Annotated in this window: 45 protein-coding genes (1 of these 45 running past the window's edge); 23 read left to right on the top strand and 22 right to left on the bottom strand. The window is 39.9% G+C overall.

The window, feature by feature from the left end; genetic code table 11:
- Positions 1-186 (top strand): hypothetical protein (locus GJU39_RS23615; RefSeq protein WP_209437663.1); only part of this gene is annotated, 186 nt, incomplete at its 5' end.
- On the opposite strand, the gene GJU39_RS16375 is transcribed toward GJU39_RS23615, so the two are convergent.
- The 3 genes from GJU39_RS16375 to GJU39_RS16385 form a co-directional block, all read right to left on the bottom strand.
- Positions 178-1,470, bottom strand: a complete 1,293-nt coding sequence (locus tag GJU39_RS16375) for a RagB/SusD family nutrient uptake outer membrane protein (RefSeq protein WP_154282067.1) — start codon at positions 1,468-1,470, stop codon at positions 178-180. The genes GJU39_RS23615 and GJU39_RS16375 overlap by 9 nt on opposite strands.
- 18 nt (positions 1,471-1,488) lie before the next feature.
- Positions 1,489-4,638: a SusC/RagA family TonB-linked outer membrane protein gene (locus tag GJU39_RS16380; RefSeq protein WP_154282068.1), complete on the bottom strand. Its 3,150-nt coding sequence runs from the start codon at positions 4,636-4,638 to the stop codon at positions 1,489-1,491.
- 101 nt (positions 4,639-4,739) lie between these two features.
- Positions 4,740-5,936, bottom strand: a complete 1,197-nt coding sequence (locus GJU39_RS16385) for an anhydro-N-acetylmuramic acid kinase (RefSeq protein WP_154282069.1) — start codon at positions 5,934-5,936, stop codon at positions 4,740-4,742.
- 158 nt (positions 5,937-6,094) lie between these two features.
- Here GJU39_RS16385 and nagB point away from each other — a divergent pair, with 158 nt between their 5' ends.
- Positions 6,095-8,020 (top strand): glucosamine-6-phosphate deaminase, encoded by a 1,926-nt coding sequence (nagB, locus tag GJU39_RS16390; RefSeq protein ID WP_154282070.1) that lies wholly within the window; start codon positions 6,095-6,097, stop codon positions 8,018-8,020.
- A gap of 170 nt (positions 8,021-8,190) precedes the next feature.
- Here nagB and GJU39_RS16395 read toward each other — a convergent pair whose 3' ends face one another.
- Positions 8,191-9,840: a glycoside hydrolase family 43 protein gene (locus GJU39_RS16395; protein WP_154282071.1), complete on the bottom strand. Its 1,650-nt coding sequence runs from the start codon at positions 9,838-9,840 to the stop codon at positions 8,191-8,193.
- A gap of 158 nt (positions 9,841-9,998) precedes the next feature.
- Here GJU39_RS16395 and uxuA point away from each other — a divergent pair, with 158 nt between their 5' ends.
- Positions 9,999-11,168 (top strand): mannonate dehydratase, encoded by a 1,170-nt coding sequence (gene uxuA, locus GJU39_RS16400; protein ID WP_154282072.1) that lies wholly within the window; start codon positions 9,999-10,001, stop codon positions 11,166-11,168.
- 5 nt (positions 11,169-11,173) lie between these two features.
- Here the strand turns inward: uxuA and GJU39_RS16405 are convergent, their stop codons facing one another.
- The 6 genes from GJU39_RS16405 to GJU39_RS16430 all read right to left on the bottom strand — a co-directional run bounded on the left by GJU39_RS16405 (position 11,174) and on the right by GJU39_RS16430 (position 20,946).
- Complete coding sequence (locus tag GJU39_RS16405; RefSeq protein WP_154282073.1) at positions 11,174-12,196, bottom strand: LacI family DNA-binding transcriptional regulator; 1,023 nt, start codon at positions 12,194-12,196, stop codon at positions 11,174-11,176.
- 67 nt (positions 12,197-12,263) lie between these two features.
- Positions 12,264-13,424: an acyltransferase family protein gene (locus GJU39_RS16410; RefSeq protein WP_154282074.1), complete on the bottom strand. Its 1,161-nt coding sequence runs from the start codon at positions 13,422-13,424 to the stop codon at positions 12,264-12,266.
- Positions 13,425-14,016: 592 nt separating this feature from the next.
- Positions 14,017-15,114 carry a glycoside hydrolase family 43 protein gene (locus tag GJU39_RS16415; RefSeq protein ID WP_245227962.1) on the bottom strand — a complete coding sequence of 366 codons (1,098 nt, stop codon included), beginning with the start codon at positions 15,112-15,114 and terminating at the stop codon, positions 14,017-14,019.
- 24 nt (positions 15,115-15,138) lie between these two features.
- Positions 15,139-18,006, bottom strand: a complete 2,868-nt coding sequence (locus GJU39_RS16420; protein ID WP_154282075.1) for a glycosyl hydrolase 115 family protein — start codon at positions 18,004-18,006, stop codon at positions 15,139-15,141.
- A 1-nt stretch (position 18,007) separates the two neighbouring features.
- Positions 18,008-19,105, bottom strand: coding sequence for an endo-1,4-beta-xylanase (locus tag GJU39_RS16425; RefSeq protein ID WP_154282076.1), 1,098 nt, complete (start codon positions 19,103-19,105; stop codon positions 18,008-18,010).
- Positions 19,106-19,401: 296 nt separating this feature from the next.
- Positions 19,402-20,946 carry a glycoside hydrolase family 10 protein gene (locus tag GJU39_RS16430; protein WP_154282077.1) on the bottom strand — a complete coding sequence of 515 codons (1,545 nt, stop codon included), beginning with the start codon at positions 20,944-20,946 and terminating at the stop codon, positions 19,402-19,404.
- Positions 20,947-21,149: 203 nt separating this feature from the next.
- Here GJU39_RS16430 and GJU39_RS16435 point away from each other — a divergent pair, with 203 nt between their 5' ends.
- Positions 21,150-22,052: a hypothetical protein gene (locus tag GJU39_RS16435; protein WP_154282079.1), complete on the top strand. Its 903-nt coding sequence runs from the start codon at positions 21,150-21,152 to the stop codon at positions 22,050-22,052.
- 7 nt (positions 22,053-22,059) lie between these two features.
- On the opposite strand, the gene GJU39_RS16440 is transcribed toward GJU39_RS16435, so the two are convergent.
- From GJU39_RS16440 to GJU39_RS16455, 4 genes are all read right to left on the bottom strand, one after another.
- The gene (locus GJU39_RS16440; protein ID WP_245227964.1) at positions 22,060-25,785 is read right to left on the bottom strand and encodes a sensor histidine kinase; all 3,726 of its coding nucleotides are present in this window, start codon (positions 25,783-25,785) and stop codon (positions 22,060-22,062) included.
- A gap of 92 nt (positions 25,786-25,877) precedes the next feature.
- Positions 25,878-26,759 carry an ACP S-malonyltransferase gene (fabD, locus tag GJU39_RS16445; RefSeq protein ID WP_154282126.1) on the bottom strand — a complete coding sequence of 294 codons (882 nt, stop codon included), beginning with the start codon at positions 26,757-26,759 and terminating at the stop codon, positions 25,878-25,880.
- A gap of 56 nt (positions 26,760-26,815) precedes the next feature.
- The gene (gene folE, locus GJU39_RS16450) at positions 26,816-27,451 is read right to left on the bottom strand and encodes a GTP cyclohydrolase I FolE (protein ID WP_154282081.1); all 636 of its coding nucleotides are present in this window, start codon (positions 27,449-27,451) and stop codon (positions 26,816-26,818) included.
- 12 nt (positions 27,452-27,463) lie between these two features.
- Positions 27,464-27,874 (bottom strand): 6-pyruvoyl trahydropterin synthase family protein, encoded by a 411-nt coding sequence (locus tag GJU39_RS16455; protein WP_154282082.1) that lies wholly within the window; start codon positions 27,872-27,874, stop codon positions 27,464-27,466.
- Between the two features lie 102 nt (positions 27,875-27,976).
- Between GJU39_RS16455 and mqnB the strand changes: the two genes are divergently transcribed.
- Positions 27,977-28,600 carry a futalosine hydrolase gene (gene mqnB / locus GJU39_RS16460; RefSeq protein ID WP_154282084.1) on the top strand — a complete coding sequence of 208 codons (624 nt, stop codon included), beginning with the start codon at positions 27,977-27,979 and terminating at the stop codon, positions 28,598-28,600.
- 41 nt (positions 28,601-28,641) lie between these two features.
- Entirely contained in the window at positions 28,642-29,490 is an 849-nt protein-coding gene (locus GJU39_RS16465) for a menaquinone biosynthesis family protein (protein WP_154282085.1), read from the top strand.
- A 119-nt stretch (positions 29,491-29,609) separates the two neighbouring features.
- Here the strand turns inward: GJU39_RS16465 and GJU39_RS16470 are convergent, their stop codons facing one another.
- From GJU39_RS16470 to GJU39_RS16480, 3 genes are all read right to left on the bottom strand, one after another.
- Positions 29,610-30,305 (bottom strand): response regulator transcription factor, encoded by a 696-nt coding sequence (locus tag GJU39_RS16470; protein WP_154282086.1) that lies wholly within the window; start codon positions 30,303-30,305, stop codon positions 29,610-29,612.
- A gap of 170 nt (positions 30,306-30,475) precedes the next feature.
- Positions 30,476-32,308 (bottom strand): sensor histidine kinase, encoded by a 1,833-nt coding sequence (locus GJU39_RS16475; RefSeq protein ID WP_154282088.1) that lies wholly within the window; start codon positions 32,306-32,308, stop codon positions 30,476-30,478.
- 225 nt (positions 32,309-32,533) lie between these two features.
- On the bottom strand, positions 32,534-32,902 hold the full coding sequence (locus tag GJU39_RS16480; protein ID WP_154282089.1) for a DUF3127 domain-containing protein: 369 nt from the start codon (positions 32,900-32,902) through the stop codon (positions 32,534-32,536).
- Between the two features lie 71 nt (positions 32,903-32,973).
- Between GJU39_RS16480 and GJU39_RS16485 the strand changes: the two genes are divergently transcribed.
- The 16 genes from GJU39_RS16485 (at position 32,974) to GJU39_RS23940 (ending at position 47,385) form a co-directional block, all read left to right on the top strand.
- Entirely contained in the window at positions 32,974-34,164 is a 1,191-nt protein-coding gene (locus tag GJU39_RS16485) for a THUMP domain-containing class I SAM-dependent RNA methyltransferase (RefSeq protein WP_154282127.1), read from the top strand.
- A 441-nt stretch (positions 34,165-34,605) separates the two neighbouring features.
- The gene (locus GJU39_RS16490; RefSeq protein WP_154282091.1) at positions 34,606-34,887 is read left to right on the top strand and encodes a helix-turn-helix domain-containing protein; all 282 of its coding nucleotides are present in this window, start codon (positions 34,606-34,608) and stop codon (positions 34,885-34,887) included.
- A gap of 72 nt (positions 34,888-34,959) precedes the next feature.
- The gene (locus tag GJU39_RS16495; protein ID WP_154282093.1) at positions 34,960-35,604 is read left to right on the top strand and encodes an HD domain-containing protein; all 645 of its coding nucleotides are present in this window, start codon (positions 34,960-34,962) and stop codon (positions 35,602-35,604) included.
- Positions 35,605-35,780: 176 nt separating this feature from the next.
- Positions 35,781-37,037, top strand: coding sequence for a putative DNA modification/repair radical SAM protein (locus GJU39_RS16500; protein ID WP_154282094.1), 1,257 nt, complete (start codon positions 35,781-35,783; stop codon positions 37,035-37,037).
- 14 nt (positions 37,038-37,051) lie between these two features.
- Positions 37,052-37,816 carry a TIGR03915 family putative DNA repair protein gene (locus tag GJU39_RS16505; protein ID WP_154282096.1) on the top strand — a complete coding sequence of 255 codons (765 nt, stop codon included), beginning with the start codon at positions 37,052-37,054 and terminating at the stop codon, positions 37,814-37,816.
- Between the two features lie 33 nt (positions 37,817-37,849).
- Positions 37,850-38,875: a sensor histidine kinase gene (locus GJU39_RS16510; protein WP_154282097.1), complete on the top strand. Its 1,026-nt coding sequence runs from the start codon at positions 37,850-37,852 to the stop codon at positions 38,873-38,875.
- Between the two features lie 152 nt (positions 38,876-39,027).
- Positions 39,028-40,443: a tRNA (N6-isopentenyl adenosine(37)-C2)-methylthiotransferase MiaB gene (gene miaB / locus GJU39_RS16515; protein ID WP_154282099.1), complete on the top strand. Its 1,416-nt coding sequence runs from the start codon at positions 39,028-39,030 to the stop codon at positions 40,441-40,443.
- 98 nt (positions 40,444-40,541) lie between these two features.
- A complete protein-coding gene (locus GJU39_RS16520; protein ID WP_154282101.1) occupies positions 40,542-41,786 on the top strand; it encodes a sigma-54 interaction domain-containing protein in 1,245 nt (414 codons plus the stop codon).
- 65 nt (positions 41,787-41,851) lie between these two features.
- Positions 41,852-42,358, top strand: a complete 507-nt coding sequence (locus tag GJU39_RS16525; RefSeq protein ID WP_154282103.1) for an LptE family protein — start codon at positions 41,852-41,854, stop codon at positions 42,356-42,358.
- Positions 42,359-42,635: 277 nt separating this feature from the next.
- Positions 42,636-43,487: a hypothetical protein gene (locus GJU39_RS16530; protein WP_245227967.1), complete on the top strand. Its 852-nt coding sequence runs from the start codon at positions 42,636-42,638 to the stop codon at positions 43,485-43,487.
- Positions 43,488-43,501: 14 nt separating this feature from the next.
- Positions 43,502-43,852 (top strand): preprotein translocase subunit SecG, encoded by a 351-nt coding sequence (gene secG / locus GJU39_RS16535; RefSeq protein WP_154282106.1) that lies wholly within the window; start codon positions 43,502-43,504, stop codon positions 43,850-43,852.
- A 149-nt stretch (positions 43,853-44,001) separates the two neighbouring features.
- Positions 44,002-44,553 carry an RNA polymerase sigma factor gene (locus tag GJU39_RS16540; protein ID WP_342448219.1) on the top strand — a complete coding sequence of 184 codons (552 nt, stop codon included), beginning with the start codon at positions 44,002-44,004 and terminating at the stop codon, positions 44,551-44,553.
- A 10-nt stretch (positions 44,554-44,563) separates the two neighbouring features.
- Complete coding sequence (locus GJU39_RS16545; protein WP_154282109.1) at positions 44,564-44,911, top strand: hypothetical protein; 348 nt, start codon at positions 44,564-44,566, stop codon at positions 44,909-44,911.
- Between the two features lie 276 nt (positions 44,912-45,187).
- The gene (locus GJU39_RS16550) at positions 45,188-46,411 is read left to right on the top strand and encodes a DEAD/DEAH box helicase (protein ID WP_154282110.1); all 1,224 of its coding nucleotides are present in this window, start codon (positions 45,188-45,190) and stop codon (positions 46,409-46,411) included.
- A gap of 63 nt (positions 46,412-46,474) precedes the next feature.
- A complete protein-coding gene (locus GJU39_RS23935; RefSeq protein ID WP_245227970.1) occupies positions 46,475-46,951 on the top strand; it encodes an AEC family transporter in 477 nt (158 codons plus the stop codon).
- Positions 46,952-46,983: 32 nt separating this feature from the next.
- Positions 46,984-47,385, top strand: coding sequence for an AEC family transporter (locus GJU39_RS23940; RefSeq protein ID WP_245227973.1), 402 nt, complete (start codon positions 46,984-46,986; stop codon positions 47,383-47,385).
- A 103-nt stretch (positions 47,386-47,488) separates the two neighbouring features.
- Here GJU39_RS23940 and GJU39_RS16560 read toward each other — a convergent pair whose 3' ends face one another.
- Positions 47,489-48,916, bottom strand: coding sequence for an L-serine ammonia-lyase (locus GJU39_RS16560; RefSeq protein WP_154282112.1), 1,428 nt, complete (start codon positions 48,914-48,916; stop codon positions 47,489-47,491).
- Between the two features lie 111 nt (positions 48,917-49,027).
- Between GJU39_RS16560 and GJU39_RS16565 the strand changes: the two genes are divergently transcribed.
- Complete coding sequence (locus GJU39_RS16565; protein WP_154282113.1) at positions 49,028-49,522, top strand: RDD family protein; 495 nt, start codon at positions 49,028-49,030, stop codon at positions 49,520-49,522.
- On the opposite strand, the gene GJU39_RS16570 is transcribed toward GJU39_RS16565, so the two are convergent.
- The 4 genes from GJU39_RS16570 to groL all read right to left on the bottom strand — a co-directional run.
- Positions 49,519-50,178: an MgtC/SapB family protein gene (locus GJU39_RS16570; RefSeq protein ID WP_154282114.1), complete on the bottom strand. Its 660-nt coding sequence runs from the start codon at positions 50,176-50,178 to the stop codon at positions 49,519-49,521. The genes GJU39_RS16565 and GJU39_RS16570 overlap by 4 nt on opposite strands.
- A 23-nt stretch (positions 50,179-50,201) precedes the next feature.
- Complete coding sequence (locus tag GJU39_RS16575; protein ID WP_154282116.1) at positions 50,202-51,218, bottom strand: PorP/SprF family type IX secretion system membrane protein; 1,017 nt, start codon at positions 51,216-51,218, stop codon at positions 50,202-50,204.
- A gap of 2 nt (positions 51,219-51,220) precedes the next feature.
- A complete protein-coding gene (locus GJU39_RS16580; protein WP_154282117.1) occupies positions 51,221-57,148 on the bottom strand; it encodes a PKD domain-containing protein in 5,928 nt (1,975 codons plus the stop codon).
- A gap of 298 nt (positions 57,149-57,446) precedes the next feature.
- A protein-coding gene (groL, locus tag GJU39_RS16585) for a chaperonin GroEL (RefSeq protein WP_154282119.1) crosses the window boundary here: on the bottom strand, positions 57,447-57,671 show its 3' end. The gene runs 1,410 nt beyond the window's last position; 225 of the gene's 1,635 nt are visible here — the last part of the coding sequence; the start codon falls outside the window, past its right edge; the stop codon is at positions 57,447-57,449.

A 57,671-nucleotide genomic window follows, 5' to 3' on the forward strand; every position in this document is an offset into this window, starting at 1 on the left:
GTTACAACCTTCCTAAAACAAAATATTATTTGGAAAAATTTTAATTATTATTTGGATTTAAACACAGTTCATCCTGAGCCTGTCGAAGGACGCTTAAAATACTATTTAAGGCATTTCGACAAGCTCAATGTGACAATATTAAAAACAAATTCTTTAAAAACAAATCCTCATTTCACGCTAAAATGAAGGATCTGCCGGAGTGTTAGTATTATTATCCCGCTCCTGGAAGGGGTAAGGAAAAAAGTTCCGTTTCCGCTCTGCAATTGGCTGATTGAACCTCCGCATATCTTCAATTTTTAAACCTGAAGCATAAAGCTCAATTGATCGGTGTTTATAAACCAAATCCAATAATTGCTGCTGCGTATAGGGTCCGGTGAGCGCTGGCAAAGCCGCTGCAACACCAAAAACATCAGTAGTTTTTGTCACTACTATATTTAGTTCTGTTAAAGCTTTTTGCAAATCTGATTGCCTGGCATAAACTTCTGCCTTGATCAAAGTGATCTCTCCGGGTAAATAAATCGGGAAAGGCGTTGAAGTTGCCGTAGCAAAGCCAGCCATCCGTAATGTGGCGGGGGCTCCTGCCAACACCGTATAAAATGGTATCCGCTTATCTGCTACATCAGGCACATTTGCCCCACTTAAGCCTAAATTAGCGTTTAGCGGCTGAAAAACATTGTTTGATGAAATGATTGTAAATAAAATATTAGGAGAAGTTGCATCAAAATTAAAAGCAGACGCCCTGGTTAAATCTACGGCATTGGCCTCCGTAAAAGCCAAAGCATAGTTTCCGGAAAACAATGCGTACCTCGCTTTTAGCGCATGGATGGTACTTACAATATTGATGGCCGGGACGTTTGAGTTGAAACCTGTTGAAATGGGATTTGCCGCAATGGTTGTTAATGCATTATCCAATACCGAGATGGCTTTAGCGAAACCTGCATCCCGGGTAATAAATGCAACATTTTTACCTGTACCATCGGGAATCCTTTCCCAATATTGCGATAAATTTCCAATTGCCAAAGCTTTAAAAATGCTTGAATAGGCAATCAGGCCGGAAGCATAGCCCTTATCACCAAGATTATTGGCATTGGTAATTACTAAATCCGCATCGTAAATTATCTTGTTGGCGCTGGTCCATAGGTTAAATAAAATGGTGTTAGTTCCATCTACCGCAGTGCCGCCAGTACTGAGTTGCAATTCAGGGATATTGCCTGAATTTAATAACGAAAACTCATTGGTTACAAAGCCGTTTGCAGCAACCGAATTAAACATTACGCCTGTTCTGCTTAAGGTATAAACCCTTTGCAAACCAATTGCAACCGCTGTTAAACCTTGCTGAGAAGTGAGCGCAACATCTGCTTTTGCCCTGGAAGGATCCTGATATTCTTTTGTACAGGAGGATAAACAAACTGCCCAGGAAAACGCAACACAGGTTATATACTTTGAAGTGGTGTATCTCAAATTTTTCATAAATTTTTCCTTTATCGATTAAAATTTAACTTGTAACCCTAAACTAAAGGTTCTTGGAATCGGAACGGAACCAAAATCGATGTTTCTTAAAATGGTAGACTGACCGCCGGAGTTTACTTCAGGATCATATCCTTTGTAATTATCCCATGATACCAGGTTTCTTCCGCTCAGCGTGATGGTTAAATCCCTCAGGTATTTCACCTTCCCTACATTATAACTCAATGAAATTTCTCTTAGTTTCACGAAAGATCCATCATCAATCCGCCATTCTTCAGTAGCATAAACCCCGGCAACATAACCTCTTGGCAGCTGTCCGAGTTGTTCCGCTTCGGCCACTTTTCCATTGCCCACACCCTGGCGGGTTCTCCAGTCTGCATTCCACACATCGCCGCCCTGCACCGCATCCAATTGTACATGCAGGTTGAATTTTTTATAACTGAAATCATTCACAAAAGAGGCGGTATAATCAGGGTTTGGATTGCCCAGTACTTTCCTCAAAGTTGTTCCGGCAGGCAAACCATCGGCCCCGCGTTGTGGGGTAAAGGTGGTTGCTGAAGTTTGTACGCCGCGCTCCAACTGCGGGATTCCGGCAGCATTGGTTAATAAACTTCCATCCGGATTACGGGCGAAAAAGGTTCCATAAAAAACACCAATCGCTTCGCCGTCAATAATGGCTACCGGAGCTCCCGGATTAGTGGCAAACAACCTCAAACCACCTACGTTTAGTGCCTGATTTCTATTCCTGTTGAAAACCACAGTGGTATTCCAGGTAAAATCTTTTGCTTTTAATGGCGTTGCGTTTAACACCAGCTCAATCCCCTTATTTCTTAATGAACCAATGTTATCTAAGAAGCTGGAAAACCCTGTTGATGGTGCTGTAACACTTGCAATTAACAAATCACTCACCTTTTTATTGTACCAGTTAAACTGCAAACCTAATCTGTTTTTGAAGAATGATAAATCGGTACCCAACTCCAATTCGCGCTGGCGTTCTGGTTTTACATTTTCATTGGCAAGCGTTGCGCTCGAAAACAGTGATGCCCGGCCTAAAAATGATTGGGTGCTGTAAGCATTGATCCGATCGTAAGCACCAATACCGGTTAAGTTACCAGATTCGCCGTAAGCCGCCCTGATTTTAAAAGTATCCCACCAGGAAGATACACCAAGATCTTTCCAGTAATCAGCAGAGGATAAAACATAACTTCCATTGCCTTTAAAATAGGTTTGTGTTCTGTTATCAGATCCAAAAACAGTTGACTGATCTACCCGAACTGCTCCTGTTAAGAACAAATGATCTTTGTATTTAAACGTTTGCTGTAAGTATCCGCCTGTTACCGAAAGCTGTGTTCTGCCATCAACACTTGGCAGTTGAGTTGCCGCAGCATTTACGGTTTCAATCAGCGGCGCTAAACCACGGCCGTTAACCAACTGATATCGCGTTTGTTCATATTGAAAGGAATAACCCAACTGCGTGGTGGAAGCGATTTTATCTGAAATTTGGGACTGGTAAGTAGCATTGATCTCATTGTTAAACTGGAAAGCATTGTTGCCTGCGGTACTGGCATAACCATTTAGTGTACCATCTAAAGCTGCACCGCCACCAAAAAAATCCGGGTTTACGTTATAAGCATATGGCGGAATATAGGTTGAGCCATTTGCACCAGAATTATCTACACCAAGCAAGAAGTTTAAAGTCAGGTTTTTTACCGGATAGAGTTTCAGATTAGCGCTGGAAATGATTCTGTTCGTTTCCTGGCGTTGTTTAATGTCTTCAATTACGGAAACCGGATTAACCCTTCCGCGTTCGCCCACAGGCAGCAGATTACCATTGGCATCACGCGCAAATATATCATGGAAATTACCAATAATGGTTACGGAGTTCATTGGAGAAAAGAATGAGTTTCCATCTGGTTTTTCGTTCGCTGCGCTTCTGATGTAATTCATCCCGACACTTAAAGATGCCCAATCGGTGATCTTTTGATCGATGTTTGCACGAAGATTATACCTGGTAAAGTCAGTATTTTTGATAATTCCCTGATTGGTGAAATAGCTGGCTGAAGTATAAAACTTTGTATTGTCTGTACCTCCGCTAATGGAAACTGTATTATCTGATCCATATCCAGTTTGGAAAATATAATCCTGATAATTATAGCGGGTAACCGGAGTGGTATTGGTGAGCAAAACGGCAGGTGTATTGGGTGTAACCACCGCAGTTTGAATAACATCTTGTGTAAATGAATTTACCGAACCACCAAACTTAACCGGCGACTGATTGACCTCAATTTGCTTCCGTAACTCGCTCACCGTTAAACTGGTATTAAAAGTAACCTGTGCTTTGCCACTCACGCCTCTTTTTGTAAAAATCTGAATCACACCAGAGTTGGCGCGCGAACCATAAATAGCGGCCGCCGCTGCACCGTTTAAAACCTCAATCCGATCAATATCTGCCGGATTAATATCGACCATTCTATTCTGCCCGATGCTTCCAACCACATTCCCACCATCAAAATTGGCAGAGGTATTGGTTACCCTGGTGGTAGAATTGTTCACAATCACTCCATCAATAATATAAAGTGGTTCTGAAGAAGAATTGACAGAACTAATCCCCCGTAACCTTACTGACATCCCGCCAGCGGGATCGCCGGAGTTCTGACTGATTTGCGCACCTGCTGTTTTTCCCTGCAAAGAGGACAATACATTTCCGCTCGGGGCTTTATTCAGGTCGTCGCCCTTTACGGTACTTACATAACTGCCAAGTTCTTTTCGCGTTGTTCCGGCTGAAGTTCCGGTTACGATGACTTCATCAAGGCCAACGGCATCACCACTAAGCACACTATTTAATTGTACCGTTGTATTTTCACTTAAATTAATTGACTGTACGGATGATTTATAACCCACAAAAGAAAAAGATAGCTGGTAAGTTCCCGGCGCTAAATCTACGGAAAAGGCATAAGCACCGTTTCCGTTTGTGCTGGTTGCAAGAGTTGTATGCTGAATTTTAACAACTACGCCCGGAACAGGCGAATTATTGGCCGCATCAGTCACTTTTCCGGTAATGGTGTAGCGTTTACTTTGCGCCCGTGCCCGCTCTGTAAAAAAGAGCAGGAGAAATGGGATCATCGAAATCACAAATAATTTCGACAACCATTTTAGGTAAGTTTTTTCCATAAAATTTGGGTTAGGGTTTAAACAAAATTAATAAAATCACTTACAAAGCCAATTTTTATTCCAGGCAAAAGAACATCAGCAAAATATTAGTTTATTTAAATTTACTCAGGCAGGCTGATTTTTCCCATGCAAACTGAAGGAACACCTTTTCTATCACCAAAGTTGATGGGCCCTCCGCAAATACTTTCATTTGCCAGAACAGCAAATAATACGGCTTCTTTTGCATCAGGGTTAATGCCCAAATCTGCAGTAGTTGCAAAAAGCGATTGCGGCAATGCTTCTTTTAATAGTTTTACCAGAAGAGGATTGTGCATTCCTCCCCCGCTCATAAAAACCTGCGCTTTCGCCCCTGCGCCAAAACACTTTCTAATGGCATTGGCAATTGTGGCCGCAGAGAAATGGCATAGCGTAGCCATTACGTCTTCTAAGCTAATATTTTCTGTAGCAGAAGTTTTTTGGGCAGCAACGAGGTAGTTTAAATTAAACAACTCCGGACCTGTAGTTTTCGGAAAGCCTGCATCAAAGAATTCATTTTTAAGCAGCGCATCCAGTAGATTCTGGTTTAAACTTCCGGATAAACCAACCGTGCCATCTTTATCATAAAACTGATTGAATTTTTGCTGCATCAACTGATCCATTAACGTATTCCCGGGACCAACATCCGTAGAAAAAATTTCCGAGGCATTTTGGTTTCCGGGCAAGTAAGTAAAGTTGGCAATCCCACCTATATTTAACATTACCCGATCTTCACCGGGTTTAGAAAAAATTAAATAATCACCATAAACGGCGAGTGGAGCGCCCTCCCCACCTGCTGCCAAATGTTTTTGTCGAAAGTCAGACAACGTAATGATTCCGGTTTTTACCGCAATGTGATCACCATCGCCAATCTGGAGCGTTCCATTAGGATAATCATCCATTTTATGCAGAGATTTTGGCGCATGGAAAATCGTTTGGCCGTGGCTGGCTATGAAATCAATATCCTCATTTCTATAACCCCATTCTTCCAGCGCGGCATTAATCAGCGCAGCATGGGTATCGGCAATGAGTTCATTCATCAGGCAAACCAACTGCAAATCCACCTCTTTTTTAGAAAACACAGCCTTAATTTTTGAACGAAAATCGGCTGTAAAATCTCCGGTTTTAAATGCTAATACCCGAATATTTGTTTTTGCGCCACTTCCGCTCACCCGGCAAAGGGCAATATCCAAACCATCCATCGAGGTTCCACTCATTAAACCAATGATGAGGCGTTCCGTTTTATTCGCTTTTAGATAGAGGTTTTGGATTTGATTATTCATGTTGTGAAGGCTGTTTTATAAAGTTGACCGGGCGTTCTGCTGATGTAACTGGACCTATTAATTAAAAATACCGACAATAAAAGTAATTAACCTTTGTTAGAAATTGGGCATAACTCGCTATCTTTACTGCTCCGTACATTAAAAACCATATAAAAAAAATGGCTAGATTAAATTTACTGGAGGAGACACGTTTCGAGAAATTACCCGTAAGCGTGTTCGAAAATCCAAAAATTGCTTCGATTAATGTGGCGCACCGAATCGCCAACCTCATTAAATCTAAACAAGCAAGCAACACACCTGCAGTACTGGGCTTAGCAACAGGTGTTACCCCGATTGCAGTTTACGCCGAACTGGTGAGACTGCACAAAGAAGAGGGTTTAAGTTTTAAAAATGTGATTACTTTTAACCTGGATGAATACTATCCAATGGCGCCAACCGCGGCCCAGAGTTATGTCACATTTATGAATGACAATCTTTTCGATCACATTGACATCGATAAGAATAATGTTCATATTCCTGACGGAACCCTGGCACTTGAAGACATTCCGGCTTTCTGCCTGGATTACGAAAAGAAAATTGGTGACCTTGGTGGATTAGATATTCAGGTTCTGGGGATTGGCCGTACCGGTCACATTGGTTTCAACGAACCGGGATCAGCGCCGAATTCTGGTACACGATTGGTAACCCTGGATGATTTAACACGGAGAGATGCTGCAAGGGATTTCGGTGGAAAAACCTTCGTGCCAACCAAGGCCATTACAATGGGGATTGGCACCATTTTCAAAGCAAGAGAAATTATTTTAATGGCCTGGAGCCGTAAAAAAGCTTCGATTATAAAAAAGGCTGTTGAAGGAGAAATCTCCGGAGATGTACCGGCAACTTACCTTCAGTTGTCTGATCATGTAGAGTTTATTCTCGATGCCCCCGCGGCTTCAGAACTGACCCGTTTTGATACCCCATGGTTGGTTAAAGACTGTGTTTGGACTGATGCATTGATCCGCAAAGCGGTAATCTGGCTGGCAAATACCCTTAAAAAGCCGGTATTGAAGCTAACGGAAGATGATTATAACAACAATGGAATGGCACAGCTGGCGACTGAAAAAGGGCCGGTTTACAACATTAACATTCATATTTTTAATAAACTTCAACACACCATAACCGGGTGGCCGGGTGGCAAGCCGAATGCTGACGATTCTCAGCGTCCGGAACGTGCCGAGCCAGCAAAAAAACGGGTGATTATTTTTTCACCACATCCGGATGATGATGTGATCTCAATGGGTGGAACATTTATCCGCCTGGTTGATCAAAAACATGATGTACATGTAGCTTACCAAACTTCTGGTAATACTGCCGTTTGGGATGATGATGCGCTTCGTTTTGTAGAGTTCAATGTGGATTTTACAGAGAAAATGGGCATGGATAACACCCATCTGAAGGAACTTTATCAAAACATGAGGACTTTCATTCAGGATAAACAGCCTAACCAGGTTGATACGCCAGAGATTCAAACGGTAAAAGGTCTAATTAGAAAAGGTGAAGCAATTGCGGGTGCGCGTTATTGCGGTTTGGAAGATGACCATATCCACTTTCAGGCGCTTCCTTTTTACGAGAGTGGCAAGAACCAGAAAAATCCGGTAACGGATGCAGATATCGATTTAACCATTGAGTTATTACAAAAAGTAAAACCCCAACAAGTTTTTGCTGCGGGTGATTTCGAAGATCCGCACGGAACGCATATTGTATGCTTCCACATTATTTTAGCGGCTTTAACCAAACTCCGTAAAACAGAAGATTGGGCAAAAGATTGCTGGTTATGGATGTATCGTGGCGCATGGCATGAGTTTGAAACCCATGAAATTGAAATGGCTGTTCCAATTTCTCCGAAAGAACTGGAACGCAAGAAATATGCAATCTTTAAACACCAAAGTCAGAAAGACAGGGCGGTATTTCCTGGAGATGATTCGAGAGAATTCTGGCAACGTGCTGAAGATCGGAACCGTGAAACAGCCAAGGCTTATGATGAACTGGGACTTGCAGAATACGAAGCTATGGAAGCTTTCGTAAGGTGGAAGTTTCAGGATTAATATTTAAAAAATCAGATCCCCGCTTTTAAAAGAAGCGGGGATTTTTTTCGAGTCCGAAATGCTGAATATTATTTTGCAATCCAATAGGATCGTGTCATTCAGCACGCAGCAAAGAATCCCAGCTGATCAATACCGAACCAGACATTAACCACCTTTAAAGGTGCTTAAAATTAGTATTCCTCATCATTCCCTGCATAATCCAACCACTTAAACTTTGCGGTCTGATCTGATTTTTCGCCCGAAGAAGTGGCATATAGTGCGAATAATGAACCTACAAAGCCTCCCGCCTCTTTTGTGCTCAGGTATTTTCCATCCAGGTTTCCTAATAACAGCTTCCATTGATTTGGCGCTGTTGCATAATGGAAATTATACTTATCGCGATCGGCTTCAATTTGCAGGTAAATCAAATCATTGGAAAGTTCAATTTGCTTCAGCAATTCCATTGCTTTTTTATCCTGTGTTCCTTTAAAAACCTGCAGAACCGACTTTCCGTTAGCTACCGATTTACATAAATAATAGAAATGCGACTCATTTTGAAAAATTGTAATTCCTGCTTTTTCGTTTTCAGTTTTAGCATCAAAAACTAGCGCCGTACTTGCTTTAGCTTTCAGATGCTGCTGCCTTTTGCCAATAAATGCCGGATGACCAGTACCCATTATCATTTCTGGCAAAAGTTTCATTGTTAACCCGGTTGTTTTATCTAACTGAAACCAGCTGGAATCTCTCGTCCTTAAAAACAACAAAGCCGGGTCCAGCTGATCTTCAAATTTAATGCGGTAAGAAAAATTTCCGCTCTGTGGCGTTGCACCGGTTTGTTTAACTTCTTTAAAATTTGCCGAATAACTAAACTTCAAGGCTTTACTATCAGGATTAATGATCGGCCAGTCATTTTCCCATTTAACGGGCGCAATAAAAGTTTCTCTTCCGGTATTATAATAATCCCCTTCATACGGCCGAACGGCTAAAAACACGGCATAAGTTTTTCCGTCTGGTCCTTCTATCAGTTCGGCATGGCCGGCCGAAGTAATCGGATTTTTTCTGTTCGGATCGAGATCTCTTTGTGTCAAAATCGGATTCTTTTCAAAAGGTACATAAGGCCCGGTAGCATTTTTACTCCGTAGGATAACCTGCGAATGATTAACCGATGTACCGCCTTCCGCAGCACATAAGTAATACCAGCTGCCCCGTTTAAAAATATGCGGCCCCTCTATCCAAACCGGTTTTTTACTGATGTCTACCCCGCCATTAACCAATTGCTGCTCTTCGCCCAGCACCTTCAGGTTTACCGGATCAAATTCGTATACCCTAATGGTGCGATGACCACTGTAAAGCGGCCGGTTATCTGGCGCATCGCTATTGTAAACGATGTAAGCCTTGCCCTGATCGAAAAACAACGAAGGATCTATCCCCTTCACTTCCGGCAACCAAACCGGATCGCTCCATGGCCCTGCCGGATTTTTTGCCGTTACCACAAAATTGCCTTTATGATCAATCAACGTACAGGTAACATAATACAATCCATTATGGAAATTAATCGACGGCGCAAACAACCCCCTTGTTACCCGATCGCCCATAAAATTCATCTGACCTGGCCGATCGATAACATTCCCAATCTGCTTCCAGTTCTTTAAATCCTTACTCTGAAAAACAGGAATGCCGGGAAAATAAGCAAACGTGGAATTAACCAGGTAATAGTCTGATCCCACTTTAGTTACGCTTGGATCCGGATAAAAGCCCGAGAGGATTGGATTGGTAAATTTTATCTGTGCTGCACCATGAAGTGCCACGCCCATCAGCAAAAAGGAAAATAGCTTTCTCATTTCAAGAATTATATTTGGTTAAACAGTTGAAGATAGAAATATTGAAATAAAATTGCAACCGATTGCATAGAATATTTTTTTAATTTATTTTAATTCTTCATTAATCGCTAAAATGGTGTATTTTTATTTTGAACCGATTGCATAACCAAAGATATAATATGAAAATGATTGAGACCATGCGCTGGTACGGGCCAGATGACATTGTGACTTTACCAGACATTAAACAGGCTGGTTGTAGTGGCGTAGTTACTGCGCTTCACCATATCCCTGTTGGCGAAATATGGACCGTTGAAGAGATTGAAAAAAGAAAAGCAGAAATTGAAATTACCGGAATGGTTTGGAGTGTTGTGGAAAGCTTACCTGTACATGAAGACATTAAAAAACGGGCTGGTGAATACAAAACGTGGATCAAAAATTATAAAATAAGCCTCACCAACCTGGCTTTTTGCGGGTTAAAAGTGATTACCTATAACTTTATGCCTGTTTTAGATTGGATGCGCACCAACCTGAAGTATGAAACCGAAACTGGCGCATTGGCTTTGCGATTTGAAAAATCGGCTTTCATTGCCTTCGATTTATTTCTATTAGAAAGGCCAAATGCTGCTGCTGATTATACCGATATCGAAGTAGAAAAAGCGAAGCAATATTTCAAATTCTTAACGGATGGGCAAAAAAGAGAACTGATGGGGAATTGCCTTCAGGGTTTGCCAGGGAGCAAAGACCCTTTTACACCAGTACAGGTTTTAGCTTTATTAGACGGCTTCAAAGGCATTACAGCTGATGTTTTGAAACAGAATCTGGTTCTTTTTCTCCAGGAAATTACGCCCGTTGCAGATGAGCATAGCATGCAGATGGCCATCCACCCGGACGATCCTCCATATGCTATTTTAGGCTTGCCAAGAATTATGAGCACTGAAGCAGATGCGCAATACATCATCAACCAGGTACCTGCAAAATCCAACGGCCTCTGCTTTTGCAGTGGCTCGTTCGGCGCCAGACCAGATAACGATTTACCCGGCATGATTAAAAGACTTGGTTCAAGGATTCACTTTTTGCATTTAAGAAGTACCCAACGGGATGATGAAGGTAATTTTTATGAGGCCAATCACTTAGAGGGCAATGCCGATATGTTTAATGTGGTTAAAGAAGCCGTTAAATTAATGCATGCTGAAAACCGAGCGATCCCAATGCGGCCAGACCATGGCCATCAGATGCTTGATGATTTAGCGAAGAATCCTTATCCCGGATATTCTGCCATTGGAAGACTAAAGGGACTTGCAGAGATCAGAGGCTTAGAAATGGGCATTAGAAAAAGTCTGTTTGAATAAAATAATCAGGAAGGCAATTTAGTAGTGGATTGCCTTTCTATTACCGTTGGATCTAACACAATATGTTTCGTATCCTGATAAGGGTTTTGTTGATTGATCATTTTCAAAAACATTTTGGCACATTCCATACCCATTTGCGAGGCATGCTGATCAATTGTAGATAGGTTCGGCGTGATATATGCAGAAAAAGCTTCGTTCGCGAACCCGATCACGCCAACTTCTGGAGGCGTTTGATTAATTTCTTTTAATTTTTTGATTACACCGAGTGCCGTAAAATCATCTCCGGCCACCACGGCATCAGGTTTGTTTTTGCTTCTCATCAACTTACCTGCACCAAACCTTCCATCTTTAATCGAGAGGCCTCCAAAAATGATATGTTCGTCCAAAACAGGTAGATTATTATCCTTCAACGCCGTTTTGTACCCTTCAAGTCGATCATTAAAAATCTTAATTTGATGGATGGTTGTCATGAAAGCAATCTTGCGGTAACCCTGATCAATTAAATGTTGGGTAGCTACATAACCAGCCTTAAAATCATCTAAGGTAATGGTTGGAACCGCCAGGGTTTCATTTACACGATCGAAAAGAATCAATGGTTTATTTTGCTTCACAATTTCTTCGAAGTGAGAAACGTCCTGTGTTTCTAAAGACATTGATGCCATAATTCCATCAACCTGCGCTTCTAAAAGGGTTTTAACGCCATTTATTTCGTTCTCAACAGACTCATTCGATTGATAAATGATTACCCGATAACCACTATCCTTCAAACCCGATTCTATACAATGAATAATGGAGGCAAAGAAATGCGCCTGAACGCTTGGAACAATTACGCCGATAATATGCGTTTTGCCGGATTTTAAAGCAGAAGCTAATTTGTTCGGACTATAATTTAACTTTTCCGCAGTTTCGATAACGGCTTTACGGGTAGCTTCGCTTATTGCCGGAAATCCGCTTAAAGCCCTCGAAACAGTAGAAACTGTAATGTTTAGTGCCTTGGCAATATCGTATATGGTCGTTTTTTTACTCAATTTTTAATGGTGATGTGCCTAACTTGTTTTATTTACAATTCAACCGATTGTTCGGGCAATTTAAGCATTAAACCTTAATGATGATATTCTTTTTATACATGAAATACAAGAGTATGTAAAACCCAAGCACATAGGAAATGGCCCAGATTAGCGAAGCATTAATTGGTGAAAAGAAAGGTGTGTAACAGGTATGATAAAACTTCTCGAGCAGTGGCGATTTCGTTCCGTCTGCATTGGAGATCTTAATTAAATTTAAAACCCGGGGCATCAAGCCTGCGAGAAAGAAAACAGTAATGGCGTTTACTCCATAAACCACAAATGGTGTAGTAAGTTTTTTGTATCCCTGAACATCAATTAACCAGTAGCAAATTGCCAGGCCAATGGAAGCTAATCCACCTGCATACAAAACGTAAGAGCTGGTCCATAACGCTTTATTGATTGGAAACTGCAAATCCCAAAGCAAACCTAAAATGACAGCAGCTACTCCGGCTGTAAATAACCAGGCTACTTTAGCCGGCTGGTCTATGTCTTTTTTTCGCATCCAAACACCTACCAAAGCACCAAATAAACAAGTTCCAATGGCTGGCAAAGTACTTAAGATCCCTTCAGGATCCCAGGTTTTTACCGAAGCCCAGGTGTGTGATTCAGTTAAGATCAGCCGATCTATCCAGGCAGCTAAATTCGTTTCCTTTTCCAGGTTAGGATAACCGGTGCCTGGCACCGGTACAAACGTCATCAATGCCCAATAAACAGCCAGAATAATAACCAGCGTTTTAAAGATGGTTTTGGTAGAGCACTTGAGGAATATAATGCTACTCACGATAAAGACAATTCCGATTCTTTGCAGCACTCCGAGCAGTCGTACCGTTTGAAAGGCTTCTAACAAGCTTTTACCATCAATGATAACGGCCATTAATTTTCCAAAAATGGCGAGAAAAAAACCAAGAAAATAAAGGATAACACCTCGCCTGATTGCTTTGCCAATTGTTTTCGAATGGGTGGATGAGTCTGCTTTGCTGCTGCTCATGGCAAAAGCAATGGATACGCCTACAATCCAAAGGAAGAAAGGAAAGATCAGATCAGTTGGTGTACAGCCATGCCATTCGGCATGTTCTAACGGCGCGTAAATATGCCCCCAACTCCCCGGATTATTCACTAAAATCATTGCGGCCACGGTTAAGCCTCTAAAGAAATCGAGAGAAAGCAATCGTTGGTTGGGTGCTGTCATGTTTTGCCTGGTTCAAGAAAACTAATTTAAAGCTTTGTTTCAATAATGAGAAATAAAAAGTTTTAAGCTTTGGTTATGGAGGGTGCTTTGAAGGTTAACCGCAAAGAACGGAAAGAGAAGGCGCGAAGAACGCTAAGGATGGTTTGTCTTTTTAAAGTTTAAAAGTAAAGATAAGTTGCGAAGAAAAATCTCAATGCCCTCTGCGGTAAAATTTATTGCAGGAACGGGTTTAACCACAGAGATCGCGGAGAGAAGCACAGAGAATACTAAGCACAGGTTTGTAGGTTCAGCTCGGAAGCCTGTGATTTTTTCCTTGCTTCGAAGTTTACCGCAAAAAAAGCAAAGAGAAGGCGCAAAGAACGCTAAGTATGGGTCTGTCTTTTTAAAGTTTCCAAGTTAAAAGTAAAGATAAGTTGCAAAAAAAAAATCTCAAGTGCCCTCTGTGGTAAAACTTTATTATGGGTACAATATTAACCACAGAGATCACAGAGAAAAGGCACAGAGAAAACAACAAGCATGTTTTGTCTCAGTGGGCACACAAACGATTGCTATCTCATGGCTCGTGTCACTACGAACCATAGCGCATCAATAATTATTTCTTTATTGGGTCAATTAAAGCGATTGTTCCATCTGCTTTATGCGTAAGCCCGGTAACCTTCACATTTCTTAAGTGTGTTTTACCTGAAAGTTGTGTATCATGATAAAAAATATACCATTTCCCTTTCACTTCGATGATAGAATGATGCGTTGTCCAGCCTTCAACCGGATTCATAAAAGTACCCTGATATTTAAACGGACCATAAGGCGTATCACCAATTGCTGAAGCAAGGAAATGGGTATCGCCAGTTGAATAGGTGAAGTAATATTTCCCATTAAATTTATGCATCCAGGCTCCTTCAAAAAAGCGCCTGTCGTGGTCTTTAGTAAGTAGCGGCTTGCCATTCTCATCCAAAATTACCACGTCTTTTACAGCGCCATCAAAGGCTAGCATATTCTTACTCATTCTAGCTACCTTAGCCGTTAAAGCGGCTTCATTTTCTTTTTGGGAATCAGTTTTAGAGCCATTCGCCTCATATTTCCCTTTGCTCCATCGCTGTAACTGGCCTCCCCAGATGCCGCCGTAATACATATAAGTGGAACCGTCTTCATCTGTAAAAACGGCCGGATCGATACTAAAGCTTCCTTCGATTGGTTTTGGCTCTGCCTTGAACGGACCGACAGGCATTTTAGCGGTCGCTACGCCAATACGGAACACATCCTGTTTATCCTTCACAGGGAAATACAAATAGTAAGTCCCATCTTTAAAAGCGGCATCGGGCGCCCAAAGTTGCCGACCGGCCCATGGAATGTCTTTAATGCTTAGCGCTACACCATTGTCGCTCACTTTCCCGTTAATACTGTCCATACTTAAAATATGGTAATCCCTCATATCGAAATGATCACCATTATCATTTTCAGGAGTTCCAGCTTCGATATCATGTGATGGATAAATGTAAATCTTTCCGTTAAAAACATGAGCCGAAGGGTCAGCTGTATAAATCCCGCTAATCAGCGGCTGCGATAAATACTTTGATTTTTTACTGGTATCTGCCGTTTCAGCTTTGGTAGTCTGACTATTTTGCTGACAAGCGCTGGTAGCGGCAAAGGCCATAATCATTGCTAAACCAGTTAATTGTTTAAAGTTTCTCATGCTATTTGGTTATAAATGTTTCAATTATCTTGTTTCACTTACGAAAGTTTCCGGTGGACCGAGAAAACTGGGTTTCAAGCCACCAAGATCTAATACTAATTTTTGCAATACTACAGCCGGACTCACCATCCAATATTTTATCGTGTGTTTGCCCGTTTGATCAAACTTAAGGGGTGTTTGAAAAACTTTGATGCTATTGGCTACTGATTTCCGCCATGCCGCTTCTGATTTGTAACCGGCACTTATATTTACGATGCCTGGTGGTTGATTGTCTACCGAAACAGCGAATTTCAACCCGTCACTATTGGTAAAATCGATGGTCGGAGAAATATAAGTATTCAAATTAAACGTACCCGTAGTGTTGAGGTAAACGTCGTACTCCAAATGCGGTGTGTTGGCATCGAGGTTTTGAACTGGAGAAGTAACCGGAACGGGAATTACGCCTCCTAACGTTTTGCCATAATTTGGAATTGTTTTCCAGAAAATCGGCCTGTTATTTACTGCCCTGCTGAAGTTGGGCGCCTCCATAGAAATGTATCCGTGCTGCGCTACAAAGCCAGTAACGTTTTGCTCAGCATACTTAGCATGATCCAAACTAACCCGAACCTGAAGCCTGGAACCGTCACTTACTGATACCGTAAAGCTGCTTTGTGTTTCCCCCTTTGGGGCTTTCATCCAGTTTACACTTACCCAGATTCTTTTTTCTTCTCCTATTGCTCCTTTCGTTTCCGTAAAATTTAAATAATCTGGTGCTTTGATTACGAAAGTATAATTTCCATCAGACCGTCGAAACAAATCTATATAATGCGAGGTATTGCCATAGTATTCGAAAGTAGGTAAAGCCAAATTTACTTTTTCCTTACCCATCCACAAAGAGGCACTGCCTTCAATTGCCAAACCTGTTTTTCCTTTTGCAGCATTTTCATTATCAGTTGCGCTTACCGTTTTCGGGATTGAATTTTTTTCTGGCTGTTGCCAGTACGTGTAACCGATATGGGTTTGATCCATCATGTGATCCCATTTGCCTCCGGCCAATGTTTTATTGTAGTAATTGGTAATTTCTTCATCGCGTTGATACAACTGAGAAACTTTTTGCGCCATTGCTTCGGTTGCAGACCGGCCTTGTTTTGCATACAACTTATTTTTAGCCACATGATAATACAAATCATAAAGATTTGCACTGGCTTCTACCGGATGCATCACCAATTGATAAAATGCATCTTTTTGATCAGCAGGAACCTGTTCAAATATAAATCTGGTATCTTGTTCTAGCTTGCGATAATCGGATACCACCGTTTCAAATTCATTATAATTGGTTAAGCTATAGATACTGTCCGTTAGCAACTCCGGTTTAATGCGGCCATTAAACTTGGAATATTGATCTAAAATTGTACCTATTGAGCTGGCAAAAGTTTCTCCGAATTGTTTTTCAGACCAATCGATTGCATACTGCTTTAGCTTTTCGGCAGGGATGGCGTCCGGGGCCCAGGCATAATCCAGGAAAAATGAAATCGGGAATTCCATAGGCTTCAGGTCGCCCACATTTACAATCCAGATCTGGTTGGCATTGTATTCATAAGCCAGGTTCATCTGCTCCCATATTTTCTGAATCGGATTGGTGTTAATCCACTTGTAATTTCTGGGATCACCCACATAATCAAAGTGATAATAAATGCCATAACCACCCTTTCTTGGCGCTTCATTCAACTTCGGAAGCTTTCTGATATTTCCCCAGTTATCATCGCAAAGCAGCAAGGTAATGTCATCCGGCACCCGCATTCCTTTATCGTAATAAGCCTGCACCTCCTTATAAAGCGCCCAAAGTTGTGGCGTTTCTGAAGCTGGCTTTTTAGTTACTTTTTCAATAATGTCACGTTGATCGCTCACAATTTTTTCCAGCAAGGCTGTTGCTGTTCCTTCCGTCATGGGTTCATCGCCGTCTCCCCTCATCCCAACAGTAATAATCTGCTCTTTACCGGCCACACGTTTCAAACCACTTTCCCAAAACTCCCGCAACTGCTGCGGATTCTGATCATAATTCCATTTACCCCCTTTATACCTTTTCCATTCATCATGTGCCCTGCTCAAAGGTTCATGGTGCGAAGTGCCTATTACCACACCATATTCATCGGCCAAAACCGGATTCATTTTATCATCATCATTGAAAGCACTTCCCCACATGGCCGGCCATAAATAATTCCCTTTTAAACGAAGAATCAACTCGAAAACTTTTCCATAAAACTTACTATTAAAGCCTCCAAACTCTTTCCTGCTCCAGCCTGATAGTGCCGGCGCCTCATCATTTAAAAAGATGCCACGATATTTAACCGCCGGCGAAGCAATTACATGCCTGCCCGAAATGGCAAACAATGCATCACTCTTCTTCACCGGAACATCTGCCCAATAATACCATGGCGAAACCCCAATCTGACCAGACAGTTCGTATACACCATAAATCGTCCCCCGCTTATCGCTACCAACAATCACCAGTGCAGAATCAATTCCCGGAAGCGGATTCTTAACCACTTCGATTAAAGTGCTTTCCCAATTCCCGGCAATACCCGCCACGTTAATTTTGTTCGTCTTAATTAACTGATCAATGATGGTACTTTTACCAATCGTACCGATAATAATTGCTGTTCTGCTGGTTTTATCTGTTAAGAATGCCGGCTTAATGCCAGTAACTTTTTCCAAATCTGTTTGAAGATCAGTAGCCGCCCTTACTACTCCGGGCCATTCATTTCCACTCACCAAGATAGAAGAAACGGCACCTTTACCTGCCACCGTGAAACTTCCTTGTGCAAAGTTTTTAGAGATAAAAGGATCAGCCCCGGCGGCATGAATAGTGGTTTTAAAAGCAAGCAATAAAATAAGGAGGATTAGTTTCTTCATATTATCTATTTTTAAAGTTAACCACTTCGTGATAAGCTTTTTTGGGTTGCAGGTTGCGATCAAACAGCAATGGATAGTTTTTTCTACCCATTACCGGGAAATTATCTAACCAGGAATAGCGATCGGAAATGTTCCAGAAAGTGACATTGGTAATTACCCTTTTATATTCCCGAAACAGCTTGAAAACCATGGCATATTTCGCTGCCTGTTTGTTTTCTAAATCAGTGGTAAATGAATCATTTTCGCCTTGTTTTTTGTCGCGTTTGCCTGGCTCCCAGGGATAGATAGAAATGTCCAGTTCCGTGATCTGAATTTTTAACCCGAGGGAGGAGTACTGTTCAATCGCACTTCGAAGCTCATTTTCGGCAGGCTCCTGCAAAGACCAGTGTGCCTGCAAACCAATGCCATCAACCGGCACATCCCTATCTCTTAAACTTTTTAAAAGCTTGTAAATCCGGTCTCTTTTTTCTGGCCGTTCGGTATTGTAATCGTTGTAATAGAGCTTGGCTGACGGATCTGCCGCATGGGCATATTCAAAAGCTTTTATGATAAAATCTTCGCCGCAGATCTGGTACCATTTAGAATTTCTCAAAAAGTTTTTCGGATCATCATCAACGGCTTCGTTAACAACATCCCATGCATAAATTTTGCCTTTATAACGGTTTACCACAGTAGTAATATGTGTTTTGAGTCGTTGTAGCAATACGGCTTTGGTTACCTCTTTGCCATCATCACCTTTAAAAATCCAATCAGGAGTTTGCTCATGCCAGCATAGATTATGTCCGCGAATTTTAATACCGTTTTTTATAGCAAAGCTAACGATTGAATCTGCATCTTTCCAATGGAAAATACCTTCCTTTGGCTGGATAGACCCCATTTTCATGGCATTTTCTGCCGTAATACTATTGAATTGATTTTTGATCAGCTGCGCTTCATCGCCATGCAAATTTCTCACGGCTACCGCTACCCCAATTGGAAAATACTTTTTGTAAGCATCTTTCAATGCCAGCTGATCAGATTTTTTTTTTAATTGCAGAGGTTGAGCATCAGCATTGATTGTAATCAGCGTAATAAAACAAATGCATAACGATTTGATCATCTTTAAAAAATTAGTAGCCCTGCTCATCTATATTTGGTTAGCTAAAGTTGAAGTTTGTATTCACCTCAACCCCTGTTTTTAATTCAAATCAAAGGAATTACCTAAACTCACACCCTTTACTCAACTATTCCAAAGTAGATTCGATAAGACTAAAGTAAAACTATTTTCTTAAAATTGCAATCGGTTGCATAAATTTTACATGATTTATTCTGATCAGTTTATCTGGTAAAGCAAAACTGGTTATAAAACAAAAAATCCCGCCTTTAACAGGCAGGATTTTTTTGTTAATTTATAGATTACTCTTTAGCCAGAGGAACCTCAACACCTACAGGTCCACTTGGTTCACTTTCATTTTTCAGCCGATCTAAAGCCGTAACCAAATAACTGTAGCGTTTACCGCTTTCTATACTCGTATCGATAAAGGAAACGTAATCTTCAAAACTGATTTTAAGAATATTTTTTGGATCCAGAATTGAAATTTTCTCACCTTCTGCAAATCGATAAATTACATAACCCGAAGCCGTTTCTCCATCGCTTGCTTTCAATGGCTTTTCCCATTTAAGGTGAACCCCATCTTTTAAAGCATCGGCTGCTAATTGCTGGGGTTTATTGGGTGCAACTTCATCCAGCCATGGCATTTGAGGCGGCAGAGCCTGATACTTATATAAATCGTTTTTCAATGAATCGGCAACAGACCTGGCCACGGTACTTAACGATTTAGAACTGAAATAAACACTGCCTTGAATCCGGCTATTATCTCTAATGTACCTGATCTGTTTTGGCAGCTCAGAAAGGTTTTTCCAGGCCGCTTCAGCCCTTGAGTTCACTAAATATGCACCCTGACCAATATATACGTGCCTGCCGTAACTGTTGTTGCTCCACCAATCTACCAGGGTACCAAAAGGTGCTACCCTCCTCGTAAAGGTGAAATAAATTTGTGGATTAATGTAATCCACCCAGCCTTCTCTCACCCATTTGCGGCTATCTGCAAAAAGCTCTGCATAATTTGATAAACCACTGGTAGCCGACCCTTCCGGATCTTCGTTTTTATTCCGCCAGATTCCAAAAGGACTGACTCCAAACTTCACCCATTTTTTATAGTGATGAATGCTGTCGTCAAGCTGTTTAATCAGCACATCAACATTGTTTCTTCTCCAATCCCTAACATCGGTAAAATTCTCTTTGTATTTGTTAAAGGTATTTGAATCGTTAATGGTTTGACCTTCTATTTTATATGGATAGAAGTAATCGTCAAAATGAATCCCGTCTACATCGTATTCTTTAACAACATCCAAAATTACCTGTATAATATACTCCCTTACTTCCGGAATACCAGGATCAAACTGCTTTTTACCCCCATAGATAAAGAACCATTCAGGATGTTTCCTGTAAGCATGAAGCTCGCTAAAAACAGTACTGCTGCTCATACTGGCCCTGTACGGATTAAACCAGGCATGCAATTCCATCCCCCTGAAATGTGCTTCCTTTATGGCGAATGTTAAAGGATCATAACCGGGTGCCGGTGCTAAACCCTGGCGCCCCATTAACCACTGACTCCATGGTTCGCGAGATTTGGCATAGAAAGCGTCGCCAGCAGGTCTTACCTGTAAAATAATGGCATTCATTCCTTGTGCTTTGTGGCGTTCAAGGATACCAATCAATTCCTGTTTCTGTTGATCAACACTTAAACCTGGTCTGGATGGCCAGTCTATATTCGTTACCGTAGCGACCCAAACACCCCTAAACTCTCTTTTTGGTGCAATTTTTGTTGAAGGTTGTGCATTTAATATATATGGTGGTATAGTTACAATTAAAAGTGCGTATAGGAAGTTTTTAAGCATTATTCTGTCTTATTTTTTATTCAGGATGTTTTCTTTTTGTATGTTATACAAATGAATGTTAGCAATTAAACGATTTTTTTTAAAATCTCTTATAATTTTTTTGAATAATTCTAATTTGTGCTTTGCTAAATTAATTGTATCCCACCATTACCAATTGGAGAACAAAAGTATATTAATTTAAGAAGATACAGCATTATTTGAGAATGGAACCACAAAAGATTAATAAGGGCGATAGAAATAAGATATACTTTCTGATTATAGTTATTGCGGCACTTGTAGGCACGAATGCCTACTTATTCTTCAAAGACCGACAGCAAAGCAAAAAATTTGTCACAGTAAGCACGGAAAAAGATAAACTTCGCTTAGAAGTAGAAAAAATTGAAGTAGAGTTAGATAAGGTAAATGCCCTGAACCTTGATCTAAATGAAAAACTGGTTGAAGAACAAAAACTCGCCCGCGAGAAAATTGAAGAACTTAAAGCTGCCTTAGAAAAGGGAGAAATTACGCAGGGAGAGCTCGATAAGGCAAATACCCAGATTAGCGAACTAAAAGTGTTTGTTAAGAATTACAACGACCAGATTATTCAGTTACAACGAGATAATATTTTCCTGAAGAATACCCGGGATAGCCTCGAAAATACCTTGCGAAACATCAGTAATAAAGCCTCGAGCCTGGAAAATGAAAATGCGAATCTCAATGAAAAAGTAAAAACCGCAGCTACATTAAAGCTCCAAAATGCAGAGATTGTTGCTTTCAGAACAAAATCAAGTGGTAAAAAAGTACAAGTTACTAAATCTTCATCCGCAGAGAAACTCAGTGTCCGTTTCAATATTATTCCAAACGACCTTGCTGTGAAGGGTCACCACAACATCTATCTGAGGGTATTTGATCCGGCCGGGAATCTGCTTGCAGATGATGAAGACCGGTTTGAAGCCGATGGACAGGAAATGCAATTCAGTCACTCCATTTATATCGATTACAACAATGATAACAGTTCTTACGTAATCGACTGGCGAAATCCAAAAGCGTTTATGAAAGGCATTTACACCGTTATTCTTTACACAAATGGAAATACACTGGGTAAGGCTCAGGTAGAACTAAAATAACCTGCTTTTATTTAGCTAAGGGAAAGGTAAGGTAAAATGTAGTGCCTACATCCGGTACGGAAGTAAAAGTCACCTCTCCGCCTGCATTTTCTACCGCTTGCTTTACGAAGGCCAAACCTAAACCTGTACCAGAACTTTTAGTGGTAAAGTTTGGAACAAAGATTTTGTCATGTAAGGCCTGCGGAATTCCTTTTCCGTTATCCTTAACTTCTATAAATGCATGTGTTTTATCGTTATATAAAACAAGGGTAACACAACAATGGTCGCTACCTTCAATGGCCTCAATGGCATTTTTAAACAGGTTGTTAAAGGTCCTTAATAACTGATCCTGATCAGCGAGGATATCAATTTTTTCGCTTGATTTATCGAGCAAATCTATTTCTACATTACCCGTATTTTTAAAAACTTCTCTTGCCCTTTCTAAAACCGGAAGAATCTCCACTTTCTCTAAATTGGTATCTGGCATCTTTGCAAAATTCGAGAATTCAGAAGCAATTTTCGAAAGGCTATCTATCTGTTCTATAAACGATTTACTGAACTTGTTAAACTTAATTTCGAAGTTCGGATCATTCTCTTTCCATGATTTTTCGAGCAACTGAACACCTAACTTTAATGGCGTAAGCGGGTTTTTAATTTCATGCGCCACTTGCTTCGCCATCTCCCGCCAGGCACTTTCCCTTTCCGAACGGGCGAGTTTTACCGCACTGGCCTCCAGCGCCGCAATCATGTTGTTGTATTCTTTAATCAATGAACCAATCTCATCATGCCTCCGCCATACAATCGGCTCATTACGTTGCCCAATTCTAGTCCGGCTGATGCTTTCCTGAATAAACGTTAACGGACTGGTAATCTGATTGGCCAAAAATACAGCTAACACACCAACAGCCACAAAAACCAAGGCATAGATATTAATCAGGTTGCTTACAAACAAGGCAATCTTATCAGAATATTCTTCCTCGTTAGAGTAATTAGGCAAACCGATATAGGCAATCGTTTCATTTTGTGCATTTCGGATTGGCGCATATGCCGCAGCATAGGTAAGGTTGCCAATTTTTTCCTCTGGATTAATATACTCTGACCTTTTTAGTTGCGTGAGGTAAGTATAGGCTAAAGGGCCCATTTTCCGCCCGATTACTTTGTAACTATACAACTTCGGATAAGTGGTCATAATTAAATCTCCGTTAATATCGTAGAGATTTAAATCTGCATTATTAATATCTGCAAAGTTGTTAAAATCAGCAACGGCATTCTCATCATCTTTAATCCCGCCACTAAAAACCTGCTTTTCGAAATTTTGCTGCACCTTTCTGATTTTATCTTTAATGTCGGCGTTTTGCTGGCTTCGATACTCATTATCCATATAATAATAAGTTACCCAGCCTACAATGAGCAAAGTGGCCACCACAGAAAGTACAATTGAGACCTGAATACGGGTTTTATATAAGATTTTATTGGCATTGATCATTAATGACCGATTGATGCTAAACCAACCTACACGTTCATCATCGAGATTTTTGATCATCCAAACCAACCCATAAAGCACTAAAGAAAAGATAATAAATACCAAAAAGAAAAAAGATAAGGCAGCTAAACGCTCCACATAATCAACCTTTTCTTTGCTGATGATCACCATTTTGCTATCGCTCGGCTTATAAATTAAATGGCTATAAGCAGATAATTTATCGCCAGTGGTTACAAAATCATCTTTTTTACCTTTAAAATCTTTGCCATCTAATGGATAAGTATAATTTCCGGATTGATTCAAGAGGCGGTTATTGCTATAAAGCGCAATGGAATAGCCCCTAAAATCTTCATCTCTGATCAGCTTCTGGTCGCCAAGTAAATCAGGTAACCGGTTGTTATAGTTGTAGGGTTTAGACCTTAGTTCTACCACTAGTGTACCCAACAAAGATCCGCGGTCAAGCACAGAAATTATTCCGAAATAATCCTGGTAGCCGAAAGTATTATTCACCTGATAAAAATAGTTGCCTCCGTTTATCTTTACGGAGCCTGATTCTACAAGATTTTTGTACTTCGAAAACGGCTGGCTCCTGATGTTATCCGTACTTGAGCCATCTTTTTTATATGGATAAATCTGGTAATCATATCTGGATAGATACCCGTCCATATAATTTTTGATATGGTTTTTTAATACGGGATAATTCGTTTCAATTCCCTGCTTAAAATAGCGCACCAAAAACTGGTCGTTAAGTAACTGCGATTCCAGTACACCGAGTGAGATAATCGCATTTGGATCTTCTGAAGATTGTACCTTCCGGGCTAAAGGTTCCCTCAAACTCCGCTCCTTTATGTCTTTGTACTTGATGTATTTGATGGAGGTATTAAATGCGAGGCAGAAGAATACCAGGGCAAATAAACCCACAGAAAATCTTTTTTCCTGAATATAAACTCCTCTTGCAATAATAAACAGGATAAGCGCAAATACAATGAAGAATGCTGTAAAATCTGTAGCGAGCTTGTATAAAAAAAAGGCAGCAAAGCCAGTTAAGAAGATAATCAGTCTTTCTCTGTTGCTTACTTTTAGGGGAAGGCTTATAACGGCCATGATAACCGTAAGCAGGTAAATTTGAAACCAAACCAGGCATAAAATTACAATACTTACCCAGCTGGATCCGCTCAGTTTTAAAATATTAATAATTTCAAAATTAATCTTTGAGTTATATATCAGCCCAAAAAATACCTCATCACTAAAGTAAGCGATGAGACTGATAAACACCAGTAATAACCCATGAATAAGAATGCTGAGGAATTTATTGCTTTTGATCCAATTGGGAAACTGATATTGTTCTTTGTGGTTGTATACAAATAACAGGAACCAGGTTAATGCAAATACGTTCAGTAAAAAATCGCCAAGAGATGGCATTAAAAAACTATCGCCGTAAATTCTGGGATCAAAAAGGGGTAGTGAAAAGTGATGGTTAAACCAGCCAAAGTATAAGTCGGAGAGCCGGAATACTGTAAAAAACGCCAGTAAGAGAAAAGTACCGGAAACTATATACCCTTTTCTGGCCACCAGCGAACTTAATGAGTTGAAGAACATGCATATGCAAAGCATTCCCCCAATAAACAACCACAACTGTATGGCAGAATAGTAATCGTTGGAGTATCCAGGTTTGACCTTTAAGCCAAAAAGAAATTTATCATCAAGGCTTTTTATGGTGTAAACATCCTTATCGGTAAAAGAGGCCAGTGTTAATAATTTAGAGTTCGACAGAAAGGGATCCAGATCATTCTTGAAATATTGAGTTTCTTTGAACGGATATTGAGATTGAATGGCGATTAAAAATACTAAACTAAAACTACCCTCTGTATGCTTAATTACTTCATACCATGCGTTATAAAAAAACAACACCGATTTCCCTTCCTTAATGTTGGTTACATCAATATCGGTAACCTTATAGGTACTCCAGAACTTAAGTTGATTATTTTGAAAGGTTAAAAGATTAATGCCTTTATCTTTTCTATAGACAGATAAAAATTCGACAGCATCTTTTGGGTTTTGATGCAGTTGTTTAGCTTTTTCTACCTGCTTTTTATCCGACAGGAAATTCTGAACAATTCTTTCTTTAATGAGCAGGTTATTTTGAACTTCTCTTGCATCTCTTTCCAGAAGCTCAGATTTGGTGGTAAACTTGCTTAATGAGATAGAAGTTGCGATCAGGCAACAGGCCAATACAAACAGAAGAAACCTAATTTTTACACCAAAGCTCAATGTCAACAATTTTATTAAACGTAAATATAGACAAAAACAGCGCCATAAACGGCTTGTTTATGGCGCTGCCAATTTTAAATTTTAATAGAATATTAAGCTATTGTGGCACTACTGGTTTGCACTTCACGGCTTACCTTTTTAACCAATCCCTGTAATACATTACCCGGACCCACTTCTACAAATTCGGTAGCCTGGTCTGCCAGCATATTGGTAACGGTTTGTGTCCAGCGAACCGCTCCGGTTAACTGTTTAATTAAGTTTTCTTTAATTTCAGCAGGATCTGTATAAGGCTTTGCATCAATGTTCTGATATACCGGGCAGATTGGAGCAGCGATATTTGTCGCTTCAATTGCTTCCTGCAATTCAATTTTAGCTGGCTCCATTAAAGGCGAGTGAAAAGCACCACCCACATTTAATTTTAAGGCTCTTTTCGCACCAGCTTCGGTTAATTTAGCACAAGCCAAATCAATTCCTTCGATACTACCGGAAATGACCAACTGGCCCGGGCAGTTATAATTTGCTGGCACAACAATGGCATCAATATCTGCGCAAATGTTTTCTACCACATCATCAGCTAAACCTAAAATAGCGGCCATGGTAGAAGGTTGTGCCTCGCATGCTTTTTGCATCGCATTTGCACGGGCAATTACCAGTTTAAAACCATCTTCGAACGATAAGGCATTTGCAGCAACTAATGCAGAAAATTCACCCAGAGAGTGACCAGCAACCATATCCGGTTTAAAATTATCACCTAAAACCTTAGCTAAAATAACAGAGTGTAAGAAAATTGCAGGTTGTGTTACATTGGTTTGTTTAAGCGCTTCATCAGTTCCGCTAAACATAATGTCACTAATGCGGAAACCGATAATTTCGTTTGCTTTTTCAAATAATTCTGCAGCTTTTGGGTGCTCATAAAGATCCTTACCCATACCTACAAACTGTGCTCCTTGTCCAGGAAATATATATGCTTTCATCATTTATCTCAATACCTAATACTTGATACTTTTTACTTTTTACTTAATACTATTGACTAATCTAAACTTGCCGTAATTAACCTTAAAAATTCTGCTCTCGTTTTATCATTACTTAAAAATGTACCGGTAAAGGCAGAAGTAGTGGTAACAGAATTCTGTTTTTGAACACCACGCATAGACATACATAAGTGCTTACATTCCATCACTACGGCCACGCCCATCGGGTTTAATGTACTTTGGATACAATCTCTGATTTCGTTGGTTAAACGTTCCTGCACTTGTAACCGGCGGGCAAAGGCATCTACTATTCGTGGAATTTTGCTTAAACCAACAATATGGCCATTCGGGATGTATGCAATATGGGCTTTCCCAAAAAATGGCAGCATATGGTGTTCGCACATGGAGTACACCTCAATATCTTTAACCACCACCATCTGGCTGTAATCTTCTTTGAACATTGCCGATTTTAAAATCTCATCAGGTTTTAAATCATAGCCATGGGTTAAGTATTGCAAAGCTTTAGCCACACGTTCTGGGGTTTTAACCAAACCTTCCCTTTCAGGGTCTTCACCCAGCTGACTTAAAATATCTTTATAATGGGTGGCTACAGCCTCGATTTTGTCATCGTTATAACGATCTATTTTTACATAGCCATCTATCGATTCGCCTTTTAATACATCTTTAGTGCTCATTAATATGGGGTTTTAACCAAAGTATTCAACAAAGTTATTTTCGGTTTCGTAGATTTTAACACAATGCAAAACGGCACCACTTTCTGCAATCGGAGCCAGTAACTGATTCCAGACTTCGATGGCTAAATTTTCTGTTGATGCCAGCTTGCCCTTCATAAAATCTACATCAAGATTTAAGTTCTTATGATCAACCTTATCTACCACGTAAGTATTCATCACATCTTTTAACCACTTCAAATCTACCAGAAAGCCTGTTTCAGGATTAACTTCTCCCTTTACAGTAACATATAACCAATAATTATGACCGTGCCAGTTCGGATTAGCACATTTGCCATAAATCTCATTATTTTTATCATCATCCCAATCGGGTCTTGCCAACTTGTGGGCCGCGTTAAATGATGCTTTTCTTGTTATATAAATCATTACAATTGAATAAACCGCAAATATACTGATAATGCTCAAAGCCTAAACATCAAAGCGGAAAGAAACCAAAGTTTAATGGAAACAATCTGCTAAATTTACCTTATGAAAACTTTAGTTGTCGCCGCCACCAAAGCCGAACTTGCTTTTTTTTATCAGCATTATAGCCTGCCGGAGAAAGATTTTGTAGAAAGCAAACATTTCGATGTCTTGATCACCGGCGTGGGGATGGTTGCAACAGCCTTTGCCCTGGGGCAGAATTTAACCAGTAAATATCAGCTGGTGATAAACCTGGGAATTGCTGGCTGTTTCGACCGGAATATCGAATTGGGTACTTTGGTAAATATTAAGGAAGATATTTTCGCAGAACTTGGCGCAGAAAACGGAGATGAATTTTTAAGCATTACGGAGCTGGGTTTTGGAGAAAATCACTTTCAGCACAGAACCAAGATAACCATTGATCTGCCCGCGGTTCGGGCAATTACTGTTAACGCCGTAAGCGGCAGCGAAAAAAGCATTCAAAATCAGTTAAAACGATTCAATCCTGTTGCCGAAAGTATGGAAGGTGCAGCCGTTTTTTACGCCTGCCAGCAGGCTAATATAGATTGCATCCAGGTTCGAGGCCTTTCTAATTATGTTGAGCCACGAAATAAAGACAACTGGAAGATTGGTTTAGCCATTAAAAACCTGAACGACTGGGCAATTACCTTTATTGGAGAAATGAACTGATTATGACGTTTTAGTTTATTGCATCGCTTAATTTTGATGCTATGAAACTTACACTCGGTTTTTCTCCCTGCCCCAACGATACTTTTATTTTCGATGCGCTCATTCACCATAAAATAGATACCGATGGCTTAACTTTCGAGGTTAGCTATGATGATGTCGAAACCCTGAACCAGAAAGCGATGAAAGGCCAGCTTGACATTACCAAACTAAGCTTTCATGCCTTTGCTTACGCAGCCAGTCAATATGCGCTGCTTGATGCAGGTAGTGCTTTGGGTTTTGGTGTGGGGCCATTGTTAATCAGCCATAAGTTTGACCAAGAAACATTAGCTGAGCGGATAAAAAATGATCCTGGTAGCCTTCGTGTCGGAATTCCGGGAAAATACACCACTGCCAACTTTTTATTAGGCATTGCCTATCCTGAACTTCACAATAAACAAGAATTGGTTTTTTCAGAAATTGAGACAGCATTATTAGCAGATCAGATTGATTTAGGCTTAATTATTCACGAAAATAGATTTACCTACGCAGATAGAGGCTTAACCAAAATTGTAGACCTTGGCGATTATTGGGAGAAATTAACGGGTTGCGCCATTCCACTCGGCGGAATTGTAATCAATAGAAATTTAGATCGCGAAATTCAGTTAAAAGTGAACCGCCTGATTCGTGAATCTGTTGAATATGCCTTTGCCCATCCTAAATCTGGTATTGATTTTATTCGGGAACACGCACAAGCCATGGATGAGGCAGTGATGTACAAACACATTGAACTTTACGTTAATAAATACAGCATAAATTTAGGTGCCGAAGGTAGAAAAGCTGTTGATATACTTTTTACCCTGGCGCAAGAGCGAAATATTATTCCAGCCATTCAAGCGCATCTGTATATTTAAAAGGGTTTGAATGTTGGAAGGTTTGAATGTTGGAAAGTCAATTTCGTCGCCAAAAACATTTCAACTTTACAACATTCCAACAGTTACCTGAAACTTTGAAAAATTGTTGCATACGATACCTAACTCACCAGCAATTTATAACCCTTTCCGTGCACATTAATAATTTCCACATTAGGGTCGCCTTTCAGGTACTTACGGAGTTTACTTAAAAACACATCCATACTTCTCCCGTTAAAATAATTATCATCATGCCAGATACTCAACAGGGCTTCTTCTCTGGTTAGAACGGTATTCTTTTTCAGGCAAAGCAAACGCAGTAATTCCGCTTCTTTTGTAGAAAGTTTTTGTTGATGATCCTGATGGGTGATGATTTGTGTGGTATAATCAAAATGATAACTACCGATAGCAAATTGCGTTTCAGGGGCTTCATCGGCACTGCTATCTTTACTTGCAACGCGTTTAAACATTGCATTAATTCTCAGCAGCAATTCTTCAATACGGAAAGGCTTCGTAATATAATCGTCGCCGCCTAAATCATAAGCTGCAGATTTATCTTCGAGCATGGTTTTAGCGGTTGCAAATATAATTGGAACCTGAGCATTTACCTTTCTAACATCTTTACCCAAAGTAAAACCATCTTTCTTGGGCATCATCACGTCAAAAATACAAAGGTCGAAATTCTGCTTATTAAATGCTTTCAAACCTTCCTCCCCATCATTGCATAAAACAACATCAAACTTGCCTTTCAGCTGCAAATAATCTTGTAATAATAAACCTAAATTCGGATCGTCCTCTACCAGAAGTATTTTTTTCATTTTATTGATTTTATTCACCGGTGCAGCATATGCTACACTAAATGTTTGATTCTGAATGTGCATAGTGGTTTAATTATGATCAGACTAAATTTTAAACCACTATAATAGGGCAAAGTTTGCAAGCTAAAATCTTGTACCGACCAATACTACTTATGTGCCGATTGCCTTGATTATAAAGGTAAAGATATTTCGAACGTTGTTCCTTTATCTTTTTCGCTACTTACTTTTATTGTGCCGTTTAACTTTTTAATAATATCCTGAACATAATTTAACCCCAGGCCAAACCCTTTTACATCGTGTAAATTTCCGGTTGGTACACGGTAAAACTGGTCGAAAACCCTTTTCGTTTGTTCATTGGTCATGCCTATTCCCTGATCAGAAATTTCGATAATTAAGTGTTTATTGGTGTTTCGCGTAGAAATCGTAATCACAGGCGTATCTGCACTATATTTATTTGCATTATCAATCAGGTTATAAAGCACATTCGAAAGATGCAGCTCATCTCCATAAACAACTGCGTTTGTGGCATCTGTATGAAGATTAATCACCGCATTGCGTTTTTGTAATTGCAGCTCCATACTGTCTAAAACAATGATGATCAGGTCATTCATGTCTACGTCGGTATTTTCCATTTTAAGCTCGCCTTTTTCCAACCTTGCAATACTTAAAACGCGCTCTATATGACTTCCCAGCCGTACATTTTCGTCGTAAATGATGTTCGCCAGCCTGCTTAACCTGCTCTTATCTGCTGTAACTTCCGGATCTTTAAGTGCCTCACTTGCAATCATAATGGTTGCTACCGGCGTTTTAAACTCATGCGTCATGTTGTTGATGAAATCTGTTTTCATTTCCGAAATTTTCTTCTGCTTAAGAATGGCATAAAGCGTATAAGAAAAGATAAAAACCAACACCAGAAGTAGCCCTACTGAGGATGCCAGCGTTGCACTGAGGTTTGACACAATAGCAGAATTTTTATTCGGGAAACTCACCATCAATGTTCCCGGATCCCGGAACAGATCATTGCCAAAAAGTGGAATTTTATAGGTGTTTTCGGGCAGGAACTCCTTTTTTCCGTGGGAAGCCTCTACATATAAAATCGAATCTTTTTTAGCCAGCGAAATCTTGTAAGAGGGCTTCTGATTAATATTATGAGTAAGCAATTCTTCTTTAAGCAAAGTACCTAACACCTCGAAATTAATTCGCTTATACAATGGAATATTTACTTCCTGTAACTCTTTAGAAACATCTTCCACTACACTTAACCGGGTATAAGAAAAGGTATCTTTACCTAGAGAAGCAATTTTAAGTTCCAACTTCTTTCTGGCAATTTCATCCTGACGTTTAAACTTTCTATTCAAATCTTCAGAAATTTTAGGCAGGCCAACCAGCAATGGATTACCTGTCATCGGATCGGCCACTAAATACCTGATGGTATCCGGCAGGTTTTGAGGCGTTCTAAAATTGAAAGTTTTTGCAGTAGGCGAAATCAGCTTCGTTCTCATGCTGTAACCTTTTAGATTTAAGCTATTTAAATCAAAAAAGGCATCCATTTCAACATCCAGGCGTGTGCCTGTAATCGAAGATTTTGGTGCAGAAAGCGATCTGAATTCGTTTTCAGAAATTAGTTTTGGGCCCCGGTAGGAAACCCTGATAATACTATCTTGTTGATTTAAATAATTTTCAATCTGGCTTTCGTGCTCTGCTTGTCTTAACTCAGATTCCTGCGCAAACTGTTGCCTCAAATCTTTAATGTCAAGCGCTCGTTGTCTCGAATCCTGAAGTCTTCTGAGTTTATTTTCAGCGTCCTTTTTAGTCAGGTGATCGGCTACGTTTAAACGTTCTATCTTTTTTACAACGTTGGCTAATGTCTGGTTTACCTGTTCATCAAAAAGTTGGGATTTTAGGTTATAGGCTTCCCTGATGTAATACAATTGCATTACAAAAACACCAAGTAAAGCCACCGTCATTAATACGGTTATAAACCAAAAACTTCTTTTTTTCATTTACCTGAAACTACCTTATTTTTTAAAAACATGACGAGGGAACATTTTTAAATTTAATCAGATATCAAAAATAATGATTCAGGAGTTGACAAGAATGTTTTTAACATATTTTAACAACGGATATCATGCTGTAAATGAAGTTTTAAGCAGGGCGATAACAAAAAAATGCCGGGGCAAAAGCCCCGGCATGGTTCAAAATTGTTTGCTTAAAAAAAGATTCTTTATTTAGAAAGGCAAATCATCGTCTTCACCTGGTGCATTGCTAACATCAACCGGAGCTGCATAAGCTGGGGCTGATGCAGATGGAGCGCCTGCTGCAACAGCATTGATTCTCCAAATTACCAAACTGTTAAAATATGATGTCTTACCTGCTTTATCTGTCCATGGGCGACCGCGTAAATTAAAGAAAACCTCAACCTCATCACCCGCTTTAAATGTATCTAATAATGCAGTTTTATCTTGTAAAGCCTCAAAACGAATATATTCTGGGTATGTTGGATTTTCTGCGTATTCTACTATTAAATCACGTTTTTTAAACGTTTCACTCACTTGCTGCGTTGCACCTACTTCGTGTACTTTTCCTTTAATTTCCATAACTAATACTAATATTGTACGTATAAAAGCCAAATCTCTATAATTTTATTGATAACTTCGCATATATTATGATGCAAGTTTTCCACAATAAAAGCAAGGTTATTATCACCTGCAATAAACGCCTTTCTCCGTATTTACAAGATGAAGTTACGGCTTTAGGTTACACCATCGAAAGAGCCTTTCCAACGGGTGTTGAGCTGAATATCACCCTTACAGAGTGTATCAAGCTGAATTTGAACTTGCGCTGCGCCAGTCAGATTTTATATTCGATCAAAAGTTTCAAGGCCATTACGCCTGATGATTTATACAATGAGATTAAACAAATTGAATGGGAAGAACTGATCGATTTTTCTGGTTATTTCTCTGTAACCTCCAATGTTGATAATCCAAATATCACTACCCCGCTTTTTGCTAATTTAAAGGTAAAAGATGCGATTGTAGACCGCATGAAAGAGAAAAAAGGGATCCGCCCTGATTCTGGCTCTGATGCAAATAAAGCAGTAGTGCATTTATACTGGAAAGATGCAGATGCAGATGTATTTATGGATACTTCCGGCGAAACACTTGCCAAACACGGTTACCGTAAAATTCCTGGTAAGGCGCCAATGTTAGAGGCTTTGGCGTCGGGCGTAATTTATGCCACCAAGTGGGATCGCAAATCACCTTTCATTAATCCAATGTGTGGTTCTGGAACTTTAGCCATCGAAGCGGCACTAATTGCCACTAACCGGGCACCGGGATTATATAGAATGAACTATGCTTTTATGCATATTTTAGGCTATGGAGAAGAAGCCTTTTTTGCAGAGCGAAGAATTTTAAAAGATCAGGTAATTAAAAATCCGGATTTGAAAATCATTGCCTCCGATCTTTCTGAAGATGCCGTAGAAGTTACCCGCAGAAATGCAAAAACTGCAGGTGTTGATACATTAATCGAATTTGAAGTTTGTGATTTCGAACTTACCCCGGTTCCTGAAGAAGGAAAAGGTGCGGTAGTGTTTAATCCGGAATACGGCGAGCGTTTGGGGGTTCATAGTAAACTCGAGCAAACTTACAAACGCATGGGCGATTACATGAAAACAAAATGCAAGGGATATGCTGGCTACATTTTTACGGGTAATCCAGATCTCGCTAAAAAAATAGGCTTAAAAGCTTCGCGCAAACTGGAATTCTATAATGGAAAACTGGACTGCCGCTTACTGGAGTATGAATTGTATGACGGCTCCCGTCGCGCTCCGTTAGTTGAGCAGGAAGCTGTTTCCTAACACATTCCAATCCGCCTGAATTTTCTGGTATCTGCTCAAGCAGACTGACAGGAATTCAGGCTTTGTTATTTACCGGCAAATTAGATACAATGAACTCCATTTAAGATGCAACATCCTTCCAGAGCGCCTCTAAAATAGAATTTATTAGCTTTAGGCATAAAAAAAAGAATAAAATCCCGGCCAATGCAAATTTATTTCCATAAGATAATAGGCCTTCCAACCTCCGGAAGCCACTAAAGCGGTGATTAAAACTACCAAGGCCTTGACGTGCTACAAAACAAAAGGAATACATTAAACTTTTAGGTCGTGTAATTGTTTAAAATATATCCTTCGTCTATCCCCTTGAGTAATTCCTGATAGTGCTAAAAAATATCATTCTGAAAATCTATAGGAATAAAAGACTCGTATATATTAAAAACATTATAAAAATTATCCCTTTTTATGGAAGATGTATTAGCTTTGAAGACGAAAAACGTTGCCGGGAATATTAGAAAAATTAGAGAATACAGAGATTACACTCAAGATTATCTAGCGGCAAAATTAAAAATTTCGCAGAATGCCTATAGTAAGATTGAGCTTGGCTATAGTAAACTTACGATTGATCGGTTATTTCAGGTTTCTGAAATTTTAGAGGTTGAGGTAACGCACTTGTTAACCTTAAATCCGAACGATTTAATAAAGATTATATCTGATGACGAGCACAGAACAGCAGCGGCGAGTTAATAACTTCCGCTGTTGATATCATTTTTCCATCCTTGCCCATATTTCCAATATCTTTATTGCAAATATTAAACGATGCAAGATTCCATAATAAAAACCATAACTTTCGTACAACAAACCTTAAAAGATGCCGAAGCCGGTCATGATTGGTTTCATATTGAGCGTGTTTATAAAACAGCTGTTAACATCAATAAAAAAGAACAAGGCAACGAACTCGTCATTGCATTTGCAGCACTCTTACATGATATTGCTGATCCCAAATTTAACAACGGAGATGAAGAATTGGGGCCTCAGGTTGCAGAATCTTTCCTGCAGTCTATTGCAATAGACGAGGAAACCGTGAAACATGTAAAACTCATTATTCAGCACATGTCTTTCAAAAACAGTTTTGATGGCAATAGCTTTACCTCCAAAGAAATGCAAATTGTTCAGGATGCAGATCGTTTAGATGCCATTGGCGCTATCGGCATTGCCAGGGCATTTACTTATGGTGGCTTTAAAAACCGGGTATTATATGATCCGGCTGTTAAAGTTGAGGAACACCTGTCAAAAGAAAGTTATAAGAATACAACCGCACCAACCATCAATCATTTTTATGAAAAGCTTTTGCTTTTAAAAGACATGATGAATACCGCCGAAGGAAAAAAAATTGCAGAAAAAAGGCATCAGTTTATGCTGGATTATCTTGATCATTTCTATAGCGAATGGGAAGGTAATTAATAACTTCATTTCTTTTCACCTCTTTTAATAAAGTATTGATGTTGATTCATTATAATTCTTACAATCAATTTCAAGAACTTTCATCCATTTTATTATTCCATTAAAGAGTACATAACTTACCTTTATTTACTAATATTTTTAGCCTTATAGCTATATTTGTTAGTAAATAAAATGATATGTCAGATCGAATTCGTGAAAAGTTAAATATTCTAGCTGATGCTGCTAAATATGATGTTTCCTGTTCATCAAGTGGTGGTACGCGGAAAAATGATAATAAAGGCATTGGGGATAGTCACTCTTCTGGCATTTGCCATACCTATACTGAAGATGGCCGCTGTGTATCATTGCTAAAAATTCTTTTAACCAATCACTGTATTTACGACTGCTTATTTTGTGTTTCCAGAAAGAGTAACGACATCAAACGTGCAGCTTTTACGGTGGATGAAGTGGTGGACTTAACCATGAACTTCTATCGGAGAAATTATATTGAAGGGCTATTTCTAAGTTCAGGAATTTTCAAAAATGCAGATTTTACCATGGAGCGCTTACTTTTGGTATGTAAAAAACTTCGTTTAGAACAACGCTATAATGGTTATATTCATCTAAAAACCATCCCTGGAGCGAGTGAAGAGCTAATTAAGGAAGCGGGATTATATGCTGATAGAATGAGCATTAACCTGGAAATGCCCACAGAAGCCGGATTAAAACTTTTAGCTCCGGAAAAGAACCATGCAGATGTGATTAAACCGCTTGATTTTATTCAGCAGAATATTGTTCAGTTTGCAGCAGATAAAAAACTGATTAAACATGTTCCGAAGTTTGTTCCGGCAGGACAAAGTACACAAATGGTAATCGGTGCCACACCAGAAAGCGACAAAGATATTATGTATACCGCAAATGCTTTTTATAAAAACTTCGCTTTAAAAAGGGTTTATTACTCTGGCTACGTACCCATCAGTAATGATAGCAGGATGCCGGTTTTAGGTACTCAACCGCCATTATTGAGAGAAAATAGACTATATCAAACCGATTGGCTAATGCGCTTTTATGGCTTTAAAGTTCAGGAAATTTTAAACGATGCCAATCCAAATTTAGATGTAGATATTGATCCAAAACTTAGCTGGGCGATTAGAAATATGCAGCATTTCCCTGTAGATATTAATAAGGCAGACTATAAAATGATTCTGCGTATCCCCGGGATCGGAGTAATGTCTGCAAAGAAAATTGTTCAGGCCAGGAAGTTTGGAAAGTTAAGAATAGATCAGTTAAAAAAAATCGGGGTAGCTTATAATAGAGCGAAACATTTTATAACCTGCGCAGATAGCCCTTATCAGTTAAGAGATTATCAGGGTACGCAGATAAAGGCTTTTATCATGGCAGAAAGTCAAAGTAAATATTTAAAAACAGATAATAATCAGCTCATTTTATTTTAGCAGGCAAGCAGCCTATGATTTACATTTTCGATGGTTCACTTACCGGCTTGCTCACTGCTGTATTCGAATGGTTCGAGCGGAAACCCGGCCCCACAACATTGAAGGTTAATACCATTTTCCAGCCGGAAGCTTTTACAGAAACTGTCGAAATTATGTCCAACCAGGAAAAAGCTGATCGTGTTTGGAAAGGCCTTCAAAAGAAATTGAAAAAAGACTGGCAGCGAACTTTTTATTGCAGCTATTTGTCTGAAATTCCGGAAGCTTATGATCACCTTTTTCAATTTGCAATTTATATTTTTGAAAACGAACCAGGTGCAGCCGCCAATTACGGAAACAACCATGTAATTGCCCTCGCTAAATATGCAAAAAGTGTGGAGCGAGAAAAGCACCGGATGGAAGCCTTTATCAGATTTCAAAAAACAGGAGATGGCATGTTTTACACATCTATAGATCCTGATTTTAATGTGTTGCCCCTAATTTCAAATCATTTTAAAAACCGCTATGCCGATCAACAGTGGATTATTTACGATTTAAAACGTAAGTATGGGCTTCATTATGATTTAAACACGGTTGAAGAAGTGACCATCAACTTTTCGGAAAGTGCGACGAACCCTAATCCTCCGCTGGCACTAATGGATGAGAAAGAAGCGCTTTACGCTCTTTTATGGAAAGATTATTTCAAAAGTGCCAATATTGTTGCCCGGAAAAACACCAAACTTCACCTGCAACATGTCCCCAGAAGGTATTGGAAATATTTAACTGAAAAGCAACTGGCTTAACATCGATTTAATATAAAACCGCTAAATTGCAGCATGAAATTAAGTGTGCTGGTTTTATTTACGGCTCTTGCTGTTGCGCTATCCATCGGGATGGTTAATTTTTATTTCCAGCATAGCTTCTACTATCTCGCAATTTCTTTTGGTGTATCTTTTTTGAGCAGTTTTCTTGTTTTTTATTACCTGCTGGAAAAATACATCTACAATAAAATTAAGCTCATTTACAAACTGATTCATAATTTAAAGCTTGGAAAAGACCTTAAAGATGCATTAGGTGAGTATGTAAGTTCCGATCCGATAAATGATGTGGAACAAGAAGTTAAAGAATGGGCTGGCGCGAAGAAAAAAGAAATCGATTTGCTGAAAAAACAAGAACAATTTAGGAGAGAATTTCTTTCAAATGTATCTCACGAGTTCAAAACGCCACTTTTTGCCATTCAGGGTTATATTGAAACGCTTCAGGATTGTATCACAGATGATCCGGATATGGCCATCAAATTCCTTAAAAAAGCAGAAAACAATGTAGAAAGATTGAGCTACCTGATTAATGATCTGGATGCGATAGCAAAATTAGAAACCGGTGAATCACCCATTAATTATCAAAAGTTTGATTTCGTTTCACTAGCCAAAGAGGTAATGGAAAATCTCGATGACAGGGCAAAGGCAAAAAATGTCAAATTATTCTTTAAAGAAAAATATACGGCTATTACCAGTGTAAATGCTGACCGGGAAAAGATCAGACAGGTGTTGATTAACCTTATTGTGAACAGCATAAAATATGGAATAGAAAACGGCGAAACCGCTATCAAAATTTTCGAACTGCATGATCAGGTGCTTATCGAAGTTACCGATAATGGAATCGGGATTGAAGAGAAACACCTCGCCAGGCTTTTCGAACGTTTCTATCGCATTGATACCCACCGGGCAAGAGAAGTTGGAGGAACTGGTTTAGGCTTGGCAATTGTTAAACACATTCTGGAAGCTCACCAACAAACCATTTCCGTTCGAAGCACGCCGGGAATAGGAACAACCTTTGCCTTCACCCTCCAAAAAGGTGGTTAATAAGGAACTACTGGCGTAATATTCCTTTTACGGTCAAATAAGGTCATTTTTTAATGGTTATAATAAAACTGTAAACATTTAAACTAAATGTGCCAATTTGTCACTTTTAATTTAATTTGTGTATTTTTGCAATCCCAAAATCTTTTTAAAGAATGATTGATTTACAAGTACAGGATAAAACGCATGATGAGGCCAGACAAGGTGAAGCTTTAATATTAGAAGCACCAGTAAAAGCCGACTCACGCAAATTATATATAGAAAGTTATGGTTGTGCGATGAATTTCGCAGATAGTGAAATTGTGGCTTCTATCCTTTCAGAAACAGGATTTGAGACTACCGGCGACTACCACCAGGCAGACGTGATTTTTATAAACACTTGTTCCATTCGCGAAAATGCAGAAACCAGGGTTAGAAATCGATTATCACAATTTGGTGTAGAAAAACGCCGTAATCCCAAGTTAATTGTCGGTGTATTGGGCTGCATGGCAGAACGTTTAAAATCAAAATTTCTGGAAGAAGAGAAATTGGTTGACGTTGTTGTTGGGCCTGATGCTTACCGTGATTTACCAAACCTAATCGAGCAGGTAGAAAGTGGACACAAGGCAGTAAATGTATTATTATCCCGTGAGGAAACTTACGCTGATATTAGTCCGGTCCGTTTAAACAGCAATGGGATCACCGCTTTTATTTCGATCACCCGTGGTTGTAACAACATGTGTTCTTTCTGTGTGGTGCCATTTACCCGTGGCCGTGAAAGGAGTCGTGATGCACATTCTATCATTAAGGAGGCAAAATCTTTATTTGAATCCGGCTACCGTGAGGTAACTCTTTTGGGCCAGAATGTAGATTCATACACCTGGACATCCGAAGATGGGAATGAAACCGTAAACTTTGCACAACTTTTAGAACAAACGGCATTAATCAATCCTGATTTAAGGGTTCGTTTTTCTACCTCACACCCTAAGGATATTACAGATGAGGTTTTGGAAACCATTGCCAGATACGATAACATCTGTAATTACATTCACTTACCTGTTCAATCTGGCAATAGCCGTGTTTTGGAATTGATGAATCGTACTTATACCCGCGAATGGTACATCAACCGGATTGATGCCATTAAAAGAATTATTCCAGGTTGCGCAATTTCGACTGATATTATCGCAGGTTTCTGTACCGAGACAGAAGAAGAGCACCAGGAAACCTTAAGCATGATGGATTATGTCGAATATGATTTTGCCTATAATTTTACCTACTCGGAAAGACCAGGAACTTTAGCCGCGCGTAAATTTGCAGATGACATTCCTGAAGAAGTAAAAAAGCGCCGTTTAGCAGAAATTCTGGCCAAACAGCAGGCACACTCTTTAATACGTTTACAGGAATGGGTTGGCAAAACGATTCGGGTATTAATCGAAGGTACTTCTAAAAAATCTGATCTTGATTATTGCGGTCGCGGGGATAGCGGTGCAATGGCAATTTTCCCTGCTATTGAAGGTGTAAAACCAGGAGAATATGCGAATGTATTTATTGAAAAATGTACGTCTGCAACATTGATTGGAAAAATAGTTTAAGAGCTGAAAGGCTAAAGCCGAAAGCAAAAAATACAATGAGTCAAAAAGTTGAGGGCATCCAATCTTGATACCTGATACTATATACTTGATACTGAAGAATGGATACACAAAATATAAAACAACGATTCGGGATTATTGGCAATTCGCCGTTACTTAATCGTGCCATAGATATTGCCAGCCAGGTTGCGCCAACAGATATGTCGGTTTTAATTACGGGTGAAAGTGGAAGTGGTAAAGAAGTTTTTTCTCAGATTATCCATCAAATGAGCGCACGTAAACACGGCTCATTCATTGCGGTAAACTGTGGTGCCATCCCGGAAGGAACAATTGATTCGGAACTTTTCGGACATGAAAAAGGTTCATTTACCGGCGCCCATGAAGCCAGAAAAGGCTATTTTGAAGTGGCCAATGGCGGAACAATCTTTTTAGATGAGGTTGCAGAATTACCGCTCGGAACCCAGGCACGCTTATTAAGGATTTTAGAAAGTGGCGAGTATTTACGCGTGGGATCATCAAAAGTGCAAAAAACAGATGTCCGCATTATTGCCGCAACCAATGTGGATGTTTATCACCGCGTTAAAAACGGAAAATTTCGGGAAGATTTATATTATAGATTAAATACGGTGCCGTTGCGCATCCCACCGCTGCACGAAAGAAAAGAAGACATTTACCTCCTTTTTAGAAAGTTTTCTGCAGATTTTAGTGATAAATACCGTAGTCCCTCGTTACACCTGGAGCCAGATGCCGTTCAAATTCTCACCAATTACAGCTGGCCGGGAAATGTTCGTCAGCTTAAAAATATTGCAGAACAAATTTGCGTGCTCGAGAAAGAAAGAAATGTTACCGGACCTGCAATTTTAAATTACATCCCAAATGAAACGGGAAGTAATCTGCCCATGACGATCAATTCGCAATCGAAAGAAGACTTTACAGAAAGAGATATTCTTTACAAGGTTTTGTTCGACATGAAAAAAGACATGGTTGAACTGAAAAAACTGGTTGCTGAAATTATCCAGCATGGTGGAAATACCGCCAGCGTTTTGGCAGACAACCCTCAATACATCAATCAGTTATATAGAGATGTTGAATTGCCTGGCGGGCAGGAACATACTTTTACCATTCAGCAGCCTGCGCCAAACATAAATAACAACAATAGCAATAACTCAGATTACTATGCACATGATGCGGAAGAAATCGAAGAATCTTTGTCGTTAATTGATAAAGAGTCTGATCTGATCAAAAAAGCATTGAAAAAGCACAAAGGGAAGCGGAAATTTGCTGCCCAGGAGTTGGGTATTTCGGAACGTACGCTTTACAGAAAAATCAAAGAATTAAATTTATAGGCAATAAATATCGCCTCAGTGCATTAACATATATGGTAAAGCAATTAAATCAGCACCCGGCTTAAATGAAGATAAAAGTATTTATAATCCTTGTAATTGCAGCGCTTACGGCATGTTCTTACAAGTTTAATGGGGCATCAACCGTAGGTTTAAAAACCGTTGTGGTTAAGGTTTTTGAAAATAATGCACCCCTTGTTGTACCTACACTGAGTAACCAGTTTACGGAGGCATTAAAAACCAGAATTCGTAATCAAACGAGCTTAAGTATTTCTTCAACGGAGGGCGATGCTGTGTTTGAAGGGAGAATTACAGGTTACGATATTAAGCCTGTGGCTTTACAATCGAGTACTACGCCTACAGCAGGTGCCAACAGGCTAACTATTACGGTAGCCGTAAAATACACCAATAACACAGAAGGGAAAGAGAAAGAAAGTTTTGAAGAAAGTTTTACCAAATTCTTCGATTTCCCACTGAATGGTGCACCAATTCAATCGGCATTGCCGGGCGCAATTGAAAACATTAACAGACAACTTACAGAGGATATTTTTAACCGTGCGTTTGCGCAATGGTAAAGCGAATTATACTGGTAAACAGATAAAACTTTCAAAAACCCGCTTACATTTTTTAACTTAGCGACAAACCATTATAATGAATCAGCAGCAGCTATTGGCAAATTTACTCGCTCAACCTGGCAAGGTTGGTCCGGAGCATGTACCCATGCTTCAGGAACTTGCAGTACAATTTCCATATGCTCAACCCATTCATTTGCTATTAGCCAGGGCTGATGCTTCCTTTATTCCAAAGGCCGCGCTCTATAGCCATGGAAATACACTTTTTAAGGTGTTAAACATGGTTTCAGTTCAGGAAGAACCGTTATGGATTGAAGAACAAGCAGAAGAAAACGAGGAAGTGGATGGAATTGTTCCTGAAAATAATGAGGAAACTATTGAAAATGACACTGAACAAATTTCAGTTGAACCCATAGAATCTTCAGTTATGGAGAGCACTGGCAGTTCACCGGGTTCAAATCGCTATCTAGCTGATTTTCAAGCTGAAGAAGATTTATTTATAGAGGGCATTGCCACAACTGATTTTTTCGCTTTTGAAAAGCAACTCAGCACAGATGTAGTCCGTACAGCTCCTGTAATAGAAACAGTCGTTCCTGATAGTCATGATGTAAATTTTGTTTCTAAGTACGATGATGACCAATTACCCTATACTTTTTTATGGTGGCTATCTAAAACCCGCAAAGAACACGCACAGATTTTTCAGCCTTATGCACAGCCGAAACCAGCGATGGTTAAGCAACAACCAGTTCAGCAAAAAAATACCGCTGAGTTTCAGCAGCAGTATGTTGAGCACATATTTCATATTCAAACACCATTTGAAGTTGCAGATCATTTAGCAGAATATCCTTCAGCTGATGTGAAGGATGCCAAGGGCGCAGAAATTATTGAAAAGTTTTTAAAAGAAGACCCCACAATAAAGCCGCCAAAGCCAGAGCAAATCGACAATGAAAATAAGGCTAAAAAGAGCGCGGAAGACCGTTACGACTTAGTTTCTGAAACTTTAGCAAAAATTTACATCGAGCAAATGCTTTATCACAAAGCCATAGATACTTATAAAAAATTAAGTTTGAAATATCCAGAAAAAAGTGGTTACTTTGCCGATCTTATCCAATCTATAGAAAAGAAATTTTAAAATATAATATTACCATGATAACCTTTTTAATCATTTTATTAATTGTTGTGTGTATTGCTTTAGGCTTATTTGTATTGATACAAAATCCTAAAGGCGGTGGTTTGGCAACTGGTGGTGGCACAAGCAATATGTTTGGTGTGCAACGTACCGGTGATGTTTTGGAAAAAGGATCGTGGATCTTATTAACCTTCATCGTAGTTTTAACGTTAGCCATTACGACTGTTGCCAAAAGCGGTGGTGGTGCAACTGCTGTTGGAAAATCATCAATTCAGGAACGTTTAGATAAAACACCGTCTCCATCTCCAATCGGTGGAAACTTCAACAATAATGCTCCTGCAAAGCCAGCAGATACTACTAAAAAATAAATCAAACTTATTTAGTTTGCATAAAGCTTTCCTCAAAAAGGAAGGCTTTTTTTGTTTTCGGTTTTTCCATAGGTCCATCCTGAGAAAACTGAATATCTTTAAAGTAAAATTAAATCTCATTCGTCTACTGATTTATAACGCCATTGATCGTGCCGGATAACGAAACTCAAAATATCATTTCTACAGTTGCCAGTTATGGCAAACGCCTCTTCAGCTTTATCCGTGGGCGGGTAAATACGGATGAGGACGCCGAAGATATTTTGCAGGATGTTTGGTATCAGTTAAGTAATCAGCCAGAGGCTGGTGCCATTGAGCAAATTAGTGGCTGGTTATACCGCGTAGCCAGAAATAAGATTACCGATAAACACAGGAAACAAAAGGAAGCTTTGCTGGAAGATTTTAGTTATGAGGACGAAGACGGGGAATTTAACTTTAGAGAAGTTTTGCTCTCAGAATCATTCTCTCCGGAAGAAGAAAGTTTAAAAAAGCTTTTCTGGGACCAGTTATTTCTGGCACTGAATGAGTTGCCGGAGAAACAGCGTTATGTATTTATTCAGAATGAACTGGAAGAGCGTACTTTCCAGGATTTATCGAATGAAACCGGTGATAATATTAAAACGCTTATCTCGCGAAAAGGCTATGCGGTAAAGCATTTACGTAGCCGTTTGCAAAATTTGTATCAGGAATTTATAAACTTTTAAACAAAAGAAAATGAGCAATAGAAAATTTAGTAAAGGCATAAAATTCCTTTTGTGTCTCCCCGTTATTGCACTCATTGCAACAGCTCTAGGCTATATTGTAATGTATTTATGGAACTGGATTTTACCAGAAGTAACCCATGCCGGACAATTAAATTTTTGGCAGGCACTTGGCTTACTGGTATTATGCAGATTGCTGTTCGGCAATTTTAATAAAGGTGGCGGTAATCGTTTTCGTGAAAAAGCCTGGGGTATGCGCTCGAAATGGCAAAACATGAATGATGAAGAACGCGCAAAGTTTAAAGAGGAATATAAGCGCAGGTGTGGAGGCTGGGGAAACCGGAATAAAGAAGCGATTTAGTAATTTCTTTAGATTAGAAATCCTTAGATAAATGAGTCCGGAAAAATTTCCTGACCAACAAGTCATTAAACTAAACTCCTTTAGTCGGGATTTTCTATCCCGGCTAGCATTTCTGAAGATTAATAATCCTCAAATAAACCTCGCAGGTTTTTAAAACCTGCGAGGTTTACAGCAAAAAATTACTTTCCAAACCACCTTCCGCATCTGATATTAAAATGTAGTTTGCTATTCGCCTTAATTTGAGGTACTTTTGCTAAAAGATATAAACACATTAAATTGAATTTTAACGATTTTAACTTCGGCCCCGATTTATATGAAGGCCTGATGGCGATGGGGTATAAAAGTGCCACACCGATCCAAGAGCAAGCCATTCCGGTAATTTTAGATAATCATGATCTTATTGCCTGCGCCCAAACCGGAACAGGTAAAACTGCCAGCTATTTATTGCCAGTAATGGACAAAATTAGCCGTGCTACCGATAGACATAACAATACTTTAATTTTAGCACCTACCCGTGAATTGGCTCAACAAATCGATTTACAGGTTGAAGCGCTTGCTTATTTCACCAATATCAGTTCACTTGCTGTTTACGGCGGTGGCGATGGGATTGCTTATGAACAGCAGAAACGTTCGATGCGTGAAGGTGTAGACATCATTATTGCAACACCTGGTCGCTTAATGGCACATTTATCCTCAGGCGTTCTTAAGCTTGAACATTTGCAGCATTTAATATTGGATGAGGCAGACAGGATGTTGGATATGGGCTTTTATGACGATATTATCCGCATCATCAGCTACTTACCTAAGAAAAGACAAACATTGCTTTTTTCTGCAACAATGGCGCCAAAAATCAGAACAATGGCCGCCAAAATTTTGCAGGATCCGCAGCAGATTACCATTTCCATAGCAAAACCTGCTGAAGGAATTGATCAGCAAGCCTATAACATCCACGATCAGCAAAAGCAAGCTTTATTAACTGATCTTTTTAAGGACGATAAATACAAAAGCAGTATCATCTTTGCTTCGACCAAAGAAAAGGTTAAAGCTTTATATAAAACATTTAAAAGCTTAGGGATTAAAGCCGAAGCTTTTCACTCTGATTTAGGGCAAAAAGAGCGTGAGGATATTCTTTTGGCATTTAAAAACAGAAGATTACCAATCTTAATTGGAACAGATGTATTATCACGCGGAATTGATGTGGAAGGAATTGACCTGGTTATTAATTATGATGTACCCGGCGACCCTGCAGATTACGTACACCGCATTGGCAGAACAGCGAGAGCAGCCACTAAAGGAACCGCTATTACGCTGGTTAACGGAAGGGATAAACGCAAGTTTGATAACATTGAGCGATTGATTGAAAAGCCTGTTCAGCGCATGCCATTACCAGAACACATTTCTACCATGGAAATTACCCACGTAGAGGAAAAACGCCCAACACAACAAAACAACGGAAATAAAAAGGTCTGGCATAAGAAAAAGCCAAAACCATCAGCATAATCTAAACGCCAATAAGCTTTCTTATTGGCGTTTTTCTTTTAACACTTATCTTTGCATTACGCAATGGCAAATTTCATCCTCATTGGCTTATGCATCATCGCCGGGATTCTTTTCAGAAAAAGCAAAACCTTACCTAAAGATGCACATAAAGGCATTAACGCCTGGATTATTTATATCGCACTACCCGCAGTATCGTTTAAATATCTGCCTCACATCACATGGTCGAACGATTTACTTTTTCCGGCCCTCGCCCCTATTTGCATCTGGATGCTTGGATGGCTATTTATCACCATTTATAGTCGCGTAAGGAAGCTAAGCACTGCAAGTACCGGCGGACTGAAATTGGTGAGTTCTTTAAGTAACACCTCGTTTATAGGTTTCCCTCTCATTCTTGCTTATTTCAGCGAAAAGGAAATTCCTATTGCTATTATTTGTGACCAGATAACCTTCACATTATTATCTACCATCGGAATCATTGTGGCCATCCGTGCCTCGCAACAACAAAAATTAAATAGTCAACTGGTTCTGAAAAAGTATTAAGTTTTCCACCCTTAATTGGATGCATTTTAGCGTTGGTCATCCCGCGGTTTTTAGATATATCGTCACTAAATCCTTTATTCGAAAAACTAGCCGGAACGGTAGGTCCGCTGGCGTTGTTTTCAATCGGCTTACAGCTAAAATTTGGAGGTTGGTTTAGCGAACTGAGCCACATCAGTTTCGCCTTATTTTATAAGCTGATCTTAGCACCGCTTTCTATTTTATTGATTGCGGTACTTTTGGGCCTGAATGGAACCATTGCTAAAATCACTATTTTTGAGATGGCAATGCCTACGCTGTTAACCGCTGGCGTAGTTGCTGATCAATATAATTTGAACCCAAAGGTTTCTAATTTAGTGGTAGGAATCGGGATATTATTATCTTTTATCACAACCGGGTTGTGGTGGTTGGTTTTGACATATTCGGGTTTGTTTTAGGGTAACCCGCAAAGAACGCTAAGTTATGTGCAAAGAATCTCAAAGGTTTTTTACCCCCTCAGTAATTTAAGAAAAATAAGCTTTGATACTTAAGAATCGAAAATTAACACTCTGGTAAACTGATTGGAATATTCGTTGCTAAACCACCATCTGAGGTTTCTTTGTATTTGGCATTCATATCCAAAGCAGTCTCCCACATGGTGTTTACGACAGCATCTAAACTTACTTTTGCCTTATCAGGATTACTTTGCAGGGCCAGCTGACTCGCAGTAATCGCTTTGATGGCACCCATAGTATTGCGTTCGATGCACGGAATCTGCACTAAACCGCCAATTGGATCGCAGGTTAAACCCAGATGATGTTCCATAGCGATTTCCGCCGCCATTAAAACCTGCCGCTGTGAGCCACCAAGACACTCGGTTAATGCCGCAGCAGCCATTGCAGACGAGACGCCGATTTCAGCCTGGCAGCCGCCCATTGCAGCTGAAATGGTTGCACCTTTTTTGAAAATACTTCCAACTTCTGAAGCACAGGCTATAAACTGAATAATTTTATCCTCATCGTAACCATCGCAAAAGGTAATAAAATACTGTAATACTGCCGGAATTACACCTGCTGCGCCATTTGTTGGTGCGGTTACTACACGCCCGAAAGAAGCATTTTCTTCATTCACAGCCAGTGCAAAGCAACTAACCCAGTCTAAAATATAATTAAAGCCATTTCCGCCTTTTCTAATGGCTTGAATCCAGGAATCATAATCATGGTATTCAGCTTTATTCATCAATCTTTTATTGAGCGGAAAAGCCCTTCTGGCAACATTTAAACCACCAGGCAAAAAACCGGTGGTATGGCAACCGCGATAAATACAATGGCGCATCACTGCAAAGTGTTTTAAGATGCCGGCTTTTGTTTCCGCTTCCGGTCTCCAGGCCAATTCATTTTCCATCACAATTTCACTCACTTTCAGTCCGGTAGATAAACACCAGTGGAGTAGATCCTTGGCTTTTTCTATAGAGAAAGGCAGATCAACCTGTGCTTTCTGGCTATTGTCTTCTCCTTCTTTAACCACGAACCCCCCTCCGATAGAGTAATAAGTTTCGGAAAAGGCTTTACCATTGTTTAAGAAAGCTTGAAATGTTACCGCATTGGGGTGAAAAGGAAGACTTTCAGCAAAAAGGAAAAGCAAATCATTATCGTAATCAAAATCGATTGATCGCGTACCAGCCAGGTTGAGCCTTTTGTTTTGTTGAATGGTTTCAAATGTTGGCGTCACAGCATCTACATCGAAAGTAACAGGGTCTGCGCCAGTTAATCCAAGCAAAATAGCAACATCTGTTCCGTGGCCTTTCCCGGTTTTAGCGAGCGAGCCATAAAGCAATATTTTAATCATTTCAACCTGTTCTATTACACCTTGCTGCTTTAAAGATGCGGTAAACTGTTGTGCGGCACGCCATGGACCAAGTGTATGCGAACTTGATGGACCTATACCGATTTTAAAAATATCGAAAACTGAGATTTGCTCCTTAATCATGAAGAAAGTTAGTTATACAAAGCTATGATTGTTTTATTAAAATTCAGATCAATAATTTTTTAACCTGCGATTATTTTTGTTATCTTACTTTAATTTTAATGATGCTCTATAATGGATTTTAACACAAACTATGAAGAATTAGATCTCGAGTACTGTCGCGCTACCTCGGGCTTAAGATTAACTAACTACATCATTGACATGATTTTTTTCTATTTGATCATGTTTGGTTTGGGCATAGTGCTTGGAATTCTAGCGCCAAGTTTACTTAATATTTTTGATGGTTTAATGGGCAGGTTAATTTCCCTGTTGCTTTATGGCATCTCTATGGCGGTTATCGAAGGAGTCTCTAATGGTAAATCTATTGGAAAACTCATTACCGGAACAAAAGCAATTAATTCAGACGGAACTGATATGAATTTTGGTCAGGCATTTACGAGAAATATCATTCGGGCTATTCCCTTTAATGCCTTTAGTGCATTTGGAACTCCTTGTAATCCCTGGCATGATCGCTTATCTAATACAATTGTTATAGAGGAGAAAAAAGCTACTTTGCTTAAGCAGAAAGAAACATTTTTTGATGCATTAAAGGAAAATCAGAAAACTTAAAAATCAAATTCTATAATATCTTTATCCTTTAACATCTGTTCAACGAACCTCTGGTGATTAGTTGGCGTGCCTGTTGCCGTCCAGTTGCCGGTAATGATATTATTTACAAGCTGATGTTTTCCGCGTTGAGGTTTAAGTTTATTTTCTCTAAAAACTTCTTCATAACTTTCTAAATCACCCTGGGTATGTTGCTTTTTCACAATGCGATAGATTCTTTTCGTAAAGCGTCTATCGCCAATTTCTTCGATAAACGGAAAAACAATCAGGGCTAAAAGCACAACAGCAGTAACACCAATTGCTTGTTCGTAATAGCCGGAACCAACAGCCATGCCAATTGCAGCAACGATCCAGATGATACAAGCCGTTGTTAAACCCTTTACCCGGTTCTCTTCTTTGAAAATTACGCCCGCGCCCAAAAAACCTATTCCGGTTACAATATTAGAGGCAATACGATCCTGACTTGTTGGTCCGATTTTAATGGATAGGATGGTAAACAAGGTAGCACCCAAACCTATCATCATCATCGTTTTTAAACCTGCAGACTTGCTTCTATACTCTCTTTCCGCACCGATTAATCCACACAAAAGTGTGGCCAGCAGAAATTTATTTACTTCACTTTGTGTGATGAAATGGCTATTATCTAAGATATTGTTCATTAACGGAGATTAACAGCACCAAATTAGTAAAAATCGTAACATCTTAAGCCATTTGCCCGACCCCCATTAGAACTATTTGGAAAATACTTTTCATAACCTACCCCAATTTCTGATGTCCCGCCCGTGTTGCTATAATTAATTTTTGAGGTAGTTGCATCATGGCTGATGCCTAACCTGAATTTTTCTCCGTTGGTTTTTCTATTAAAAATATCAAAAATTACCGAAAAGACGATTGCATCATTTCCATTCGCATTTCCATCGTTACGGTACCAGATTCCGGCATTAATCCCTGCGTATTTGTATTGAGTGCCAACACTAAATGAATTTACGTTCCCTTGTTTATACATGACTACAGATGGTATGAGGTAACTCCCATCGCGATCATATTGATCTGGAATCAGGGTGACTTTATAACTTAAGTTAGCAGAAATCCTCAAAGGCAGTTTAGCCTGAAATCCAGACAGCGACTCATCCGGACGGTTTAAGTGATGCGTTGCTAACCCCAACATAAACTTGCCATAAACCAGATTGGCACCAGCATTTGCATCCAGGTAAAACCGACTATCAATTGCAGGCCGCTCTGCACCAGAAACACTCCCGGGAATATAGCCGGAATTGATGTCTATCTGATCTCCAAAAACCAGTTTATCCCAGTTCAGTTTCTGATTGGTTACGCCCGCCTGCAAGCCAAAAGAAAGCGTAAAATCATCCCCACCGATGATGTACGAATAACTTGCTGCAATATTATTTTTGACCAGGTACGCCGTTCCTTCACTACTGCGGTTGAAAATTATCCCCAATCCGCTGTTAATCTGGTAGAGATTTAAATCAGCGGAGGCACTCATGTAAGAAAAATCGCTGGCCAAACCTGTCCATTGATTTCTATAGAGCGCATTAAACCTGATATCGCCCTCAAATTGTCCGGTAAGTGCCGGATTCAAATAGATTGGTGCGTTATAAAATTGCGAATAAATATGATCCTGGCCGATCGAAATCAGTGGTAGTACCATCATCAGCATCCATAATATCATCCTCCTCATCGTTATCTTATTAAATATATTACACCAGTTTTTCTCGGAGATGATGAATCATAGGTCATCCCCTTCCAATCGCTGCCATTTACAAATTTCACCTCTATTTTCCAGTAATATACACCCTGCGGCTGTTCTTTTCCATTATATGTTCCATCCCATCCTTCTAAAGGTGCACCATCATCCAGTTTTGAACTTTCCCAAAGCATCTGCCCCCATTTATTAAAGACAGACATTTTCCACTCCTGAATCCCTCTTCCTTTTGCTTTGAAAACCCTGATTTCATTCTTCGCACTCGCTGGCATAAAAGAATTAGGAACGTTTAAATATCCCGGAACACCAATAATTCTAACGGATTGAACTGTTGTAGCACTACACCCTTCCCTATTAAGCACTTTCAGTGTAACCGTATAAGTTCCTTCATTACCATAAGTGTGATTCGGATTTTGCAACGTTGAAACGGCACCATCGCCAAAAGTCCATTCCCAGCTTACGGCCCCGGTACTACTATCTCTAAAGCCAAAAGCATAGTTAGGAACAGATAGCTCATTGCCGGGCGATACGGTAAAGGTAGCAACCGGAGGCGCTACAACACTAATCGGCGCGCTTGCGGTTATGGTATTGGTACAGCCTAAAGTATTGGTGGCGGTTAAGCTTACAGTGAAGTTTCTGCCCACTCCGTTAAAAGTATGCGTTGGCTCAGAAGCGGTAGAAGTTGTTCCGTCGCCAAAATCCCAAATATAGCCGATTGCATTTCTGCTGTTGTTTTTAAACTTTACAACTAAGCCATCGCATCCGCTGGTTTTATCTGCCGTAAAGCTCACTTCTGGTTGTTCCAAAACTTCAATTTCTTCAGTTGTGGATGCGTTTGAGCAATCATTAGAGGCATAGAGCGTAACCCGGTATCTTCCGGCTCTGGTAAAGGTATGCGAAACAGTTTCAGGTGAAATATTGCGTACCACGGTACTGCCATCACCAAAATCGTAAACAAAGGTATTTGCTCCTGTCGTATTGTTAAAAAAGTCTACGCTAAATGGCGCGCAACCTCGAAGCTGACTGCTATTTACAACCAATTCTGCGGTAATATTATTTGGGGCCACATTAATGGTATAGGAAGATTCATTGGTTCCACACTCATTTACTGCAATCATTTTGACTATATAATTGGTTACTACGATCGTATTGTAAGTGTGCGAAACACTGCTTTTATCTGTTTTCGTCAGCGTAGTTCCATCTCCAAAATCATAGGTATATGTACCATTATTTCCTGGTGATGTATTGCTGAATGTCACTGTAAAAGGAGAACATCCCGCAGTTTTATCTGGTGAGAAAATTGAAATTGGCGCTGCTTTAACTAAAACAGTTGAGGTCTGCCTGCTTACCCCGCAAGGTGTTGTCGCCTCCAGTGTTACCGTGTAGGTAATGTCTCTGCCAGTAAGATCAGCAGCGTAAACAATATTCGATGGTTCAGCCAGATTGGAAGAAGTACCATTGCCAAAATCCCATCTGAATGTGGCATCTGTTAGCGAAGTTGATGTGTTTGTAAACCTCACGCTAAGTGGTCCACATCCTTCAACAACATCCTGAGTATAGGAAGCAGTTACATCCTGCCGCGTAAAAAAAGTATGAGAAAACTCATCGCCGTTACAGCCTAAACTACTCGTTACAACCAGTTTTATAACAACAGATTGATTTTGAGCCGTGATGGTATAGCCAGGGAAATCTATACCTGTTCCAATTTGTACATTGTTGGCAAACCAGGTATAGGTAGCATTCCGATCGGGATATGGTGTTGCAGTAAGGTTAACTGAACTTAAGTTAAAGGGCACGCAACCTGCATCTGTAGCATAAGTAAATTCTGCTTTTGCAGGAAGGTTTACGGTAATCTTCACCTGGTTGCTGATGTTCACCGGGCAAGAGCCACTGGCAACAGAACGCCTGTAATAAATGGTTGCCGTTGGTACAGGTGGTGTATAATCAGCACCTGTTGCACCTGTAACATCGGTCCATACGGTTGCGTTTAAACTCGATTGCCATTGATAACCATAAGCTCCATTACCCCCGGTTGGAGCCGAGCCGATAAGCGGGGCAGCAGCGTTACCTATGCAAATGATTTGATCGGCAGCGATGGTGTTGTTGCTCAGTGCCGGCAACACCACAACCTGAACGCTGTTACTCATTGCAATACAAATGGTGCTGTTAACTAACCTGCGGTAGAAAGTAGATACCGAAACGTTCACGGTTAAATCTTTATTGGTAGCATTGGTAAGGTTTGTCCATGTATTTCCATCTGCACTACTCTGCCATTGGTAACTGAAAACCCCACTTCCACCTGTTGGTGTACTACCGGTAATGGTAGCACTTTGACCAAAACAAATTGGATCTGCAGGCGTTGAGATGCTATTGGTTACAGGAAAAAAGTAAGTAACGGTTGTTTCTGATGATGAAGGTGGGCAACCCTCAAACCCGGTAATAGTCCACCTAAACCGATAGGTTTGTCCGGGAATCAAACCTGAAACAGCTGTATTGAACAACGTAGGATCACTAATCGTAATATTACTCTGGCCAGATACCAATGTCCATAAACCACTGTTTGGTGCGGGATTATTTCCATTCAGTGTTACCCCATTACCGCTACATAAGCTTTGATTTGCACCTGCGTTCGAAGCAACAGTTGAAGGATTTATGGTGATGGTAGTTGCAGATGACTGAGCTTCTGAACATACACCACTCTGAACAATAGCCCTGAATTTTGTGGTTACGGTTATATTAGAAAAAACATAAGGATTTGCTGTCGAATTGGTACTCGCCCAGGTTACTCCATTGTCGATAGAGATTTCCCACCTCACAATACTTCCAACTTGCCCTGTTAATGAAATGGTACCATTATTGGCTCCTGCGCACAGCGTCAAATCATTACCCGTTGTTCCGCCAACGCTTAGCGGGTTTACGGTTATGACCACATCATCACTGTTGCTGGAACAACTTTGATCGCTGATTGTCCACCTGAAAGTATAACTGTTTCCTGCAACTAAGCCAGATACAACCGCATTGTTTTTAGTATCGTCATCAAAAGTAATGGTTGTATTAGCAGGAACCACCGTCCACTTTCCTGTTCCAACATCAGGAACATTTCCTTTTAAACTGTAAGTTGCAGCATTACAAATAGATTCATCTGGCCCTGCATTGGCTAAAGTGGCACTTGGTAAAACAGTGATGGTGATGGATGTTGCTGCACCTATACAACCACCTGCAGATACTGGCGTTACGGTATACGTTACCGTACCTGAAGCTGTACCCGTATTAATTAAAACATCATTGATCTGAGCCGCTGCTGTAGCCACAGTACGATCTCTATTGCCCGTAACAGTGCCTGTAACCGCGCTGGTGTAAGTATAATTAACATTTGCCGCAGCAGAAGTAAAGGTAATGGCAGATGAAGTATTGTTGCAAATGGTAAGGTTAAGCGCTGTAGCAACTACATTGGGATTAGGTGTTACCGTAACCACGAAATTAAAAGGAACACCATTGCAACCATCTCTTTGTGGTGTAATGGTATACGTTACTGTACCATTCGCATTTAAATCGGTATTAACCAGTAAATCATTAATTCCACCCGATCCTGATGGTGTAACGCCGGTTACGTTGGCAGATCCGGTAGCAGTCCAGTTAAAAACTGTCCCACTTGCTAAACCTGTAGGTGTATAATCGACGTTTTTTCCAGTACAGATAGATTTACTCGCAGCGCTTGTTACACTAATGTCTGGATATATGGTTAATATAATTTCATCAGGAATCTGGTCACAGGGTGGGGCCAGGTTTGTAGTGGCCCTAAGGATTAGGGTTACGGTACCATTAGCCTTTTCTGCTGCTGTAGGGGTATAGGTTGCATTGAGGTCATTTCTGCTTGGGAAGAACTCACCATCGCCACCTACCCAGGCTTGACTGATCACAGCGCCTGTAATTGTTCCAGCCAGGTTAAAACTGGATTCTGTAAAACATAAATTCTGGTCAATGCCTGCATTGATTATCGGTGCAGTGGTAAAAGTTAGTTTTTGGGTTTTCTGTATTGTTCCGCAGTTATTTTTATGTGTAACTGTAACGCTGTATGCATCATAACTATCAAATTTAATGGAGGGATATTTAGAACTTGCTGAAGTTCCTCCGGTAAAGCTATAGGTTCCAGATCCGGATGGTGTAACCGTCCAGGTATAGGTATCTGCAAGATCCTGATATGTTCCTGATATTAGCGTTCTCGTTGGCCCGGCTGTTGTAGGGTTGAAATCATAAGTGGCCAGATTACACAGAATGATATCGGGAGAAAGCGTAGCAGCAGGCGGTTCATTTACCACAACGGTTTGAGGACCCGAAGCTACTAAACCACAAGATGGCGTAGTAATATTTAAAACGATGGTGTAGATACCAGGATTTGTAAAAACAAACGCTGGAGCTGTGCTGGATGCACTTGTTCCATTGGCATAAGTTACCGCAGGGGATACACTCCATGAATATGTATTGGCCGATTCGCAGGTATTATCCAATATAGATAAATCCGTAGCCGCTAATGTTGAACCCACGCAAATGGTGGTTTGTGGCAATGAAAATGCAGGTTTTGGTGGATCCTGAATGCAAATCTTCTTTTCTACAGGCTCCGCATTACAGGCGCCAGAACTGTTGGACTCTAACCTGATAACGTGTTCACCACGTGTTAAAAACCGGGTAACCAGATTATATGAACGTGGTTTGTTTGCTTGTGTTATCACACCATCTACAAACCAGTTGTAGGTAACCTGATTTGGTGCGCAAGCTGGGGTATTGGTATTCGGATCTTCACCTAAAACAGATGTATTGAAAAAAGTAACATCCGTATTGGTACAGGATGGTGTTTGAAAAGTAAAGTCATTCATGGGCTTTACCACTACTTTAGCCGATGAAGAAACCGGAGTTCCAACGGTACCGCAAAAATCATTTGATACATTGATGGTAACCGGAAATGCATTGTAAATGGTACCGGCACTGGTTACAGAAGTACGTCCACAGGATGATATCGTATAGGGATGGGTTACCTTTCCTGCATTGTTGATGATATCACATAAAGTGTAAGCCGTCATGCTTCCATCTCCCCAGCTTATGGTATAGCTATTACCCGGAAAATTATTCTGGATTCCGGCTGGAGATGTGTAATCCACATTAAATTCCAAAAAGCCCAGCGGTAAACAGACGATATTATTACCAGATGTACCAAAGGCGGTGATAGCTCTGTTATTCACCAGTAAATATCCTTTTGTTCCTATGCTTCCATCCGGGAAGGTCGCCTTTGCGATGATGGTGTAATGTGTCTGATCAGCAGTGAAACTTGCGATGTTTGCAGCAAAGTTCAGCGTTGTAGTTCCTCCTGTTGCTTCATTTTTAACCGTTGCTGCAATAGTAGCTGCTGGAGTCGATTCATTATTAATAAAAAATGAGTTATTGGGCTTACTCACACAGGTACCAAAAGTTTCTGTATTTGAGGAATTTAAATAAGTTGATGTGAGTTTAGCTTCAACGGGAAATCCTAATCTGATCTCGAAAGCTGCAGACTCGCTGCTTACTGAAGCCGGCACAGTGGTTTTCACCCGAACCTTGTAACCCGTTCCCGGCAAAATTCCTGTTGTCGGGATTAAACCATTCACATAAGTACTGTAGAACCCGTTATAAGAGCCAATTAATCTTTCAGTACCAAAATTTCCATTCTGATCAGATAAATAAAGCTGAAATACATTACCCTGTCCGGCACAGCTATTGGCTATGCTAAACGGAACCGCTATTGTACTACCGGGGGTAAATGGTCCTGCATCTACAACGCCAATATTAATCTGGGAAAACCCAGCTGACGAAATAAAAAACAACCCCAGAAACAAGGCAAAAAAGGGCCATTTCCTTATTGAACAGGTCTTCATAATCGCAAACACATAGGGGAATGATTTAAATGCGTTTATTTAAAAACCTTCACTTCTGAATCCGGGGATTCAACTTACCCAAAAGCCGGGTAAACACTTCTGTTACACGTTAATAAATATTCAATTACAAATAAAGCAATTTATATATAATAGTAACAATTTTTTACATCAATCGAACAAAATGAATGGCTTAAATAGAGGTAAACATGGTTTTTAGCTAAAAAACGGACAAAAAAAACCCCGAAGGCAATAACCTTCGGGGAATATTTTACACGAAATGATTTCGCTATAAGTGATATTACATCATACCACCCATACCGCCGCCGCCCATAGGAGGCATTGGCGCACCACCTTCTTCAGGTTCGTCTGCTAAAACAACTTCTGTAGTTAATAACATTGCTGCAATAGATGCTGCATTTTCTAAAGCTACACGACTTACTTTAGTTGGATCAATTACACCAGCCCCGATTAAGTTTTCGTAAACATTAGTACGTGCATTATAACCGAAATCTGCAGTTCCTTC

The sequence above is a fragment of the Pedobacter petrophilus genome (assembly GCF_009674725.1).
Lineage (GTDB): Bacteria > Bacteroidota > Bacteroidia > Sphingobacteriales > Sphingobacteriaceae > Pedobacter > Pedobacter petrophilus.

Bases quoted from the DNA above. Each gene is read 5' to 3' on its own strand.
- uxuA (WP_154282072.1), top strand. From the start codon at position 9,999: ATGAAAATGATTGAGACCATGCGCTGGTACGGGCCAGATGACATTGTG.
- GJU39_RS16530 (WP_245227967.1), top strand. From the start codon at position 42,636: ATGGTTTCAGTTCAGGAAGAACCGTTATGGATTGAAGAACAAGCAGAA.
- GJU39_RS16565 (WP_154282113.1), top strand. From the start codon at position 49,028: ATGGATTTTAACACAAACTATGAAGAATTAGATCTCGAGTACTGTCGC.
- GJU39_RS16425 (WP_154282076.1), bottom strand. From the start codon at position 19,105: ATGATCAAATCGTTATGCATTTGTTTTATTACGCTGATTACAATCAAT.
- GJU39_RS16375 (WP_154282067.1), bottom strand. From the start codon at position 1,470: ATGAAAAATTTGAGATACACCACTTCAAAGTATATAACCTGTGTTGCG.
- GJU39_RS16580 (WP_154282117.1), bottom strand. From the start codon at position 57,148: ATGAAGACCTGTTCAATAAGGAAATGGCCCTTTTTTGCCTTGTTTCTG.
- GJU39_RS16520 (WP_154282101.1), top strand. From the start codon at position 40,542: ATGGATACACAAAATATAAAACAACGATTCGGGATTATTGGCAATTCG.
- GJU39_RS16380 (WP_154282068.1), bottom strand. From the start codon at position 4,638: ATGGAAAAAACTTACCTAAAATGGTTGTCGAAATTATTTGTGATTTCG.
- GJU39_RS16435 (WP_154282079.1), top strand. From the start codon at position 21,150: ATGGAACCACAAAAGATTAATAAGGGCGATAGAAATAAGATATACTTT.
- GJU39_RS16495 (WP_154282093.1), top strand. From the start codon at position 34,960: ATGCAAGATTCCATAATAAAAACCATAACTTTCGTACAACAAACCTTA.
- fabD (WP_154282126.1), bottom strand. From the start codon at position 26,759: ATGAAAGCATATATATTTCCTGGACAAGGAGCACAGTTTGTAGGTATG.
- GJU39_RS16385 (WP_154282069.1), bottom strand. From the start codon at position 5,936: ATGAATAATCAAATCCAAAACCTCTATCTAAAAGCGAATAAAACGGAA.
- GJU39_RS16525 (WP_154282103.1), top strand. From the start codon at position 41,852: ATGAAGATAAAAGTATTTATAATCCTTGTAATTGCAGCGCTTACGGCA.
- GJU39_RS16490 (WP_154282091.1), top strand. From the start codon at position 34,606: ATGGAAGATGTATTAGCTTTGAAGACGAAAAACGTTGCCGGGAATATT.
- GJU39_RS16560 (WP_154282112.1), bottom strand. From the start codon at position 48,916: ATGATTAAGGAGCAAATCTCAGTTTTCGATATTTTTAAAATCGGTATA.
- GJU39_RS16510 (WP_154282097.1), top strand. From the start codon at position 37,850: ATGAAATTAAGTGTGCTGGTTTTATTTACGGCTCTTGCTGTTGCGCTA.
- GJU39_RS23935 (WP_245227970.1), top strand. From the start codon at position 46,475: ATGGCAAATTTCATCCTCATTGGCTTATGCATCATCGCCGGGATTCTT.
- mqnB (WP_154282084.1), top strand. From the start codon at position 27,977: ATGAAAACTTTAGTTGTCGCCGCCACCAAAGCCGAACTTGCTTTTTTT.
- GJU39_RS16480 (WP_154282089.1), bottom strand. From the start codon at position 32,902: ATGGAAATTAAAGGAAAAGTACACGAAGTAGGTGCAACGCAGCAAGTG.
- GJU39_RS16455 (WP_154282082.1), bottom strand. From the start codon at position 27,874: ATGATTTATATAACAAGAAAAGCATCATTTAACGCGGCCCACAAGTTG.
- folE (WP_154282081.1), bottom strand. From the start codon at position 27,451: ATGAGCACTAAAGATGTATTAAAAGGCGAATCGATAGATGGCTATGTA.
- GJU39_RS16415 (WP_245227962.1), bottom strand. From the start codon at position 15,114: ATGAGAAACTTTAAACAATTAACTGGTTTAGCAATGATTATGGCCTTT.
- GJU39_RS16430 (WP_154282077.1), bottom strand. From the start codon at position 20,946: ATGCTTAAAAACTTCCTATACGCACTTTTAATTGTAACTATACCACCA.
- GJU39_RS16545 (WP_154282109.1), top strand. From the start codon at position 44,564: ATGAGCAATAGAAAATTTAGTAAAGGCATAAAATTCCTTTTGTGTCTC.
- nagB (WP_154282070.1), top strand. From the start codon at position 6,095: ATGGCTAGATTAAATTTACTGGAGGAGACACGTTTCGAGAAATTACCC.
- GJU39_RS16485 (WP_154282127.1), top strand. From the start codon at position 32,974: ATGCAAGTTTTCCACAATAAAAGCAAGGTTATTATCACCTGCAATAAA.
- secG (WP_154282106.1), top strand. From the start codon at position 43,502: ATGATAACCTTTTTAATCATTTTATTAATTGTTGTGTGTATTGCTTTA.
- GJU39_RS16420 (WP_154282075.1), bottom strand. From the start codon at position 18,006: ATGAAGAAACTAATCCTCCTTATTTTATTGCTTGCTTTTAAAACCACT.
- GJU39_RS16505 (WP_154282096.1), top strand. From the start codon at position 37,052: ATGATTTACATTTTCGATGGTTCACTTACCGGCTTGCTCACTGCTGTA.
- GJU39_RS16500 (WP_154282094.1), top strand. From the start codon at position 35,781: ATGTCAGATCGAATTCGTGAAAAGTTAAATATTCTAGCTGATGCTGCT.
- GJU39_RS16395 (WP_154282071.1), bottom strand. From the start codon at position 9,840: ATGAGAAAGCTATTTTCCTTTTTGCTGATGGGCGTGGCACTTCATGGT.
- miaB (WP_154282099.1), top strand. From the start codon at position 39,028: ATGATTGATTTACAAGTACAGGATAAAACGCATGATGAGGCCAGACAA.
- GJU39_RS16575 (WP_154282116.1), bottom strand. From the start codon at position 51,218: ATGAGGAGGATGATATTATGGATGCTGATGATGGTACTACCACTGATT.
- GJU39_RS16570 (WP_154282114.1), bottom strand. From the start codon at position 50,178: ATGAACAATATCTTAGATAATAGCCATTTCATCACACAAAGTGAAGTA.
- GJU39_RS16465 (WP_154282085.1), top strand. From the start codon at position 28,642: ATGAAACTTACACTCGGTTTTTCTCCCTGCCCCAACGATACTTTTATT.
- GJU39_RS16470 (WP_154282086.1), bottom strand. From the start codon at position 30,305: ATGAAAAAAATACTTCTGGTAGAGGACGATCCGAATTTAGGTTTATTA.
- GJU39_RS16410 (WP_154282074.1), bottom strand. From the start codon at position 13,424: ATGACAGCACCCAACCAACGATTGCTTTCTCTCGATTTCTTTAGAGGC.
- GJU39_RS16475 (WP_154282088.1), bottom strand. From the start codon at position 32,308: ATGAAAAAAAGAAGTTTTTGGTTTATAACCGTATTAATGACGGTGGCT.